Origin of the sequence: Streptomyces sp. NPDC085596 (assembly GCF_044541565.1) — a bacterium.
GTDB lineage: Bacteria > Actinomycetota > Actinomycetes > Streptomycetales > Streptomycetaceae > Streptomyces.
The window spans coordinates 156493-214163 of record NZ_JBITTC010000012.1 but is presented as its reverse complement, the minus strand read 5'-3'; the positions used below and the strand labels follow the sequence as shown (position 1 = coordinate 214163).

Here is a 57671-nt window from a genome sequence, read left to right as displayed (position 1 = left end):
GCCGGCTGTGGGGTCGACTGCGGCGGCGACGAGGAGGTCTTGTGCGTGTTCTTGGAGGTGCCGGGAGCTGGCCCAGTGGGTGGCCACGGCACGCAGGATGGTGAAGCTCCGTTTGGCGAGGGTGTAGCGAGTTGCCCATTGGGTGACGCGTTCGGCTAGCGGGCTGCCGAGGTCGGAGGGCAGTGATGCTGCCTGGTGCGCGGTCCATTGGGTGAAGGCGGCGGCGTGGTGGGGGCGGTCGACCCAGAAGTAGTCGACGACGGCTTCCGCGTACCCCGGTTTCCTGAAGCAGATGCGGTCATCGGGGGTGAGGTCCGCTCCGATGGTGTGGGTGAGTTCGATGATGCCGGGGCCCTGCTGCCCGTCGGTGGGGTGTGGCGTGTCGTTGAGTTTCTGGCCGAGTTCGCCGTGTGCGGTGTAGATGGTCTCGGCTGGCGCCCCGTCGAGGACGGCCGTGGTGAGCAGGTAGTTGCGGTGGCTGCTGTTCGTGTGCGCGGTATGCCACTCGAGCAGATCGCTGCGCCAGCTGCGGGTGGAGCTGATGACGGCTTCGACGAGTTTTGTTACGGGTTCGGGGTCGGTGGCTGCGGCGTTGAGGGCGACGGCGGCCCGGATGATGCGGGCCCATCGTGCGGCCTCGGCAGGCAGGGCTGTGTTGAGATACTCCTTGATCTTGGGGTTCGTGCACCATGTCTCCGGCTGGTCAATGCCGGGTCGAGGCTTTGACAGGTGGGCACGCAGCGCATCGAGGCCGTGGGCTGGTTTGAGCGGGTGGGCCAGTTCGCTGGCTTCGTCGGCTACGCGGGCCCAGGCGTCGGGGTGTGTGACCACGACGAGGTAGGACCGGGTGGTGCGCAGATGGGTCTCTACTTCCCTGAGGTGGTGCCCGGCGCCCGTGTGCAGGGTCTCTTCCTCGTCGCGCAGGTCGAGGATCCAGCCGGTGTCCTCGTCCTTGAGGCCTTCGAGGTCTGTCCTCTCGTCCGGTTCGCGACGCATCTGCCGAATGGTCGCCGTTTTCTGGTCTGCCAGGACGTGGAGAGCGGTGGTGTAGCGGCCTGTTCCGGCAGGAGCGTGAATGACAGCCACGCGGTAGATGCTGAGGAGTTGGGTGATGGCCGCCACCTGTTCGTCATCGGGGACGTAAGCCTCCAGCCGTGCGGCGATCCATTCGGCAGGCAGAGGAGTGCCCCGCAAGCGGCGGATCTCGTTGATGTTCTGTACACCGACGACGGTTCCGTCGTTCTGGTGGATGTTCTGGTGGATGCCGGGGAGGTCGTAGGTGCGGGGCGTCTCGGCCGTGTGGGTGGCGCCTGCGGAGTCGGTGCGGGATGCGGGAGTGGGCTCGTCGCCGTTGTCGGGTGACTGCGCTCTCGTGCTGCTGCCGAGCGGGGCGTCATCCTGGTCCGCGGGTTGATTCTCCTTGGTGTCCTGTGCAGGGCCGTGCCCGTGAGGCCGCAGGGTGTCGTGTTCGGAGGTGTCCTGGGCCGGAACAGGATCTGGCTGCGGCTGACGGGTGTCGGCCCCGGGCAGCGCGGTCGCCTCGTCGTCGTGCGCAGGGGCCGGCGGTTGTGTCGTGTCGTTCAGGGGCACGGCGGAAGCCTTTCGGTCAGGATGTGCTGCGGCATGCTCCACTTGAGGGGAGCAGGCGGTCGCCTTCTACTGCGGGCCGATACGCCGTGCCTTCATACCGGTCAGCGTCGCGCCTGGGCCAACGCTCTGCGCGTCTTGCACGACGCGGGAGTTGCCGGTGATCTCGTCGGCGTCCATGCCGATGGCCTGCCCGGACACCGTGGTGAGGTTCTGGCGTACGTACGGGGCGGAGGCAGGCCGGGCTTCTCCTGCGAAGGTCAGGTACTGGCTGTAGATGTCTTCCAGGGCGGCGCGGAGGCGGGCCAGGTTTCGCAGGAGCGCCTGGTCGGCGGTACTGACGGGGATGTCGCCGCGGGCGTAGGCGGCAAGGCCGTCTCGCAGCAGCTCGAGTTCGGTACGGTGCAGCGCCAGTTGGTGTTCGTCGGGATGCAGGGGAACACCAAGGGTGCCGACCAGGCCGTCAGGGACGGTGACTTCGTCTTCGGGTTCGGCGCCGCGGGGGCCGAGTAGACGTTCCACTCGGCTGAGGAGGAAGGTCGTCACGGCGGGAAGAACCGAGCTGATAACGGCGATCTCAGCGGGATCCGGCATGCTCCACTCCCCCATTTGCCACGACGGTGAATCGCCTGATTATTTCTGACGCCAGGTGGGCGTGGGTGACTTCGAGGAAGATGACAGAATTCCCTCGCCCGACCCGTTGGGCCGGAATTCGACGGGTGCCGATCAGGCTATTTACCCGGTCAGTGAGGGTCTTCCTGCTGGTGCCCGGCATCTGCTGACGACTCGTGACCAGAGCGTCGGAACGCGGCCTCTTCAGGGAACCGTTCCACCCTGACCTGCCGCCACGCTACGTCGAAGGATGTCCTGCCGCAGCTTCTCAGGGACCGTCGAAGCGCCTGCCAGCTGGTGACAGGATCCATGGCCAACCGCAGCAGATGAAGTCGCATGGCCACAGCGTCCTCACGCGCCGAGTCTGCGTCCGCCCCTTCAGCGAATATCCGAAGATCAGGATGTCCGAGCGATTCATTTCCGCCACCATCGGTGGCAACCAAAGTTAATTCAGGGGTCATTGTTTCTCTTGTTTCCCAAGAAATCTCGCAGCTCGATACAGGTGCTTCCTATCCGGCCATGCTGCTGACCGCCGTCTGCCGGCCAGCTGATCCACGAAGACTTCGCTCCGCCGCTGCCGCCGAAGCAGGACACAGAAAGCGCCCGAGGGTTTGACACGGGCACGACGTCCTTGGACGCTACCTGCGCCTCAGCGGCATGGACAGCCGAAGCGAGCCCCCGGCCGGTCCGACATCGCCGATCTGCGGCATGCCATCCCTCAGAGCGCACCCCGGGACAGCTGAGCGCGCCGCCGACAAGGCACCGCTGCAACGATCAGCCGCAAAAGCCGATCCGGGATCCGTCGCGGATCGCGACACGCCTGCAGACGGCAACGACGGACATGCATCCAAACAGCTCAGTGCCGTGACGGCGCAAGTACCGCTACCCGATTCAGCGCTTGGTCTCCCCAACCTGTTCGATGCCGACATGGTGGGCCCAGTTCCCGGTAGTGCACCAAGACCTTCCCTCGGGCCAGACCAGGTCCGCCCCCATGAACTGGGCGAAGGCGCGCAGTTCTCCTCCGGGGTCACAGGGAAGAAGGATGGCTTTGCGCATCACACCGGGTAGGTGGCGGGTGTACTGGCCGAGCTGTCCCGTCGCGTACCGCACATCGTCGGTCAGGTTCTTGCCGGCCTTGGCTTCGATGAGCAGGCGCAGTTGCGCGACCCAGGTGTCGGTGAACAGCGGGGCGCACTCGGGCGAGTGCCGGATCCGGATCCGGTGCACCGCGTAACCCTGAGTGATCAGATAGCGCTCGAACGTTTTGGATAGTCGAGTCTCGGGCCGCTCGCCGTCCAAAGGGTCTTTGAGGGCGTCGCGACGTAGAAGATCGCATCGCTCGACCCTGCGGACGTCGACGGTGCGGGGGTCGCCTGGGGCAGACATCCGGCCGGGGTGGTGGGTGAGGTTGTCGATCATGCGCAACCGGTAGAGCGGGTAGCGTACGGGCGCACCGTGCGGGCTCGTTATGGTGCGCTCCTCGGCGATGCCGTCGAAGACGAACGATCCGGCGTACCGCCACAGGCCGTGTGCCGGGGCACGGGGAGCCAGCAGCAGGTGCAGGCGTCGGCCTGTGGTCCACGCCGTCTCGATCGCTTTGTTGACGTAGTGGTCTTCCCAGGACTTGGAGGCATAGCTGGTGGCGCCTTCGTAGTAGAAGGTTCCGCCCTGACGCCATCCGTCCCCGAACTGGCCGTCCTTGCTGAAGAGGAAGGTGTGAGTGCTCGACTGCAGCGGGGCGATCCCTCCCATGAGCGAGCCGCCGTAGGACTTATGCAGCAGCCGGCGCGTGGTGAAGTCCCCTTGGTCCAGGACCCACCGGCCCGATCGTGTGGCAGCCATTTTTTCCGCCCCCCAACTCCTATCGCGTGCTGTCGCTGTCACGTTAATTGCCATCTGTGACATCTGAGGACTCGGGCAGGTAGCGGCGGCGCCGCGGGGGCAGTCTGGTGTGGGGCGGCGGCACGTCGGACGGTGCTGCGTCGAGGGGCTCGGTCCGTGTGTGGTCCACGGCGCCGTTGTCTGCTGCGGCAGGGCGGCTGTCCGCGGGTGCGGCTGAACTTCGGGGTCCGCCCCGCGTGGGGGCGGGGCGGACCTCGGTGCCGACGGGCCGGGGTTACCAGCCGACGGCGACCAGCAGCCACTGCGGGCTGCCGTGGGAGACGAACGAGGACTGGCCGGCCACGTCGTCGTAGGGGAAGCCGTAGGCGAGGTGGTTGATGGCGTTGTCGTGCCAGAACTTGGCGTAGTAGTTCCCCGGCGCGGCCTTGTAGTACTGGCTCGGGTCGGCCTGCTGGTTCGCGGGCAGGTTCGCCACGTGGCGGTTGAGCCCGGCGCACATGTCGGGGTTGGCGGCGAGGGCGGCGGCGCAGCCGAAGATGTCGGAGGTGGCCGCGTTGACGCCGACCGACTGGGCGTACGAGGTGAAGTAGTTGGCGTTGGCACCACCCGCGCGGAAGCTCGGGTCGCTGCCGGGGGCGATGATGCGGTACGGCGCCTGGGTCTGCGACGGGTGAGGCATACCGTCACGGGGCGGCCGCGCTGCAGAATCTGAGCCACGCCCGGGACGGGGAGCCGGGATGGGTGCTGTGCGTGGCTCCCCCGCGCCCGCCGGTTGTGGTCGCCGTGCCCGTGTGGAAGGCGATCGTCACCGCCGGCCGGAACGATGCCGGCGGGGACCCGCTGGCGGCGGTCGGCTACCCCATACCGGTAGAAACGGCTACCCCATGCCGGTAGAAGCGGGCGAGGACGGACGGGCGTGGGTGGTGGCCGCCGACGCCGTGCGGGTGGACCTGGAGGGCGGCAAGTCGGTGCGTGGTGGTGTGGTGAGGCTGAGCGGGACGTGGTGGAGGAGTTCACCGACGGGGTCGGGGTGCGGGCCGGCGAGAACGAGGGGTTCGTTGGGGAGGCAGGCGCGCCGGCCGAGGTAGGGGCCGAAGGCGGGTTGTTCGAGCCGCTTCAAGAGGTGTTCCAGGAACGGGTCGGGTCCTTGGACGGCGAGGGTGAAGACGGCGTCGGCGAGGTAGACCCGTTCGGTGATGAGGGTGGACTTCTCGCGGGGGCGGTAGGCGCCGCTGCTGGTGCGCAGGCCCTGGCGGTGCGGGCGGCCGCCGCCGACGGTGTGGTAGTCGGTGTGCCGGGTGCCGGGGCGGTCGATGCGGACGGTGAACGTCAGGTCGGTGTAGGGGTTTTGGCCGGTGGCCGAGTCGGGGGCGAGGGCTTCGCTGCGGGGGCGTGCGTCGGCGGCGGCGAACAGGCCGATGAGGGCCGAGCGGGAGGGGAAGGGGAGGGTGTCGCGGTAGTGGAAGGCGGCGTGTTCTCCGAACGACATCAGCGGTGCGGCCAGGCGCAGCAGGATGCCGTTCATACGGCGGTCCCGGCGGGCAGGGCCGCGTTTTTGGTGAGGGCGTCGATGAGGTCGTCGAGGCCGGCGTGCGCGGTGCCGAGGTGGTTGACGGGGCCGGGGTGCAGGGTGGCGTAGCCGCAGCCGACGAGGCGGCGGGTGCCCAGCAGCCGGTTCAGCCCGGCGCCATGCTCGGACAGGGCTGTGATGGCGGGAGCGGTGTACCCGCCGCCGGGCGCGTGCTTGACGGGCTGTTCGAAAGCGCCGGCGTAGGAGACGGGGCGGCGGTCACGGATCGTGTAGTGGACCAGGTGGGGGTAGGTGTGCGGAGCGGTGGAGGTCTTCTTCGCGCCGGGCATGACGTCGATGAAGGCGTCGGCGAACAGACCCAGCAGGCGCAGGGCCTGCTCGTGGTCGCCGTTCAGGTTGCGGGTCAGTTCGGTGAGGTTGACCGTGGCGTAGCGGTAGAGCAGGCCGGTGGTGAAGAACGCGGTCTGCAGGTGGGCGCTGCCGGCCTCGTTCGGGGCTGCCCAGTCCTCGACGGCGGTGAAGTAGTCGGGCTGGGGTGAGCTGGCGTGGACGGTGAAGGCGGGTGCCATCTGCACGGCGCCGTCGACGTGGGCGTCGGGCACCTCGGCGAGCATGCGGCCGAAGAGGTTGATGGTCGCGGTGCGCCGGCGGATCACGGAAGCAACCCTGGGCGTGGGCACTCCGCCTTGAGCTTCTTGCGGGGTCCCTTGGCCGGGGCGGACTGTGAGGCGGTTTCCTTGGCGAGGGCTTCTTCGAGTTGCGGGCGGTGTTCGGTGCATAGGTCGGTGAGGTCGTCGAGGACGTCGCGCGGCAGGTAGAGGGTGGCCGAGGTGATGCCACGCTGGTTTTCCTCGGTCTTGAGGCCTTCCGTGGTGGCCGAGCGCACGATCTGGGTTCCGGCGAAGGCAGCCAGGTCGGTGGGCCAGCCGGCCGCGCGCAGGGCGTCCGCCACCCGCAGGGGCAGCATGCGGGTGCGGGCGGCGTGTTCGTCCAGGACGTCCTCCAGGCGCAGGCGCACGGCCCGCTTCCAGGACTGCGAGGACACCAGGGCGCGGACCACGCCGCCCAGGTTCAAGGTCTTGGGCAGGTCGTCCTCTCCTCGGTTGAGGAGGGAGGCGGGCAGCGGATGCAGGATGTGGAAGTCGGCGTAGCGGGCGGGGGCGTAGGCGGTCATGTCACTGCTCCTTGGACGTCAGGGGTGTGCAGGGTGAGGAAGTAGTTCTCGCGCCAGCGGGCCGCTATCTCGAGCTGGTCGTCATCCCACCAGGCCAGGTCCTCCAGCAGGACGGCGAAGTCGAGGCGGGCGGCGCCGCGGCTGTTGAGGTGGCCGGTCAGCGTCCACAGCGCCGGGTGCAGGAGCGAGGTGTCGAGCCGGGTGAGGGTTTTGACGCGGTTGGTCATGGTGGCTTCTTTGAAGCCGTAGCGGGCCACCGCGATGGCGAGGTGGGTGCCGAGATCGGGACGGCGGCGCCAGGGCCGCTCAGCCGTGCTCGCCGCCGCTGCCGAAACCGACTGGTAGGACGTCGGAGCCGTGTTCGCGGTCGGTATGGTGGCGGCGTCCTGGTCCTTGCCGGTGGCGGGCTGCTCCGGGTGGTAGGGGCCTTCTTCGTGGGGCAGGTCGCGGTGCAGGGCGATGAGTGAGGCCACGGTGTAGTGGGCGCGGCGTGCTCCGAAGCCGGCGATGTGCCGGGTGAGGTGCTCGGGCATCCGGGAGCACTCTGCGACGGGCCGTCCGAAGCCCGAATTGAGGTCGGCGCGGATGCCGTTGACCGCACACAGGGTGATGACCTGGCGGACGAAGTCGTCGTAGTGGGCGCGGCGTTGCGCGGTGGTGACGGGCATAGGGGCGACAGCCTCCGATAAGGCGGCAAGACAGGAGAAGGCAGAGGGATGTGGTGCGGGAGGATCAGCAGCCGCGCATGCGCAGCCGGGCCAGGGCGGTGGCGACGGCTTCGGCGGCGCGGAAGTGCTGGGCGATCGCGGGGCAGGTGGCGGTGCGCAGGGCGTCGATGGCGTCCGCGGCGAACGCCGCGCGGGCGCTGCGGGCGGGTTCCTTCAGCAGGTTCCAGAAGGTGGCCTCGGCGCGGGGCCAGTACAGGGTGCGGGCGCTGCGGGTCCAGGTCGGCAGGTGGCGGGGGCTGCCGGAGTTGGTGGTCTGCTGTCAGGCGTCCCGGGAGAGGCGGTCGAGATGGGCGCCGATCTCTTCGGCGGCCTTGCGGCATGCGGCGACCCGCTCGGCCGCGGCCGGGTCGCATTCCTGCATCCAGGGCCAGATCGGCGGGGTCAGGGCCGTGTACCAGGTGCGGTTGGTGGTCTTGCCGTCCTGGTCGAATCCGTAGACCCTCACCCGCAGGGCGGCGCGCAGGTCGGGGGCAGGTCGTTGAAAGTCGTGAAGGCGTCGGGGCGCTGGACGGTGTAGCGGCCTTTTCCGCTCTTTGCCTGGGTGCCTTTACGGTCGTCCTCGTCACCCGCCAGCAGCAGAGCATCCAGGTCGCGCCACAGGGCCCGGTCGGCGTCCGCGCGGCGTGGTCGGTGGCGTCGGGTGACCGGTTCGTCCGCACGGACGTGATGGATGAGGTACGGGTCGAGGACCGGGAGTTTTTTCTGGGTGGCCCAGGTCAGGTAGGCGTCGGTCACGTGGCGTCCGTCCGGTGCCGGGATGAGAAGGACGGCGTGACGCGAGCGGCCGGTCAGCAGACGGCCCGGTGAGGACACCGGCGGCGGCGCGGCATCGGGGTCCGGGCCCTCGACGGGGTCACCGTCGTCGTCGGGGTCGGGGTGGGGCAGCGGTTCCTCCCACGGGCAGTGGTCCGCTGCGTCCGGCCAGGACGGGTCGGGCTTGGGGATGCCGGCCAGGAGGGGGCCCGGTTGAGGGAGCGGCCGCCTACGGTGCGCACGGACCATTGTCCGGCCGCGCCGTAGTAGTGGTGGATGAGCATGTGCGATAGCGCCTGGGCGCTGGGCACCGGCTGCGGGTCGCTGTCGGAGTGCGGGCTGAGCCAGGAAAGGTTGTTGCCCTCGGGGCGGCCGAAGACCAGCTTGTTGACGCCGGCGCGTTGCGGGCACTGGCCGGCCAGTCTCGGGTCTTGCAGGAACGGCCGTTCCGGGTGGAACAGGTCCCAGATGTAGGTGTCGAAGTAGGCATGAACGGCGTCGGGATCGAACCCGGCGGGATGCGCCAGTAACTCCCTTCGGCGGGCAGTCCACTGACGTGCCGTCATGCGTCGCTGTCCTCGTGCGTCCAGGCCGCTGACCCGTGCGGCCATCACCACGAGCAGGCGCAAGACAGCTGATGCCGCCGGCGGGACGGGAAGTGCCAGGTCCTTGATGAGGTGGGCGCGCAGCAGCACGTCCCGCCACCCCAACTCCTCCTGGCGCCCGTCCGGGAAGAGGACGGGAATACACGGTTCTTTGTCGGTCTCAAAATGCGGGGAAGACACACAGGATCCATTGCCGGGTGCGAACAAGAGAGGGACTTCCGGGAAAACTCGCGCGCCAGAGCGGGAATTCTGCGCACGCCAAGACGCCAGGGGCGCACCAGGGTGGCAGGAAAGAAAAAGGAAGGGGCAGACGGTGCGGGCGCGGGCCGGGTCAGGCCATGCCGACGTGCCGCCCCTGCACCACGGGGGCACCAAGGGTGCGGTGCACACAGCGCAGTAGGCAGGGCGCGCGAGACCGGACTCGAACGTCAGTCCGGCTCCGCGTTTCCATATTAGCCATAGACGAGCAGCTTCCGAACCACATAGTTCAGTCGAAAATTACCGGTCGGTGCCCCTTTTTTTGAACGTAAGTTATTTCCGGACCGCACTCCTCAATCCGTGCCGACGGTGCGACGGCTGTCACTTCTCATTTCGCTGTCACTGCCGGTTCTTGCGCAGATGTCAGGCATTCCTGTCTGGCCCCAGCCGCGGCAGGGTGGCATCGGATGAGAAGCCCTGGCGGCCGGGGATGAGAATTCGCGGCCTTCTGTCTTCTGACATCGCGCAGCTGCGCGCCCTGGGAGGAAGGTACGGCCTTCCTGCAACGGCGATGCCCGTGAGGGGAGTTCGGGCGGGCGGTGTGGGGCGAGAAGCAGCTCAATCTTCGGTGTGGACCAGTCCCAGGGCGCCGTCGAGGTGCAGACGGTGCCGGCCAAAGCGCACCGGCCGGGAGGGGTCGCCGACGTCCTGCGGGAGCAGGACGAGGTCGGCGAGGAGGGCGTGGTTGCGCCAGGAGGCGGGGATGCGGTGGTCTCTTGTGCGGCCGGCGACCCAGGCGGCGGGGACGGGCAGGGTGTGCTGGAGGATCGTGCGGATCTGGGCGGTGGTCGGTTTGCGGTGCTCGGGCAGCGGCCGGGTGCCGGCCGCGTCCAGAGTGAGGCGGCCGCCGGACATGCGGTAGACGGGCAGGAGTCGGCGGGGCGTGGCGCCCAGGCGGGTGGCGGCCTCGCGGGGGTGCAGGTTCTGGCGGTGCAGATCGGACAGCGAGAGGGTGTCGTACCAGGCCGGCACGAGGTGCAGGGCGCTGTGGTGTTCCTCGGTGCGGGTGCGGGCCTGGTGCAGGGTGCGGCTGCGGCTGCGGCGCAGGGTGGCGTCGGTGCGGGCCAGGGCGTCGGCGTCTCCGTGTACGGCTTCCACGAGCTGCTGCACGTCGTCGGGCAGGGTGAGCGGCTGCTCGGGCCGTCGGGCGAGATAGGCGGCGGTGGCGAGCGACAGGAACGGGGAGTCCAGCGGGCGCCAGGCAGGCGGCAGGAGGGTGCGGCCTCGATGGTCGGTGGGCTCCAGGACGATCAGGCGGGGGCGACCGCCGCACAGCCAGGCGGGCCGCTCGATGTGGTCGAAGCGCCACAGGCGCCCCAGGCGTTGCAGGAGGGTGCGCAGGGGCGCCAGGTCGCTGACCATGACGTCGACGTCGATATCGAGGCTCATATCCAGCAGGCTGGTGGTGACGACCACCAGCCGCCCGGGGCGGTCACCGGCTGAGGCCAGGGCGGTGCGGATACGGCGGGTGAGGGCCTCGCGTTGGTGGCCGGGCAGGCGGCCGTGCAGCAGGAACAGCTGGCCGTCAGGGCCGCCGTCCGACCAGTCGAGGGCGGTACGCAGATGCGTGTAGGTGGTCTGGGCGTCGGCCATGGTGGCGCAGTACACCGCCGCGCAGCCGCCCGAGCGGGCGACGGGGGCGATCTCATGAGTGATCCGCTCCAGGCGGCTCTCCCGGGCGGGGGTGTCTTCGGGGTCGGTGCAGGAGGGGTGGCGCACCGGGCGGAGACGGAGGTCGGCGCGGCGGCGGTGGCGGTCGGCGTGGGCGTCGGCCGCGGCCGGGCCGATGCGGGCGAGGGAGGCGTCCGAGGCGGCAGCGTAGAGCCAGCCCGGGCAGGGGGGCCGGCAGTCCAGGTGGGCTGTTGCGGGGTGCGGGTGGCCGGCGCCGTCGAGATAGCTGCGGACGAGCTGGCTACTGATGTGGCCGGGCAGCGTCGCGGACAGCAGCACTACGGGGCAGCCCAGGGCGCCGAGCCAGTGCAGCAGCCGGGACAGTGTCTGCCGCATGAACGGGGGCAGGGCGTGGACTTCGTCGACGATGACGGTCCGCCCGCACAGGGCCAGCATGCGCAGGGCGCTGAAGCGGACCGGCAGGGCGGCCATGAGGGCCTGGTCGTGGGTGGCGACGGTGAACTGGGCCAGCAGGGCCCTGTCCCAGCCGCGCAGCCAGCCGTCGGGCACCGTCACGCGTTCTTCGGGCCGCTCCCCCGCAGCCGGCCTGCCCCCGTCATCGTCGCCGTCGTCCGCGTCGGGCCAGTAGGCGTCGCTGGTGGAGGGTTCGTGGGCGGCCAGGCGGTGGTCAGAGTAGGCGGTGTTGTCGTAGCTGTGGCTGTGGACCAGGGAGACCGGGGCGTGCTCGGGATGGTGGGCCGCGACGTAGGCCTCGAGGAGGTCGTAGGCGGCGTCGGTGGTGGCCATGGTCGGCAGCAGCCACAGGATGCCGGCCGTGTTCCCGCAGGCATTGAAAATCCGTGCTGCTTCCAGCGCGGTGACGCTCTTTCCACCGCCGGTGGCGTCGATGACCACCAGGATGCCGGGCCCCTTCTTCCCCACCGCAGCAGTGAGTTTCCCGATCGCCGAGGCCTGCAGGGCGTTCGGCCGCTCCAGACCGCCGTGGGCCTGGGTGAACGGCACCTGCGGCAGGGTGATGCGGGTCAGCCCGGACTCCTCGACCACGGTGGGGGCGTCCCGGACGGCCTGGGCGTAGTGCTCGCCGGCGCCGAAGGCGGGCGCCTGGGCCTTGGGCAGCCAGTAGTGGCGCTGGCTGGCCAGCCGGTCCGCGATGATGCCGATTCCGGTGATCAGCACGGCCGCTGGCACCGACACGTCCGAGGGCACAGCGGTGGCGCCGGTCAGGTGGCGCAGCAGGGCGAAGTAGCGGCGGCGCAGATCCTGCCAGGCCGGCCCGCCCAGGGCGAGGTTGACCCGGGAGGCTTTGGCCGCACCACCGATGTCGACCTGCAGGAACCGGCCGTGGTGGCCGCCTATAATCTGGGCGACGAGCACTCCGGGGCTGTCGGAGGTGTCCGCCGGGTAGCCGGCCTCGGCCAGCAGGTGCAGCACACTGTGCATGGACGCCCGTTCGTGCGGCATACGCTGCCAGTTACGGATGTCCGCGCGCAGGGTGTCGCTGACCCGGGCCCAGGGATACGCCTCTTGTTCCTGAAACGCTGACAACTTGCCGAGATCGTGCAGGCCGGCGATGAACATCACCAGACAGCGCGCCTCGGCAAGGGTGAGCCCCAGCCCGGCGGCAATCAGCCGACGCTGACCGCAGGTCAGATACCGGTCCCAGACCACACCCGCGAGCGCCGCGACATCCAGCAGATGAAACAGCAGCGGATACACCGCCCACGCGCCACGGTCGAACTTTCCCCACGACGTCAGATCGATTCCGCTGCGCCGGGCATCCTCCCGCACCCCCACCAAACGCTCCCGCCATGCGCCAAGCAGCCCTCAAATACAGCCTGTTGAGTCCACATCCTGCCGCATGCAGGCACCTCCCCCGGCACACCTGCCGGGAAAGGCAGGGTGTAGCCTGCGATCGGATTTCGCCGGTTTCCTCATCCTGCGAGGGTGCGCCTCTGCTGGTCATCACAGGCCGCTCAGAAACCGTTTCCCCACACTCATGGGGGTCTGTCGACCGACACGGTGATCCGCGCATCCTGGTGCTGTCTTCCCCACACGCGTGAGGGTGTTTCTGCCTGCTGCGCCTTGCTCGGGCCCTTCGCCACGTCCTCCCCACATGCGTGGGGGTGTATCCCAGGTCTGGGAGGGCGATCACATTCAGGCCCCACACTCCCCACACGGGCGGGGATCACGAGCACTACACTGCTTTGGTTCTGACGGAGCCAAGACCATCCCCGCGCTCGGGGGCGGCTGGTGAGGGCCCGGGCGGGTCGTCACGCGGGGCCGGACTCGCTCCTGTGTCTCAGGGCGGCGGTCACGGTGCCGGTCGCGGCGAGGCTGCCCAGCAGGACCAGCGTCACGCCGACCCCGAACAGCCCGGTGGAATCGTCCGACCAGTCGTAGAAGGCGGCGACGGTCAGGCCCGCCGAGGTGCCGACCACCACGCTCCGGGCGTCGCACCGCAGCGCGCCCCAGCAGACCGGCACGAGCAGGGTCAGCACCAGCCCGATCACCTGCCACGGCTGGTACGGGCCGGTCGTGGAACCGTCGGGGTGCACGTCGCGGTGCTGGTCCCAGCCGAGCCAGGCGGCCCAGAGCGCGGCGGAGGCGATGGCGGGGAGCAGGAAGGACAGGGGCCGGGCGGCAGACTTCTTCAGGTGAGGGCTCATGGCTCCAGCGTTCCCGGCCGCCCGTCTGCCAGGTAGAGCGCGTGTGCTCACTTCGGCTGAGTACCTGAGTACCGCCGGCATGAGTACGTGATCACCGGTCCACGGGGTCCGGCCGATGCTGCGAGGGAGGAGAACGTCTCGGCGGCGCGCGCCTGCGCACGTACGCCACGGGCCTCCGCGTTCGTGGATCGTTGTCAGTGCCAGGCCGTGCACGCGCGCAGTCGGCCGGCCCTCGCGTCCGCGCAGGCCCGCGCCCGGTAGCCGGGTCCGTCCCAGACCGCGTGGTCCTGGCCTTGGGACACACTCCCTCGCCCGGCGCGGTCTTGCGGCCCAGGGGGCGAGGTGCGGTCGCCGTACTGGCATCCAGCCGCACGTGGCCGCCCGCGCCGACCCAGCCCGCCGCGAACGCCCGGTCGTGGCCACGGTGTTGCTCGGCATGCAGACGGACCGTCACCCGCCAGAAGCGCGCTGCGGACCAGGCGTTCACCGAGGGCATTGTCAATCGCTCCTACCCGCCGGAACACCTCCCTCGCAAACTGGCCGCCCGGCCCGGTCACGGCCCGGCAGACTGCCGTCATGCCTTCCGACAAGACCACCGTGCAGCCTTACGCCCCCGGCACCCAGTGGACGTTCACCACCCGCGGTACCTCCTACACCCAAACCCAGGAACTCGCGCTGCTCGCCCAGCCGTACGGCAGCAACATCACCGCGGAGTACGAACCGGCGGAGGCAACCGCCACCGACGTCTGGCAGCGGTGGGTGACCGAGCATGCGGACCGGGAGCACCAGAGGAGACCCGACCTGTACCGGCCCGGCCAGGTGCCCATCATGTGGAGTGTCACGACGCGCACCGGCAGCATCATCATGGAATTCGCCGTCGGAAGCCAGACCAGAGCACGATCATGCCGTAGCCCCGGCCGAGGCCGGGGCTCACGGATCGACCCAGGCTCAGGTGAGAAGGACGGCCAGAGCGGCGATTGCGGCGGCGAGGGGGAGAACAGCAGCGACCGCGACGGCGGCGCGGAGGAGGGCGGTGGGGTAGGTGGCGGCCGTCGAGGCGGGCCAGTTTGCCCGCGCCGGCGGCGGCCAGCAGTGCCGGGCCGGGCGGACTCTTCGGTGTCGTCGTCACTTGTTCGTCTGCTCGCTGCGGAACGGACACGACCTGCCCCTACGGGGTCACGGCCGATCACGCCCCAGCACGCGATTCCCGGCCCGCGCTGCAACCGGCTTCCTGATAATTTCAACAGCGCGTAATCACCCTGGCGTCAACATCAAGTCGCTGTCAGAATAGTGTCGTTGATGGTCACTCAGGAGGTTGGGCGTGAGCGAAGCCCGTCCCAGCACCAGCACACCGACAGTCCTGCGCGTGATCCTCGGCCGTCGGCTGCAGGACATCCGACTCGACGTCGGCGCCTCGCTGGAGGACGCGGCACAAGCCCTGCGCGTGAAGACCCTGCCGATCCGTCGGCCGGAAAAGGCCGAGGTCGCGCTGAAGCCTCCCTACGCGGACAAGCTCCTGGAGACCTGCGGAGCGGACCGCCAGGTGACCGACGAGTTCCTCGACTTGGCCGAGCAGGCCACCGAGCCCGGCTGGTGGGCCTGCGACCGCGACGCCGTCCCGACGACACCAGTCCCGTTCCTGGCCTGCGGGCCGACAGACACACGCGTAAAGGGGAGAACATGACCACCAGGCAGGTCGGCCGGGATCTCGACACGAGCAAGGCGCACTCGGCCCGGATGTACGACTACTTTCTCGGTGGCAAGGACCACTTCGAGATCGACAAGGAGGCGGCCCTGGTCGCCGCCGACGCCCACCCCGGCATCTATATGACCGCTCGCGAGAACCGGGCGTTCATGCACCGGGCCACGCGGGTCCTGGCGCAGGAGCACGGCATCCGCCAGTGGCTCGACATCGGCACGGGTATCCCGACCGAGCCCAACCTGCACCAGGTCGCTCAGTCCGTCGCCGCCAACGCCCGTGTCGTGTACGCCGACAACGACCCCCTCGTTCTGAAGTACGCCGAACGCCTCATGCGCAGCACGACGCAGGGACGCACGGCCTACGTCGAAGCCGACATCAGGGACCCCGATGCGCTGATAAGCGCCGTGGAGGCCTCGGAGGTCCTGGACTTCGACCAGCCCATCGCCCTCTCCCTCAACGCGCTCATGCACTTCATCACCGACCCGCACGACCCGTACGCCATCGTCCGCCGGCTGCTCGACCCGCTCCCGGCGGGCAGCGCCCTCGCCATGAACCACTGCACCCCCGACTTCGACCCCGTCACCTGGAACAAGGTCGCGGAGGTCTACACCAAGTCCGGTTCTCCGGTGCGGTTCCGTTCGCACAGCGATGTCCGCCGTTTCTTCGACGGACTCGACCTGATCGACCCCGGCATCGTGTGCTGCCACCGCTGGCGGCCCGCCGGACCGGCCGAAGGGCCGGAGCCCACGGACGCCCAGATCAGCCTGTTGGCCGGCGTAGGCATCAAGCGCTGACCGGTGCCCGGCCGATCGTGCGACCGACTGGGCGAGGCATCTTCCAAGGGAGCGGGACCGCGCCGCCCGGCCGGGCTCCCCTCCCCCGCCCGTGTCCGGGCGCTCGCTCTCACCTTCCGTGCAGGCAGGTCAACCCGGTGGCACGCCGGTGCCCTGAAGGAGTCGGATGAGGCCGCCTGGGACGTGTCGGCGGCGCCTGGCGGCACTGCTGGCTCCAACGCTCCCGCCGTGATCTCTACTGAACTCTTCGGCAGCATCCCCCGCACGCCCGAACTGCTCTCCGCGATCTCGGACTTGAAGGCCGGGCGGACCGACGGCGCCACGTTCGCCCGGATCCAGGACCGGGCCGTCCGCGAGACCGGCGAAGCCCTGGAGGTTACCGGCTCGCCGGTGATCACCGACGGCGAGCAGGCCCAGCCCAGCTTCCTCACCTATCCGGTCGAGGGCCTGTCCGACCTGGACGCCGACGGGGCCCTCATCCCGTTGTTCCCCGACGGCCACACCCGCCAGCTGCCCCGCCTCACCTCTGGCCCGTTCCGGTACAAGACGCACGCCAAGCAGTACTTGCGGTCCGCCAAGGCGCACGCGAAGGTCCCGGTGAAGCAGGCCGTCGCCCCCCTCATCCCTGAGCCTGCTCTACCCGTAGGGCGGGATCGACGGCTACCCGCGCGAGCAGTTCCTCAAGGACCTGATCAGCGAAGCGAAGACGGGACATCCGCCGCTGCCTGGACGCGGGCGCGCACGTTATCCCAGCTCGACTTCGAGGAAGGCCGCCTGGCACTCACGGTGAACCCGAGCGGCGGCCCGCTGCGCGAGTTCATCGACCTGAACAACCAGGTCCTGGAGCGCTTCACCGACGCCGAGCGCGCCCGGATCGGCGTGTACAGCGGCCCGGAGCCGACCAGGGCACAGCCTCGGCGTCGACTACGCCGAACTGCTGCCGCACCTGGTCACGCTCACGGTCGGAACCTTCTACCTCCAGCTGGCCGGCGAGCCCGACCCGGACCGCGTCCTGCGCGTCGTGGCCGACAACCTGCCCTCCGAGTCCGGCGCCGCACCAGACGACAGAGTCCTGGCATCGAGGTCAGCCCAGGGCAGTGACGCCGTCCTCGCCTCGGCCCGCTTGGGCTCGCAGGCGTTCGGTAGTGCGACGACGCCGCGCCGGCCCCACGCAACGATCAGCGGCACGGTCACACTCAGACCAGGGTGGATACGCAGAATGGGTGGCCTGCGGGGTCCAGCAGGACCCGCCACCGGTCGGGGTCCGGCTGGAATTCGGGCTTGACGGCACCCAGGGCGATGAGGCGAGCCTGAGCGGCGTCCAAGTCGTCGACGCCGATTTCTATGTGGGCCTGCTTCTGCTGGGATGGGTCCGGCCAGGTGGGGCGGCGGTAGTCGGCGAGCCGGTTGAATCCCAGTCCGGCAGCTCCCTCTTGGCCGAGCAGGATGAAGTCCTCGGTGGAGAAGACCACAGGCAGACCGAGGGCCTTTCCGTAGAAGTGAGCCAGCTCGGCGGGGTCAGGGCAGTCGAAGGTCACAGCCGAGTAGCGGAACGTGGATGCTGACATGTCTTCATGGCTCATGCGTGGGACGGTATTCGGGATCTAGGACAGGACGGGTCCTATTTGCGACGCGGTCGCCACCGGCCTCTGTGTCCGGCGCCGGACCCGCCGACTGGAGTGGGCCGCATCTTGAGCTACTCAGTCACTTCCCACTGGGTCGCCGTCCAGCTGGAACACACCGGCACTCGAAGACATCCACGTGACGGATGTCGGACTGACTTGGCTGGCCTCCCGCTGGGAAGTACTGGACGAGCTCGAAGAGGAGTTGGCCGTACCGCACCCCCTCGACGGCGGCCCCGTCACGGTGTGGCTCAGGCTGGCCGAGTCGTCGGTCGACCAGGTCGACCGTTCCAAGGCCGCCCAACTGGGCCAGGACGTGCAGCGCCTACTGCGCTCACCGCTGCCGGACGAGACCGTAGGAACGGTCTGACTCGCCGCCACCCACGGCATCTTCGACCCACGCGAGCACGGCATGAGCGCCCGCTCCTGGCTGCGGCGGGCGGAAGAGGCATGGCTGGCCCGGGTACACGAGGACGATCCGGCGTTCGTCCCCCCGGCGTCACAGCCCGTGGCGGACGAGAAGCTGCGGCGGGCCGTCCTCCAGGAGATCCATCCGGTCGCGCGGCGTCTGGGCCTCGCAGCCGAGCACCCTCCGTTCGGCACTCCGGTGACCGGCCTCGTCCATGCTCTGGAGCAGGTGGTCACCGAGTCCTGCGCGGACCTCGGCTACCGGCTGTTCCTGCGGGCCATGAAGGCCTACCACGTATCGGCGGACAAACCGAGTCTCGTCGCTCTCGGCGAGCGGTTCGGCTACCCGGACGGGGTGGTGCATGAAGGTCTGAACGACCGGCCCGACTGAATCAGGAAACGGGGGCGCGCGGACACCCACGGTGTCAGCGCTGCGGCCTCGAAAACGCCGGCATGGGGTGGGGTCGAGGACTGCGGCCGCATGATGAGCGGAGGAAGTGGGTACGGTGCGCGCCGCTGACCGAAGAGGGCGCCGTAGTACGCGTCTTCCGGTTCGTGCTGCATCCAGATGTTGCCGGTGGGGGGTCTGCGTTGTTGCGTTGTGGGATCATCCGGTCTGTTTGCGCTGCGCTCTTCGAGATGCGTGACGAATGAAACGCCTCACCTCACCCCCGAAGACGCTATGGGTGGTATCTACCGTAAACCCTCTTTTAGTTACTCCGTGCCACCCAACGCACCGGAATGCAACCGCCATTTGATCCCCCACACCATGACGAGGGACACTGCCCGGCGGGTGCGTGTTCCCCGTCGAGCGGGACTCGCTTCGGCATCCTCCTGTGCAGGTCACCAGGGGTCATTTACCCAACGATTACTGGGCAGTTGACCTCAGGGTTTCGTGATAGCGTCCTTGTTCGCAGGAACAGTGCAACCTGAAAGGGAAATTGTGAACACGGAGAAGATCGCCGCTCGCCGCCTCTCATTGGAAGAGGTGACGAAGCTCGGCATGAAGGACAGGCTCTTCGTTTCCGCCGACACGGCAGAACTCAAGATTCCCGGATGCTATGTCCCTGCCTTTCTGACCAAGTCCGGTGAGGATTTCGAGGGTGGCTCGATCACGGCGAGGACCGTATTCCAGGAAGAGGTCTCCTGCCTTCCCGACGACGAGGATGAAGCCGGGATCTACCTGGCCGACGAGAACGGCTCGGTGACCATCGAGGTCCTCCAGTCCGCCGGTGTCGTGCTGGACCTGGCACTCTTCGTTCCCAATGGGGACAAGGGGGCCCTCTCGGCCCTTTACGCTGCGGCCCGGCAGGCGTTCGGCGCCGACGTCGTGCAGATCTGGCGCCAGGGCCTCAAGGAGGTTCCCGACGTGAAGGTCGACATCTTCGAGGAGCAGGTTCCCCGGGGACGCAAGGGGGGCGACAGCCCCAAGCGTGACCGTCGCGCGATCGACACCTACCCCGCCCGCGCGGACTTCATCGAGTTCACCGCGGGGTGGAAGCCGGTCATCGAGATACACAGGCCGGTCGTCGACGACACCCCGACCATCTGAGGCGGCGCATGTGTTCTCGGTGTTCTCGGCTTGAGAGAACACCGAGAACACATGCGCCACACCCGGTCGCCCCCTGAGCGGCCCAGGGAACCGTCGGAAAACAACTCACGAACGCCGAAGCGCCGTTCTCGATGACCGCGAGAAAGCCAGCCTGACCGACGAGCGTGAGGGCGGGAATCAGGCCCTCGGTCTCGGTGCATCCCCCGCGCCTGCGGGGATGCACCGGATTGTTCGGTCGCCGCGTGGGCCGGTGGGCCTTGCGGCCGCATCAGATCCTCGCCGTCAACGATCACACCCGACGACGGCTGCTGATCCGGTGCCCAACACCTGTTCCGCGTCAGACCTCGCGCAGAGGGCGGCGGCCGGTGCCCGGCGGTCCCGCATAGGTCTGGGCGAGCGGCAGCCAGGCGTGCGCGAGCGGGCCGGTGACTGTCAGGGCCAGGTCCTCGTGGTGGCGCCGCCGGGTGGCGAGCAGGCAGAAGTCCAGGGCGGGCCCAATTACGCGGTCGACGGCGTCCTGCGGCCCCCAGGCCCACGACTCTCCGTCCGGGCCGGTGAGTTCGACCCGTACCGGGTCGGTGGGCGCGGGTCGCCCGTGCGTCAGGAAGGCGAAGTCCCGCATCCGTACGCCCAGGTGCGCGATGTGCCGCAGCCGTGCCGTGGGGACGCGGTCGGCGCCGAGGCAAGCGCGCGAAGCAGTTCCTCCCGGCCGGCACGCCAGACAGCCGGCAGACCCGGCCTGAGACGCCGCGGAAACCCCGTGCGCGCCCGGGAAGCGGTGCACCAGAGGCCCCCGGGAACAACACCCTCGCGGTCCGTGACCCGGCTGACCCCGCCGCGACGGGCAGCCGGCCACTACGGAGACGTCAGCCAGCCGACTTCAACCTGCACGGCACGGACTCGAAAGAGCAGCGAGCCGACAGGAGCCCGTGCCGGCACCGGTCTCGATGAACAGCACACCTCAAGAGCACGGCGACTCCGCCCGCAGAAACCCGACAGCCATGATCCGCCACCCAGCCTCGGGCACCGCCACAGCCGGCAGACGGGCACTCAGGGCCGGCTGATACGCCCACTCCCGCGCCGACTCCCCGTACGGCGTGAGACGGGCCGCTCGGCCCTGGCCGGGGCGGGTACGACGGTCCTCGGTAGGGTGACGGCATGTACACATGGGGGCGTGGACTCAGATTCACAGCGGTGTCGGCGGTGGTCGTACTGGCCCTGACCGGGTTCTCGTCGGGCCGTGGTCACGGGAGCCGCGGCCATAGTGGCGGCGGGGGCGGTTGCAGCAACTCCAGCCAGGACCACGACAGTTCGTCGGTGTCGGGTATCGGCGGCTCGTCCAGCAGCGATCCGTACGACAGCGATCCGTACGGCGATTCGTCCAGCAGTGACGCGTACGACCTCGGGGCGAGCACCGGTGACAGCGACGGCGGTACATACCGTTCGCGGCCCGCCAGGCGTTCCACCCCCACGGCGTCCTCCTCCGGCGGTACCGCCCAGACCTTGAAGGACGGCACCGCCGTACTCATCCGCTGCGCGAGCACGGACGACCCGTACGCGACCGTCGAGGTCAGGAATCCGAACGGACGAGAGGGCCTCTTCACCGTGAGGATCAGCTTCCGGGACGAGCACGGCCTCACCGTGATCGACTCCTCCGATCAGGTGTCGGTGTCCGCGAAGGACGAGGCAACGGTCCGGGTGCCCGTTGCCAGCACGGGGCGCGTGGACGAGATCGATCACTGCGAGGTCGATCCACGGGCCACAGCCGACCAGTAACGGGCCGCGGAGCTCACCGACAGACACCCAAAGCCCCCGGCGCAGAGGCCGGGGGCTTGCGGTGGGGCGTGGCTGGAAGTCAGGCCGTCGTGGCAACGGCTCGGCGCTAGGGGACGGCCATGAGCCCGGAACACGCCACTTCAAGGTGCTCCGCCGAGCCGGCGTCATCAGGCAGTACCACGTGGGCACCTCATGCATGAACGCCCTGCGCACCGCCGGCCTCGAGCGGGCCCTCCCCGGCCTGCTCGACGCAATCGTCAGCGCTTCGACCCCGACTCCGGCCGCTGCGGCCGGGCATCCCCCTACCCACGCGATGCGGGAAGAGGCAGCAACTGCCCTGCTGGCACTGACAGATCAGCCCATCGGCCGTCCGACTGGGGTCGAAACGCAGGCGGCATGGCAGTATGCACTGGCATGTCACTGTCAGCCGCATCGCTGCCCCGCTCCGGCCGTCGTCTGTTCGTCGTGCTGATCGTGCTGCTCGCGGCGGTCGGCACCGGTGAGAGGCGTGCCGGCGCGGCGGCCGGACCAGGGACGTCCAGCGTCGCCGCGACGCCCGATCGCGCTCGCTACGACGTGGGCCTGCGCTCCGACGCCGACGGCAGCCACTGGACCGGACGGCAGCGGGTGTCGTTCCGGAACGCGTCGGGTCAGCTCTTGCGCGAGGTGTACCTGCGCCTGTGGGGCAATGGCGAGGACAAGTGCGGCACGCCCGGTGTGCCCTCCCCCGTCGTCGTGTCGCACATACGCGGTGGCACGTCGGCTCGTCCGACCGTCGACTGCACGGCGCTGCGGATCGCCCTGCCCAAGCCGCTCGGGCGGGGTATGCGGACGTCCGTCTCCTTCGACGTCTCCATCACCGTGCCCGACCGCAATGCCCGCTTCGGCCGCGAGAACGCGTACCGCTTCCTGGGCAACGCGTTGCCGGTGCTGGCCGTGCGCGACACGAAGGGGTGGCACCTCGATCCGTACGTCGCGGTCGGCGAGAGCTTCTACTCACTGGCGAGCGACTTCCGCGTACGTCTCGACCACCCGTCCGCGCTGCGAGTCCCCGCCACAGGTCACACCCGAACTCGCCCCGGCGGCCCCCAGCGTACGGTGACGATCAGCGTTGCGGAGCAAGTGCGTGACTTCGCGTGGGCGGCGGGCCCGTTCCGCACGGCCACGGACACCACACCCGGGGGCGTGCGTGTGAAGTCGTACTGGTCGCCGGACACCCCCGCCGCGGGCGTGCGCCTCAACCGCACGGAGGCCGTCGCCGCGATCGACCGGTTCGGCCGGGAGCTGGGCCGCTACCCGTACGGCGAGATCGACCTCGTGATGACCAGCGGGTTCGGCGGCGGCATGGAGTACCCCGGTCTCGTCCTCCTCGGCACCACCGAGGAAGGCGGCGCCGTCGTCCATGAGGTGGCGCACCAGTGGTGGTACGGCATCGTCGGCAACGACGAGTACGCCTCACCGTGGCTGGACGAGAGCTTCGCCCAGTACGCCAACGCCCGCTTCTACGGCTGGGACACCCGCAACTGCTGGTCCGACGTGTACTGGCCCGACGACAGCGCCGCGCTCACCGACTCGATGGCCTACTGGTCGCAGCACCGCGGTGAGTACCACCTCGTCTACACAGCCGGGCCATGCGCCCTCGCCGACCTGCAACGCACCCTCGGCGCCGACACCATGGCCCGGCTTCTCAAGCGCTACGCCCGCGACCACTGGTACGGCGTCTCCACCACCGACGACTTCAAGAAGCTCGCCCAGTCCATGACGGACGACGACCTCGGCCCCTTCTGGGAAGCCCACCGCATCAACTGACAGCAGCCGCGCATGGGCCAAACTGACCTGATCCCCAACCCCGGCACGCGGCACACCACTTGCCGGCCCCGAGGATGCTCAGTCGACGCAGAACTCGTTGCCCTCTATGTCCAGCATGGGGATGCACGCGTCGTTGCCGTCGTACAGCGTGCGCACGTGTACCGCGCCGAGCGGGACCAGTCGCGCGCACTCGGCCTCGAGTGCGGCAAGGCGCTCCTCTCCCACGAGTCCGGTGCCGACTCGCACATCGAGATGCAGCCGATTCTTGGCAGCCTTTCCTTCGGGAACGCGCTGGAAGAACAGCCGCGGGCCCACACCTGAGGGATCGACGCAGGCAAACCACGCGTCCCGCTGCTCAGATGGCAGCGAGCGCTTGAACTCGTCCCACGTGGCAAACCCCTGCGGTGGCGGCGGTACGACATACCCCAACACCTCGCACCAGAAGCGAGCGAGACGCTCAGGCTCCGCGCAATCGAAGGTGACTTGGAACTGCTTGGCCGTGGACATCGGCGCACCCTACCAAGGGGGCGCAGTTGCTCGTCCTCTTCAATCGGACCATCTGCCCAACGCGATCGGGCCGAGGCCGGACGGCAGGTGGCGCACGGCCAGCGCGACGGCCTCGTGCGCTGTGGCGAACTGGCCGAGGTCTGCGGTGACGATGCCCCTGCCCACTCCGTACGTGCCGTCGCTGTTCGCGGCAAGGCACGGTCCCACCTTGGTCAGGCGAGGACGAGTGGTGGTGGAGAAGCGCAGCGCCCAATGGCTCGTGAACGGATGGAGCGCGCGCAGGACCGGCTCGGCGTACGCCGCCTCGATCAAACCCTGGTACGTCTCCTGCCACCGTCAGGTCGTCCGTCCTGCCGTCGATCAGGGCCAGGCTCTGGAACGGTTCAGTGCCGTAGACCGACCAGCGCCGCTCGTGCTCCCATGCGCTGACCTGCAGCGGCTCACGGCTCGGCAGGGTACTCGCGACGCTCGCGTGGAGCAGCGGAGCGGAGTCGGGAGACGTGACGGGCACGGCGCCGAGGCTGGCTTCCGCCTCGGCCTGGAGCGCTGTGGCGAGGCTGCCGCAGGCCGCGATGTCGGGGTACAGGACGGCGGGATCAGGTGAGGTGGGTACGGTTCCCGATTGTGCCCGAGCCATTGGTTTCCGGGGCGGGCGGCCGAACGCGGACTCCTCCGGGGCGAACCCGTCTCCAACTCCCTCCGGATGTCGCACAGAAGTCATCCGCGGAGGCTGACGCGCAGCCCAGGCTGGGTGAGAGTCGGTCAGCCAGAGCTGTCATGACCGGCGGACGGCAGCCAGATTCTCAGCGTGGTGAGGAGGACATCGAGGTCGACGGGCTTGGTGAGGTAGGCGGAGGCGCCCGCTGCGTGAGCGCGCGCCCGGTCCTGATCCATCGCGCGGGCTGTCAGCATGATGACGGGGACGCCGGCCAGTTCCGGGGAGGCCCGGATCGCCGCGGTGGCCGCGTAGCCGTCCATTTCGGGCATCATGATGTCCATCAGCACCACGGCCACGTCGTCGTCCTGCTCCAGCACTTGAAGGCCCTCGCGGCCGTTCTCGGCGTACAGCACCGACAGGCCGTACTGTTCGAAGATGCTGGTCAGCGCGAAGACGTTGCGGACGTCGTCATCGACGACCAGCACCTTCTCGCCGTCGAATCGGATGTCAGGTCGTGCTGTCGGTTCGTGCGGCTCTTCCGGCGTCCAGACCGCCGGGCTGTCGTCCGTCTCGGACCGGGCCGAGGACGCGGCTGGTACACCGGCCTTCGCGGGCTGCGGGGAGCCGGGCGCCGACAGCCCTCCGAGGTGCAGTGGCAGGTAGAGGGTGAAGGTGGAGCCGTCCCCCGGCTTGCTCCGTGCGTGGATCTCGCCGCCCAGCAGGTGCGCGATCTCCCGCGAGATGGACAGGCCCAGGCCGGTCCCCCCGTACTTGCGGCTGGTCGTGCCGTCGGCCTGCTTGAACGCCTCGAAGATCACCCTCATGTCGCCGGCCGTGATCCCGATACCGGTGTCGGTCACCGAGAAGGCGATCAGGTCGGCATCGCGCAACGAGCCGTTCTCCAAAAGCTGCTCCCTGATCTGCGCCGGCATGTCCGCGGTGGCGGGGTGCATGACCAGTTCGACGGACCCGGCGTCGGTGAACTTCACAGCGTTGGACAGCAGGTTGCGCAGGACTTGGAGAAGTCGCTGCTCGTCGGTGAAGATGATTTCCGGCAATGCGGGTGAGACACGCACCGTCAGCTTCAGGCCCTTCTCATCGGTCAGAGGCCGGAAGGTCGCCTGCACGTAGTCGACGAGTCGCACGAGCTCGATACGGGTCGGTGACACGTCCATCCTGCCCGCCTCGGCCTTCGTCAGGTCGAGGATGTCGTTGATCAGCTGGAGCAGGTCGGAGCCGGCTCCATGGATCGTCTCAGCGAACTCGACCTGCCTGGGCGTCAGGTTCGTGTCCGGGTTGTCGGCGAGCAGCTTGGACAGGATCAGCGAGGCATTGAGCGGTGTCCGCAGCTCGTGCGACACGTTGGCGAGGAACTCGTTCTTGTAGCGCATGGAGACGGCGAGTTGCTCGGCGCGTTCCTCCAGGACCTGCCGGGCGTCCTCGATCTCGATGTTCCTCGCCTCGAGGTCACGACTCTGCTGGGCCAACAGCGTGGCCTGCTCCTCCAGTTCCTCCGTCCGCAGGCGCAACTGCTGCGTCAGCTCCTGCGACTGCGCGAGGAGTCTCTTCGTGTGCTGCTGCTGCTGGAGCAGCACGTCACCGCTGTGTTCGATGAAGGTCGTGACGTCCGGAGGAATGTCGGTCCTCCGTTCGCCCAGCCAGCGCTGTGCTTCCGCCACACGGGTTGCGGAGAGCAGGTCCTCCTCCCGGGCGCGTTCCTCCATGAGACTCAGCCACTGCTGGAAGGCGGCGTCCTCCTGTACCCACCCGGAGAGCCGGTCCCATTCGCGGATCAGGGCCTCGTGAGCGATCTCCGCCGTGTCGGGTCCTGCGGACCCCAGAACCACGATGCGGTGCTCTGGCTCGGCGAGGAGCCGGGCTACCTGCCAGTCGTCCCCCAGATGTGTGCGGTGCGCGGTGACGCGTACGGCGTTGGCGCTTCCGTCACGTGCCCGCACCATGGCCAGCAGGACGCGGCGGATCCGGTGCTCCTCGAGATCCATCTGCTCGCGGAGCCAGTGGTACACGTTCTCCGCGTGCTGGTCGAGCGCTCCTGACACGCCGCCCAGACCGTGGTAGCTGTCGAAGCTGATCTGCCGCTCCTGCTGCAACGGCCACAGTTCCGTGAGCGTGAATTCCAGCAGTGGCAGGCTTCCCGGCGCTTTGCTCGCCTCTGCGGCGATCCGCTCCGGGAGCCCGGGGCTGAAGGTGACTCTGGAGAAGTGGGCGGGCTCGACGATGACCCTCGTCAATGCCGACTCGTTCAGGGGCGAGACGTTCAGTTGCCTGTCCTGGATACGGCCACCGATGTCGGGCAGCTCCAGCAGATCGGGGAGGAAGTCGGCGCGCAGCGTGCACACCAGCCGCACCCGCGCGTCGGGAGCGCTGCCCGCGGAGGGAAGCAGACTGTGCAGGAAGGGAAGAGGATCAGCGCCGGTGCCGCTTCCGAACGTCTCCTCGAACTGGTCTCCCACGAGGGCCAGCCGCTGCCCGGTGAGAACCGCGATCTTCGAAGCCACCGGCCAGAACCCGTTCAGCCGCAGGGCGTCGGCCCGGTGTTCCAGTTCCTCGAGCGAGTGCTGTGCTCCGGGGCGTTCGACGTCGAGCAGGGCCCGGGCAACCGCCTCGAACGGTGAGGTGCCCGGGCGGAAGGTGGCCACCCGCCAGCCCTCGCCCTCGAGCTCGGGCCGCAGTCCGGCAGCGACCAGCGAGGACTTGCCCACCCCCGACGGGCCCGTGACCATGACGAGTGGCTTGGCCTTCACCATGTTCCTCAGCAGCTCCACCTCTGCTTCACGGCCCACGAACACGCCGCTCTTGCCGTCCTGGGCGGTGAACGCCTCGAGACCGCGGTAGGGACAGGGAGGGAGCAGGGAGCGGCCCAGCAGTTCGGGCCAGGCCGCCGCCACCTCTGACAACGGGATGGCGTAGGCGTCCTGGGTGAGACCGTCCCGGCCGGCGATCGCGAGCATCCCGACGACGGAGTCGCCCCAGCGGTCCGTGGCGATGACCGGGGCGCCGCTGTAGCCCGGCTGGGCTCGCAGAGCGGATTCCGAGTGCGCGTCGAGCTGGATGAGCCCTCCGCCGACGGATCCCCTCAAGGCACAGGTACTCCAGGCCCCGTTGGCCCTGCGTGGTGGTGTGCCGGCGAAGCCGAACACGGCCACGGACGAGTCCTTGGCCAGCCCCAGTGACACGTCGACCAGTCGCGCGGCACCCGCGTGCGCGGGCAGGGTGTCACCGGCGATGATCAATCCGGCGACGTCCCGCCCTGAGCCGTGAGGGCCAGGCGGCGGGTCCCAGGCGACGACGCGGCACGCTCGCAGCGGAGCGCCCTCACCGTCGCCGAGCAGCACGAACTCGACCTGGATACGGGCATCGTCCGGTGGACGTTCTTGATGACGCTTGTCCAGGCCGAGGGCCGCGTTGACGACGTGCGCGCAGGTGACGATGTGGCGTCCACCGACCACGAATCCGACACCCACGGGAGTGTCCGAGGAGCCTGATCGGATCTTGACGACGAAGCCTTCCCGCTGCGCCTGCACGACCGTCAGTTCCGCTTCCAGAGCACACGCACGGCGAAGTTCACCTCGGCCGTCCCCTTGGCGATGACGACCCCGCTCTCGCCTCCGATCTTGAGGCCGAACTGGACCTCCGCCTCGTCCGGTTGCATGGCTCTCACGGTTTCCGAAATCTGCACCAGCGCGGGCCGCACCCGCGCCAGGGCGTCGCGCAATGAGGTCTCGGCGCGCCTCACCACACCGTCATCGGCCGCGAGTTCGAGGTCCGGACCGGCCAGGTCCGTCTCGGCCTCGAAGACAGCGCTGCCTTCGCCGTCCGTAACAGTCATCATGACCAGTTCCGCCATGGCAATCCCCCGCGTGTTCAGCCCTGACAAGGCAACCCCCATCCTGAAGCATCGAAGGAGGTACGAGGGACGAGTTGGTTCAGTTCCTGCTCCTGCGGACCCTCTGTCTTCGCGACCCACCCCGCTGTACACCGATCGGGCTTTCTTCGAAGACCGGTGCAACCATCCGGATGCGTCGCTAGTCACACCAGACAGGAGCAACAAGCTTCTACCGCCACAAAGGGGGAAAAATGCGATCCAACCGTACTGCCCTCACCGTCGGTGCTCTGGCCGCGCTCGCGCTCGGGGCCGGCACCGCGATGGCCGCGCCGGCGTCCGCCGCGCCCAACACCACCCCGCAGAAGGTCTGCGGGAGCAGCTACCGCACCGTCAACTCCGCGGCCGTCGGCTCGCTCGGGACCGTCTACCTGACCTACAACGCGTCCAACGGCAAGAACTGTGTGACCACGATCCGCAACAGCCCCGGCACCGCGGTCGACATGTCGGCGTGGCTCTACGTCGCGGACACCGACCAGGGCGACGACGACTACGGCCGGTTCACCTCGTACGCCGGACCGACCTACGTCTACGGCAAGGGGCACTGCGTGGACTGGGGCGGGCAGATCAAGAACGTGTACGTGCAGATCTCCGGCTCCAACTGCGCTTCCCTGAAGGAGAAGCGGGTCACCTACACCCGCTGAGCCGCGTACGCGCACGGTGAAGACTCGCTCTGGCGGAACTGTCCGTTCCGCCAGAGCGAGTCTTCTTCATGTGCCAGCAGTCCCGGTCAGCACTTCTCGCGCAGCGAGTGCAGGTACGCGCTGGAGCGGCGGGCGAAGCTGAGGGAGTCCGTCGGGTTGTCGTGTTCGGTCTGCCAGTGGTGGGACAGGCGTTGGCCGCGCAGGTGGGTCACGGTGGAGATGAAGCGCTGGTAGTCGATGTCGCCGTCGCCGACGTCCGTCATGCGGTAGCCGAACTCGTTCGTGGGGTCGCTCACCCCGTCCTTGACGTGGAAGAGGGGGTAGCGGTGGGAGTGGGCGAGGACGTAGTCGAGGGGGTCGAAGGGGGCCGGGGTGCCGTCGGGGCGCTTGGAGAAGCGGAACTGGCCGGCGTAGGCCCAGTAGATGTCCATCTCCAGGTGGACGAGGTCGGGGTCGGTTTCCGCCAGCAGGACGTCGTAGAGACGGACCTTGGGGTCGTCCGCGGCGAAGGCGAACTCGTCGGAGTGGTTGTGCTGGTAGAACTTCATGCCGCGCGCCCTGGCCGCCGCGCCGTACGTGTTGAACTCCTCCGCGGCGCGCTTGAAGGCGTCGACGGTCGAGCCGTAGCGGAACGGGCCGGAGGCGGTGCCGATGTGCTTGAGGCCGAGGGCCTGGGCGTCGTCGAGGACCCGGTCGAGGTTCTGGGCGAAGGTGTAGGCGTTCGGGTCGTCCGAGTAATAGCCGACGTGGCTGCCGATCGGGGTCAGGCCGTGGTCCCTGGCGAGGTGCCGGAGGCGGGCCAGGGTTATGGGGCCGGCGGAGCCCTGGGTGTAGCCGGCGAACTCGATCTCGTCGTAGCCGTACTTCTCCAACTCGGCGAAGACGGGGGCGAAGCCGAGGGTGCTGACCTTGTCGCGCAGGCTGTAGAGCTGGATGCCCAGGCGGCCGGGGGGCAGGACGGGGCGGCCCCGGCCGATGGCGGAGGCCGCCGGTGCGGTGGTGGCGGCGGAGGCGGGGGCGGGGGCGGCGGCGCCGAGCAGCGCGGCGGCCGTGGCGCCCGCCGCGACGCCCAGCATGCCCCTTCTGGTCAGGCGGTGGGATAGTTCGGGGTCATTGTGTGAAATGCGGCTCATGCGGGAACTCCGGGGTGTGGGAGGGCGTTGTCAGTGGTGAGTGCTTCACTGGGGACCAGGCACACACAGGACGGATGTGGTGATGGTTCCGTCAGGTGAGGCCGGCCAGTCGGAGCAGGAGTGATTTCACATCGGTGGCCGCGACACGGTCGCCGACGGCACGGGGGGTGGAGCAGATGAGGAGCGGACCGTCGTCGTCGCTCGCGGGAAGGCGGCCGTGGCTGCCCCGAATAGGTGACGGGTCCAGGGGCACGACCGCCATGCGGTAGCGAAGGCCGAGCTTCTTGCGGGCCAGCGCGGCCGCCGCCTTGACCTTGACGTAGGGGTCGAGGGGGTCCATGAAGAGTTCGACCGGGTCGTAGCCGGGTTTGCGGTGGATCTCCACGAGCCGTGCGAAGTCGGGCGCGCGGGCGTCGTCGAGCCAGTAGTAGTACGTGAACCAGGCGTCCGGCTCGGCCACGGCGACCAGTTCGCCCGAGCGCGGGTGGTCGAGGTGGTGGGCCTTCTTGCCCTCGTCGTCCAGGAGTTGGGCGATGCCGGGCAGGCCGCTGAGGGCGGCCCTTGTGGCGTCGAGGTCTTCGGGGCGGCGGACGTAGACGTGGGCGATCTGGTGGTCGGCGACCGCGAAGGCACGTGATGCCATCGGGTCGAGGTACTCCATGCCGTCCTGCTCGTGCACCTCCAGCAGCCCGGCGCGGCGCAGGGCGCGGTTGATGTCGACGGGACGGTCGGCGCGGGTGATGCCGTACTCGGACAGGGCGACGACGGTGCGGCCTTCGGCGTGGGCGTCGTCCAGGAGCGGTGCGACCGCGGCGTCCAGGTCGGCGGCCGCGGTGAGGGAGCGCGGGTCGTCGGGGCCGTAGCGCTGGAGGTCGTAGTCGAGGTGCGGGAGGTAGCAGAGGGTCAGGTCGGGACGGCGGGTGCGCTGGATGTGGCGGGTCGCGTCGATGATCCAGCGGCTGGAGGCGAGACCGGCGCCTGGTCCCCAGAACTGGAAGAGGGGGAACGTGCCGAATTTCGCGGTGAGTTCGTCGTGCAGGTCGGGAGGGCGGGTGTAGCAGTCGGGTTCCTTGCGGCCGTCGGCGTAGTAGACGGGACGGGGGGTGACGGTGATGTCGGTGTCGGCGCCCATGGCGTACCACCAGCAGATGTTGGCCACGGTGTAGCCGGGGTGGGCGCGGCGGGCGGCGTCCCAGAGTTTGTCTCCGGCGACGAGGCCGTTGTGCTGGCGCCACAGCAGGACGTCGCCCAGCTCGCGGAAGTACCAGCCGTTGCCGACGATGCCGTGCTCGGCGGGCGTGGTGCCGGTCAGGAAGGTGGACTGGGCGGCGCAGGTGACGGCGGGCAGGACGGTGCCGAGCGGGGCGCGGGAGCCCTGGTCCGCGAGTGCGCGCAGGCGGGGCATGTGCTGAAGGAGACGGGGGGTGAGGCCGACGACGTCCAGGACGAGCAGCGGGGTGGGGTGGCCGGGCGCGGGCTGGGGCGGGGCCGCCGGTCGGCCGGTCACGGCAGCTCCTTCAGGCCGAGGTCGGTGAGGAGGTCGCGGGCGAGGGCGAGTTCGGCCGCGATGCCGTCGGTGAGCTGGGCGCGGGTGCGGGGCCTCAGCTCGGCGGGGAGGGCGTGCCAGGTGTAGGTCTCGACCTCCAGGTGCCGGGTGAGGGGGCGCGGTCCGCCGACGAGGCGGGTCAGGGCGGTGGCGAGGACGGGGAGGGTGGAGGTGAGGGGCGCGGCGGGGGCCGCGTGGAGCGGGACGTGGACGTGGGTGCGCCACGGCGCGCTGTCGGGCAGAGCGCCGTCCTGGAGGGCGTCGCCGAGGTCGTCGGTGCCGTGTCGTCCGGTGGCGGTGAGGGTGCGGGTCTGGTGCAGGAACCGGGGCTCGGCGAACGCGCCGAGGGCCTGGCGGACGTCGGGGCGGTGGGGGTGTTCGGCGTGCAGGGCCGCGGAGAGCTGGGACTTGACGACGGGGACGCCGGCCTGGACGAGGGCGTCCAGGGCGGTGTGCGGGTCTTCGAAGGAGGTGGCGAGGTGGCAGGTGTCGACGCAGATGCCGATGCGGGGGTGGGCGATGTCGGTGAGGGGGGTGAGGGCGTCGGCGGTGGTCTCGATGACGCAGCCGGGTTCGGGTTCGAGGCCGACGCGCAGGGAGCGGCCGGTGAGTTCCGCGAGGGCGTCGAGGCGTTCGCCGAGGGTGCGCAGGGCGGTGTGGGCCGTCTCCATGCGGTCGGGCGTGGCGGCGGTGCGCCAGGCGAGCGGCAGGGTGGAGATGCTGCCTTCGAGGATGTCGTCGGGGAGGAGGCCGGCGAGGATGCGGGCGAGGGCGGTGGTGTGGCGCAGTCGTTCGGGATCGGCCCAGTCCGGCTTGTAGACGCGGTACTTGACCTGCTGGGAGCCGAAGCCCTCGTAGGGGAAGCCGTTGAGGGTGACGACCTCCAGGCCGCGCCGGTCGAGTTCGGCCCGGAGGGCGGCGAGGGCGCCGGGGTCGTTCTCCAGGGCGAGGGCGGCGTCCTTGGCGAGCCAGAGTCCAATGCCGAGGCGGTCTCGGCCCAGGCTGCGCCGGACGGGTTCGCAGTGGTCGCGCAGCTGGGCGACGACGGCGTCGAGGGTTTCGGCGGGGTGGACGTTGGTGCAGTAGGCGAGGTGGACGAGGGAGCCGTCGGGGTGGCGGAAGCGCACAGGTCACTCCTGTCCGGCGGGCACGGCGGCGGGGGTGTCGGCGGGGGTGTCGTCGGGCGCCGTGTCCTTGGGGGCGCCGCGGAGGATGGTGTTGCCCTCGTGGGTGGCGTCGGTCGCGGCGACGTCCAGGTCGAGCCGTCCGCTGAGGCCGTAGAAGGCGACGGGGTTGCGCCACAGGACGCGGTCGATGTCGTCCTCGGTGAAGCCTTCCGCCAGCATCAGGTCGGCCACCCTGCGGGTCTTGAGCGGGTCGCTTCTGCCCCAGTCGGCGGCGGAGTTGACCAGGACCTGTTCGGGGCCGTAGGCGCGCAGGACGGCGACCATGCGTTCTTCGTCCATCTTGGTGTCGGGGTAGACGGAGAAGCCGAGCCAGCAGCCGCTGCCCTTGGCCTCCTTGACGGTGGTCTCGTTGAGGTGGTCGAGCAGGACGCGTTCCGGGGCGAGCGCGGATTCCCGGACGGCGTCCAGGGTGCGGCGCAGACCGGCGGCCTTGTCCCGGTGGGGGGTGTGGACGAGGGCGGGCAGGCCGTGGTCGGCGGCGAGCTGGAGCTGGGCGGCGAGCGCGGCGTCCTCGGCCGGAGTCATCGAGTCGTAGCCGATCTCGCCGACGGCGACGACCCGGTCCTTGACGAGATAGCGGGGCAGTTCGGCCAGGACGGGGGTGCAGCGGGGGTCGTTGGCCTCCTTGGGGTTGAGGGCGATCGTGCAGTGGTGGGCGATGCCGTACTGGGCGGCGCGGAAGGGCTCCCAGCCCAGGAGGGAGTCGAAGTAGTCGAGGAAGGAGGCGGTCGAGGTGCGGGGCTGGCCGAGCCAGAAGGCGGGTTCGACCACGGCGCGGACACCTGCTGCGCGCATGGCCTCGTAGTCGTCGGTGGTGCGCGAGGTCATGTGGATGTGGGGGTCGAAGAGGCGCATCAGGACTCCTTGCCGTGGGGGGTGCCACCGTGGGTGGCGTGCGGCGGGGCGGCCGGGTCGGTCAGGGCCAGGACGTGGTGCAGGTCCTCGGGGACGGGGCGGCCCGCGGCGGTGCGTTCGGCGGCGAAGTCGGCCAGCATGCGGGCGAGTTCGGTGTCGCCGTGGGCGCGGGCGGCGAGCTGGGCGACTCGGGCGACGGGCACGCCGGTGAACAGGCACTTCAGGATCGCGTGGCGCCACAGGTGCGGCGTCAGATGGCGGGCGGCGTAGGGGCCGACGGCGGCCTCGAGGAGCCGGGTGTCGTTGGTGCGCAGGGCGTCCTCGACGAGAGGGAGGGATTCGGGGCCCGGTACGAGGTGGGGCAGGGCGTGCAGCACGGCGCGGCGTTCGTCGGCGGTGCCCCGGTGGTAGACGCGGGCGAGGTCGGCCGGGGCTGGGCCGGCGGCGCGCAGGATGAGGATGCGGGCGGCGTCGGCGTGCACGGGGCCGCAGCGGCGGCGGGCCTCGGCCAGACGAAGCTCCCAGACAGGGTCCGGGTGGGCTGCGGCTTCAGTGAGGGCGAGGTCCAGCCAGTCTCGGGCGGGGGGTGTGAGGTGGGTGCGGAGGTCATCTGGGAGAGGTGGGGGGCTTGCTGCGGAGGGGGTACGGCTGGGGGCTGGGGTGTCGGGGATGGAGTGGGGGTGCGTCATGCGGTGGTCCCTTCCGTGGGGGCGGAGGGCTCGGTGGGGAGGGTGCCGGCCGGGGCGCTCGCGGGGGCTGCCGCCAGCAGGTGCGGGGATGAGGTGGCCTGGCTGGTCACGGGGTCGGCGGGCTCGGTGCGCGGGAGGGCGCACGGGCCATCGGTCCGGGAAGGCGGGGTCGGGGCGGCGTCGCTGGTGACCGGGGCGGAGGTCCCGGTGCGGGGCACGGGGCGTAGGGCGGTCACGGGGGTGACCGCCGGGCTGCTCGGGGGTGGGGCAGCCTGGCTCGTGACGGGCGAGGAGTCGGTGCGGGGCACAGGGTGGGGAGCGTCGGCCGACGGGCTGACGGGGCCGGCCGCCGGGGTGAGCAGGGGTCGGGCGGCGTGGATGGTGGCGGATGCGGCCGCCTTGAGGAAGGGCAGGGAGGTTTCGGCGAAGTGGGGGCCGGCGTGGGAATGGCGGGGCAGTTCGACCACGGTGAGGCCCTGGTAGCCCGTGGCGGCCAGGGCCGTGAGGACGGCGGGGAAGTCGATCTCGCCGTCTCCGAGCGGCAGGTGTTCGTGCCGGCCGCGGCGCATGTCCTCGATCTGGACGTGACGCAGCCAGGGTGCGGCGGCACGGACGCAGTCGGCGGGCGTGAGCGGTTCGAGGCACTGGCAGTGGCCGATGTCGAGGGTGAGGCCGAGGTGGGCGGGGTCGCCGAGGGCGTGGCGGAGGCGGTGGAAGTCCGCGAGGGTGGCGAGGAGGTGGCCGGGCTCGGGTTCGACGGCGAGGGGGATGCCGGCTGCGCCGGCGGATTCCAGGACCGGGGTGAGTGTCTCGGCCAGCCGGTCCCAGGCCGTCTCCTCGTCAGTGCCGGGAGGGAGGATGCCGCTGAAGCAGTGCACGGCGTGCGCGCCGAGTTCGGCGGCGATCCGCACGGCCCGGATCAGCAGATCGGCACGGCGGGCCCGGTCGGCGGGGTCGGGGTCGAGGAGGGAGGGGCCGTGTTTGCGGCGCGGGTCGAGGACGTAGCGGGCGCCGGTCTCCACCGTGACCTCCAGGCCGAGCGCGGCCAGACGGCGGGCCACCTGGCGGGTGCGGGCGGCGAGGTCGGGGGCCAGGGGGTCGAAGTGCATGTGGTCGAGGGTGAGGCCCACGCCGTCGTAGCCGAGGTCGGCGAGCAGGGCGAGGGCGTCGTCGAGGCGGAGGTCGGCCAGGCCGTTGGTGCCGTAGCCGAAGCGGAAGGCGGTCGGGCCGGCAGGCGCCTTGGTGGTGAGGGGCTCGGGCGCGGGCGTCATGTCACGCTCACCTTCCTGGCGAACCGTGCGGCCAACGGGGCCAGAGCCGCGGTGATCAGCGCGCTGACCGGCGCTGCGGAGCGGGCCGAGAGCGCGGCCTGGAGCGGGATGGTGGCGCGGATGCCGCCGCCGACGGCTTTCTGGGTGAGCGGGGGCGACGGGTTGAGGGCTGCGTGGAAGTAGGGGCGGGCGGCAGTGGCGGCGTAGGCGAGGGCGCACGCCACACGCAGGGCGTGGCCGCCGAGAGCAGCTGTAGGGGGGCCCGATCCGGCGGGGCTCATCTGGTCTGTCTTCACCGGGGTTCGGCTCACGGTGGGCGTCGGCCGTCGGGTCAGGAGGTGCGTCAGGGCGCCGGTGGTGGCGAGTGCGGTCAGGGGGGTGAGGGGGGAGCCGCCCTGGGTCTCGTTACGGGAGACCGTGGTGAGGGCGAGGGTGTGGGTGCCGAGCAGGGCGGCGGAGGCGAGCGCGGGCCGGACGTGTCCCGAGGTGGCGGCGGCGCCGAGCAGGAGGTCCAGTGCGCGGGCGGCCGCCATCGCGGCGGGGCCCACGGGGGTCCGTTTGAGGCCCAGGTCGTACGCCCACACGGTCGCGGCCAGGGGCGCGGCGACGGCGAGCGCGGGCCGGCCGGCGCGTGCGGCGAGCGCCAGGCCGGTGGCGGTCAGGGCGCAGGCCGCGGTGAGCGCGGCGGCGGGGCGGACGCGGCCCGAGGGCAGGGGGCGGTGGGGGCGTTCGGTGGCGTCCTCGACCCGGTCGGCCCAGTCGTTGAGCGCCATGCCCGCCTCGTACAGGCAGAGCGAGGAGCCGATGGCCCAGGCGGTACGAGGGCCTGGGCGGCCGGGGACCGTGGCGGCGCCGGCCAGGACGTCACCGGGGACGGTGAACAGGGCGGGCAGTCGCAGGAGTTCGACCCAGGCGGCAGGTCGTCGGCTGCCCCTGACCTGGTGAGGAAGCGGGCCATGGTGCGGGGGCTTGGAGACCCCAGGACGCCCCTCCCCCGTCACCGTGTCTCCTCCGCGTGCCCGTCGGCGGTGCGGAGCCGGGCTGCGAGGCGGGTCAGGGCCGTGTACTGGTCGCTCAGGGCCGACGGGCCGTCGCCCACCGGGTCCTTGAAGTAGAAGCCCAGGTCGGTCAGCGGCCCGGACATGCCCGCCGCACGGGCGCGGAGGGTGAGGCGGGCCAGGTCGAGGATCAGTGGGGCGGCCAGGGACGAGTCGCAGCCCTGCCAGATGGTCTGCAGGATCATGCGGGTGCCGAGGAAGCCGTCGAAGGCGATGTGGTCCCAGGCGGTCTTCCAGTCGCCAAGGGCGGGCACGTCGTCGATGTGCACCTCGCCCTGTACCGGGGTGCCGAGGGTGTCGGTCAGGACCCGTTCCTTGCCCGCGTTCTTCGCGGCGGCCGCGGCCGGGTCGGCCAGGGCGGCGCCGTCGCCGCCGCCGAGGAGGTTGGTGCCGGACCAGGCCCGTACCGCGAGGGCGCGCTGGGCGAACATGGGGCCCAGCACCGAGCGCAGGAGGGTCTGGCCGGTCTTGCCGTCCCGGCCGGCGTACGGCAGCCCGCTTCGGCCCGAGGCGGCGGCCAGGGCCGGGTGATGGAGGCCGGTGGACGGGGTGAAGTTGACGTAGGGGCAGCCGGCGCGCAGGGCCGCCGCCGCGTACAGCGAGCTGGGCGGGAGAGCGTCGCCGTCGGGGGCGGGCTCGGTGGAGGCCACGTTGACGACCACCGTCCCGGCCGGGGCGCGGCGGGCGGTGAAGTCACGGATGTCGGCCGCGAACGCCTCGATCAGCGCCTGCTCGTCACGGTCGTCGTCCGGGATCGGGCCACCGGAGGCGATCTCCTCGTCGGCGGCGCGGAGTTCGGCCGCGACGGCCGCGGGCAGACCGGGTGGGAGGACGCCGGCGGCCGCGAGTTCCTCGGCGCGCTTCGGCAGCGGGCAGTCCAGCGTGTCGTGGCCGCCGAAGACCAGGGAGGACAGGCCGGGCAGGCCGCACTCGGCGAACAGGGCGGTCTCCGTGAGCATGCCGGTGGGCGGGTGCAGACCGGCGGACATCGCGGCGCAGCCCGCGACCACGGTGGTCGCCACCGAGCCTCGGGCGCCGATGAGCCACACGCCGGCGGGACGGGACGTAGACATGATCGGCCTCCTTGTGTACGTGCTCATCACGGACCGGAGACGGCGGGCGGGAGTACGGCGTCTCCCGCCCGCCGCCGCTTCAGCGCCCCTCTGCGGGCAGTTCCTTGATCCGGACGTCACGGAAGGACACCTGGTCGTCGGCCCCGTGGTTCTGGATGCCGATGTGGCCGTCGCGCAGGCTCCGGGCCGGGTCGGTGTTCGTGAAGTCGTTGACCTGGGTGCCGTTGAGCCAGATGCGGAGGCGTTCGCCCTCCACCCGGATCTCGTAGGTGTTCCACTCCCCCGGCGGGTTCAGCGCGCGGTCCCGCGCGGCCAGGTCGGCGGACTGGAAGCCGTATACGGAGCCGGTGGTCTTCTCCGGTACGTCGGTGGCGTCGATCTGGACCTCGTAGCCGTTGTCCACGGCGGACCAGGGGTCGTCCGAGGGCGGGAAGCCCACGAAAACGCCCGAGTTGCCGTCCCCGGTGATCTTCCAGTCGAGCTTGAGGGAGTACGAGGAGAAGCCGGCGTCGGCGTACCAGAGCAGGCCCATGCCGCCGGACGAGGTCAGCGTGCCGTCGTCGGCCAGGGTGAAGGAGCCCGGCCCCGCCTGCCGCCAGCCGAGGAGCGACCCCTCGGTGCCGTCGAACAGGCGACGGTAGCCGTTCTCCGGGCGGCAGTCGGCCTGGGTGGCGCCGGTCGCCCAGCGGAGGCCGCCCTGCAGGTGGGCGCGGAAGGCGGGGTCGGCGTAGGACTCCCTGGTGTGGCCGCCGCCGGTGTAGAAGGCGCGGCCGCCCTGGTAGGTCTGGCACCAGGCGATCGGGTGGTCGCCGTTCATGGTGCCGCCGCTGTACGAGGACTCGTCCAGCGAAGCCAGGATGTGGGCCCGTTCGCGTGGGCTGGAGCGGTAGTTGTACCACTCGTCGGTGCGTTCCCACCGGCCGGGCAGCTGGGCGGTGGCGGGGTGGGCGTGGTCCTCGACCACGACGGTGGCGGGCTGGATCGCCGGGTGCGACGCGAACCAGGCCCCGGCGAGGCCGCCGTAGAACGGCCAGTCGTACTCGGTGTCGGCGGCCGCGTGGACGCCGACGTAGCCGCCGCCCTGACGGATGTAGCCCTCGAAGGCCCGCTGCTGGGCGGGGTTCAGGACGTCGCCGGTGGTGGAGAGGAAGACGACGGCGTCGTAGCGGCGCAGGTTGCGGGCGGTGAAGGTCCCCGCGTCCTCGGTGGCGTCGACCGTGAGGCCGTCCGTCGCGCCGAGCTGCTGTACGGCCGCGATGCCGTCCGGGATGGAGTCGTGGCGGAAGCCGGCGGTCTTGGAGAAGACCAGGACCCGTCCGGTCTCCGTGGGCTTCGCGGCGGCCGGGCCGGTGACGCAGCCGAGCAGCAGTGCGGCTCCCAGGGCCGTGGTGGTGAGCAGGCGTGTGGTGCGCATGGGGGTGACCTCCGCTCAGCCGGTGGTGAAGGTGAAGTCGTCCACGTCGAAGAGGGCGCCGGTGCCGCCCTTGAAGACCAGGAAGAGCGTGGTCGTGCCCTTCGGCGCGCGGGACAGGTCGGCGCTCACGTCCTGGAAGGTCTCCCAGCCGCCGGTCACCGGCACGGTGGCCTTGCCGAGCAGGGTGCCCTTGGCCGATCCGGCGCGGATCTCCAGGGTTCCGCCGGCGCCGCCGGAGGAGACGCGTGCGGTGATCTTCTTGGCGTTGCCCAGCGCGTAGGGGGTGAAGGAGATCCAGTCGCCGTTGTGGATGTCGCCGACCGTCTTGCCGCCGTGGGCGGTGTCCTTCGACTGGAGGGTGACGCCGGAGGAGCCTGTGTAGTGCTCAGCCTGGCGGTGGCGGGGCTGGGTGACGTTCTGGTCGTGGGAGGTGAGCGGGGCCTGGCCGCCGCCTCCGGTGTCGGTGTACTCGGCGTCGAACACGCCGAAGATGTCCTCGTTCTCGTCGTGGCCGCCGTCCGCGCTGGTCTGGATGGTGCCGGAGCAGCCCTTGGCGGAGGTCAGCGGGTGGCCGTGGGTGTCGTGGCCGAGGATGAAGTGGACGGTGACCTTGGAGCAGTCGATGTTCTGGCCGTCCTCGGGGTCGGTGACCTTCACCGTGAACGGGACCGCGTCACCGAAGCTGAACAGCTGTCCGTCCTGCGGGAGTTGAAGGGTCACAGTGGGAGCGGTGTTGCCCACGACGATGCGTACGGCGGCGCTGCCCGTGCGGCCGGAGGGGTCCTTGGCGGTCAGGGTGGCGGTGTAGGTGCCGTTCTGCCGGTAGGTGTGGGTGGGGTTGGCGGCGGTGGAACTGGTGCCGTCACCGAAGTCCCAGTGGTGGGTGAGGGTGTCGCCGTCCTGGTCGGTGGTGCCGGCGGAGGAGAAGCGGACCTTCAGCGCGGCCTGCCCGGACGTCTTGTCGGCGGCGGCCACTGCGACCGGCGAGTGGCCGTCGGTGGCGTTCTCGATCCGGTACAGGGCGGAGTTCTCGTCGCCGCCGAACCAGGCGGTGCCGTAGTCCAGGACGTACAGCGCGCCGTCGGGGCCGAAGGCCATGTCCATCACCTGGGTGCCGGTCCAGGGGAAGGCGTTGATCGACCGCACCGCGCCGTCGGAACCGGTGTCGATGCGCTTGATCCAGCGTCGGCCGAACTCACCGGCGAAGAAGTCGCCGTCGTACGCCTCGGGGAACTTCACCGGGGAGTCCAGGGCGGGGTCGTAGTGGTAGACGGGGCCGCCCATCGGGGACTCGGAGCCGTCGCCGAACTCCGGTACGGACGCGCCGTCGTAGGGCAGCCAGGCCGTCTGGGCCGGGGGCAGGTCGGTGAGGCCGGTGTTGTGCGGGGAGTTGTTCTTGGGGGCGGCGCAGTCGAAGGCCGCGCCGGAGGTCCTGGTGGCGAAGTCGTAGTCCACGTAGGCGTCGTTCTTGCCGGTGCAGTAGGGCCAGCCGAAGTTGCCGGGGCCGGTCACGCGGGCGAACTCGACCTGGCCGCCGGGGCCTCGGGCCGGGTCGGCGGCACCGGCGTCGGGGCCGTAGTCGCCGACGTAGAGGACGCCGGTCTCCTTGTCGACACTGAAGCGGAACGGGTTGCGGAAGCCCATGGCGTAGATCTCGGGGCGGGTCTTCGCGGTGCCGGGGGCGAAGAGGTTGCCGTCGGGGACGGCGTAGGTGCCGTCGGCGTTGACCTTGATCCGCAGGATCTTGCCGCGCAGGTCGTTGGTGTTGCCGGAGGTGCGCTGGGCGTCGAAGGCCGGGTTGCGGTCGGCGCGTTCGTCGATGGGGGTGAAGCCGTCGGACTGGAAGGGGTTGGAGTCGTCGCCGGTCGACAGGTAGAGGTTGCCGTCCTGGTCGAAGTCGATGTCCCCGCCGACGTGGCAGCAGATGCCGCGCGAGGTCGGCACCTCCAGGATCTTCTTCTCGCTGGCGGTGTCCAGGGTGCCGTCGGTCTTCAACACGAAGCGGGAGAGCCGGTTCACGCCGTCGAAGGGGGCGAAGTCGGCGGCGGTGCCGGTCTCGGGGGCGTCTCCGGGCGGGGTGTCCATCGGGGGCGCGTAGTAGAGGTAGACGAACCGGTTGTCGGTGAAGCGCGGGTCGACGCCGACGCCTTGGAGGCCCTCCTCGTCGTGGGAGTACACGGCGAGTCGGCCCGCGGTCCGGGTGGTGCCGGTGGCGTCGGTGAGGCGGAGTTCACCGTCGCGGGAGGTGTGCAGGACCGAGCGGTCGGGCAGGACGGCGAGGCTCATGGGCTCGCCGACCTCCGCCTCGCCTCGGGCGAGGGTGACCTGCTGGAAGTCCTCGGCGGCCGCGCTGCCCCGGCCGGCGGGGCTCGCGGCGGCGGCGCCGGGTGCGGTGAGGGCGAAAGTGGCGCCGATGAGGAGCGCACCGCAGGTGAGGGCGAGGGCGGTGCGCCAACGTGGCCGGCGGGTGGGGGTACCGGTGGGGCGGTCGTTCCCGTGCACGAATGCCTCCAGAAGAAGCCGGTTGTACGGGCGGGTGGGGGTGCGCCGGGATGCGCCGTCATCCCGGTGGGAAAAGTCAGTGGCCGAACGCCGCGTCGAACGAGGCCGACGGCGGATCGAAGTCGTACGCCTTCAGGCGGGCCAGGGCCTCGGGGGCGCCCTGGAGACGGTCCATGCCGGCGTCCTCCCACTCGACGGAGACGGGGCCCTGGTAGCCGATGGAGGCCAGCATCCGGAACACGTCCTCCCAGGGGACGTCACCGTGCCCGGCCGAGACGAAGTCCCAGCCGCGGCGCGGGTCGCCCCAGGGCAGGTGGGAGCCGAGCCGGCCGTTGCGGCCGTCCAGGCGCTTGCGGGCCTCCTTGCAGTCCACGTGGTAGATCCGGTCCCGGAAGTCCCACAGGAAGCCCACCGGGTCCAGGTCCTGCCACACGAAGTGGGAGGGGTCGAAGTTCAGGCCGAAGGCGGGCCGGTGCCCGACCGCCTCCAGGGCGCGCCGCGTCGTCCAGTAGTCGTAGGCGATCTCGCTCGGGTGGACCTCGTGCGCGAACCGCACGCCCTCGGCGTCGAAGACGTCCAGGATCGGGTTCCAGCGCTCGGCGAAGTCCTCGTAACCTCGCTCGATCATCGCTTCGGGGGCGGGCGGGAACATGGCGACGAGGTGCCAGATCGCGGAGCCGGTGAAGCCGACGACCGTGTCCACGCCGAAGGCGGCGGCGGCCCGCGCGGTGTCCGCGATCTCGGCCGCCGCCCGACGGCGCACGCCCTCCCCGTCGCCGTCGCCCCAGATCCGGGCGGGCAGGATCGCCTGATGGCGTTCGTCGATGATGGCGTCGCAGACGGCCTGTCCGACCAGGTGGTTGGAGATGGCCCAGCACTTCAGGCCGTACTTGTCGAGGAGGGCGTGCCGGGAAGCGAGGTAGCCTGGGTCGGCCAGGGCCTTGTCCACCTCGAAGTGGTCTCCCCAGCAGGCGAGTTCGAGTCCGTCGTAGCCGAAGTCACGGGCCAGGCGGCAGACTTCTTCCAGCGGGAGGTCCGCCCACTGGCCGGTGAACAGGGTGAAAGTACGCGGCATGGCCGGCCCTCCTCAGAACACGATCGGGGTGTAGACGGAGTTCTTCGCCGCGCTCTCCTCCACCGCGGCCAGCACCCGCTGGACTTCGAGCCCGTCGGCGAACGACGGGACGGGCTTGCGGCCCTCCGCGATGGCGTGCACGAGGTCACGGGCCTGGTGGACGAAGGTGTGCTCGTAGCCGAGACCGTGTCCCGGCGGCCACCAGGCGTCCAGGTAGGGGTGATCGGGTTCGGTCACCAGGATGCGGCGGAACCCCGCGTGTGCGCCCGGCTCGGTGCCGTCATGGAAGGACAGCTCGTTGAGCCGCTCCAAGTCGAAGGCGAGGGAGCCCCGTTCTCCGTTCAGCTCGATCCGCAGCGCGTTCTTGCGTCCGGTGGCGTACCGCGTCGCCTCGAAGGAGGCCAGGGCTCCGAAGGCGAACCGGCCGGTGAACACGGCGGCGTCATCCACCGTGACCGGCCCCAGACCACCTGTCGGCAGGGGCCGCCTGCGTACGAAGGTCTCGGTGAGCGCGGACACCCCGGCTAGCCTCTCCCCCGCCAGGTACTGGGCGACGTCGATGACATGCGCGCCCAGGTCCCCGAGCGCGCCCGAGCCGGCCGCCTCCTTGCGGAGCCGCCAGGTCAGCGGGAACTCCGGGTCCACCAGCCAGTCCTGGAGATAACTCACCCGGACGTGCCGGAGGGCCCCGAGCCGCCCCTCGGTGATCATCCGCCGGGCGAGGGCGACAGCGGGCACCCGGCGGTAGTTGAAGCCGACCATCGCCAACTGTCCGTTCGCGTACGCCTCTTCCGCCGCAGCCGCCATCGCCTCCGCTTCCTCGACGGTGTTGGCGAGCGGCTTCTCGCACAGCACATGCTTTCCGGCCGCGAGGGCGGCGAGCGCGATCTCGGCGTGGCTGTCGCCGGGGGTGCAGATGTCGACCAGATCGACGTCGTCGCGGGCGATCAGCGCACGCCAGTCCGTCTCGGTGTCGGCCCAGCCGTGGCGCTCGGCGGCGGACCGCACGGCGTCGGGGTCCCGGCCGCACAGCACGGACAGGACCGGTTCGCGGGGCAGGTCGAAGACGCGGCCCGCCGTGCGCCAGCCCTGGGAGTGGGCGGCGCCCATGAAGGCGTACCCGACCATCCCGACGCGCAACGGCGGCTTGCCCTTGGGGCCGGGACGGTTACCGTCCGCGCCGGTCCCCTCCCCTGCTGAACTCTGCGGCTGTGCCATGCGGTGGGTCCTCTCCTCGTCCTCGTACGGGGTGGCGCCGCGCGGGTGGGGCGGAGGTCCTGTCACCGGAAGCCGGTGGGCATGTACCGGCCGACGTTGTCCTTGTCGACGACGGCGGAGTAGAGCGTGACGGACGCCGGGATCTCGTACTCGGCCATGCCGCCCACGCCCTTGCCCTGGCCGAGCGCGCGGGCGAGGTCGATGGCGGAGGCGGACATGGTCGGCGGATAGAGGACGGTCGCCTTCAGCACGCCGTCGTCCCGCTTGATGGCCTGGAACGCGGAGAGCGCGCCGGCGCCGCCGACCATGAGGAAGCCGTCCCGGCCCGCCTGCTCCACGGCGCGCAGCGCGCCCACGCCCTGGTCGTCGTCGTGGTTCCACAGGGCGTCGAACTTGCGCTGCGCCTGGAGGAGTTGGGCCATCTTTGCCTGGCCTGACTCCACGGTGAAGTCGGCAGCCTGGCGGGCCACCTTGCGGATGTTGGGGTAGTTCTTCAGGGCGTCGTCGAAGCCCTTGGTGCGCTGCTTGGTCAGCTCCAGGTTGTCCAGGCCGGCCAGTTCCACGACGCGGGCGTCCGGGGTGTCCTTGAGCTTCTCGCCGATGTAGTGGCCGGCGTTGAGGCCCATGCCGTAGTTGTCGCCGCCGATCCAGCAGCGGTACGCCTGGGGGGTGTTGAAGACGCGGTCGAGGTTGACGACCGGGATGCCGGCGCGCATCGCCTTCAGGCCGACCTGGGTGAGCGCCTTGCCGTCGGCGGGCAGGACCACCAGGACGTCGACCTTCTTGTTGATGAGGGTCTCGATCTGGCCGATCTGGGCGGCGGTGTCGTTGGAGCCCTCGGTGATCTCCAGGGTGACGTCGGAGTAGGTGCGGGCGCGGCGTTTGGCGTTGTCGTTGATGGCGTTGAGCCAGCCGTGGTCGGCCTGGGGGCCGGCGAAGCCGATGGTGACGTGCTTGCCGGGCTTGTCGTCGGCGGGCTTGTCCTCGGCGGCGGTCTTCTCGTCCTTCGGCTCGTTGCTCGTGCATCCGGCGAGGAAGGCCCCGGCGCCGACGGCGGCGGTCCCGAAGAGCAGTCCTCTGCGGCTGGTGAGGGGTGTCGGTGCGGTCGGTCGCATGGCGGTGAACCCTTTCCTCAGGTGGTGCTCGCGGTACGGCGCTGGACCAGCACGGCGGCGACGATGATCGCGCCCTTGGCGATCTGCTGGACGTCGCTCTGCAGGTTGTTCAGGGCGAAGATGTCGGTGATCGTGGTGAAGATCAGTACGCCCAGCACCGAGCCGGTGATCGTGCCCCGGCCTCCGCTGAGCAGGGTGCCGCCGATGATCGCGGCGGCGATGGCGTCGAGTTCGTAGAGGTTGCCGTTGGTGTTCTGGCCCGATCCGGCCAGGATGATCAGCAGGAATGCCGCGATGCCGCAGCACAGTCCGGACAGCAGGTAGAGGTAGAGGCGCTGGCGGCGTACGTCGATGCCGGCGAGGCGGGCCGCCTCCGCGTTGCCGCCGACCGCGACCGTGCGGCGGCCGAAGGTGGTGCGGTTCAGTGCGAGCCAGCCGATGACGGTGACGACGGCGAAGACCAGGACCAGCGGCGGGATGCCCAGGACGTAGGCGTCACGTTCGCCGAGTCCGAGCACCGAGTCGATGGTGACGATCTGCGTGCGCCCGTCGGTGAGCTGGAGGGCGAGCCCGCGCGCGGAGGCGAGCATGGCCAGCGTGGCGATGAACGGGACCATGCCCCCGTAGGCGACGAGCAGGCCGTTGACGAGGCCGCAGCCCACGCCGACGGCGACCGCCGCGAAGAGGATGCCGGCGAACCCGTACTCCTGGGTCGCCACCGTGGTCGCCCACACCGAGGCGAGGGCGACGATCGCGCCGACGGACAGGTCGATGCCGCCGGAGGTGATGACGAAGGTCATGCCGACGGTGACGACGCCGATCACGGATGCCTGGGTGAGGACGAGTTGGAGGTTGCGCGTGTCGAGGAACTCGTCCGGTTTGGTGATCCCGCCGATCAGGATGAGGACGGCGAGGACCCCGAGCAGGGAGAGGGTGCGGACGTCGGCGCGGCCCGCGAGCGTGCGCCAGGTGCGGGGCGGAGCGGCTGCGGGCGCCTTGCCGCTGTCGTACCGGGGTGGGGAGACGGGCTGCGTCATGACGCCGGGCTTCCTTCCATGACGAGATCGAGTACGCGGTGCTCGTCGAGTTCGCGGGCGGGTGCCTCGTGCACGACGTGGCCCTCCCGCAGCACCAGGACACGGTCGGCTAGGCCGAGGACCTCGGGCACCTCGCTGGAGACCAGCAGTACGGCGAGGCCCTCGTCGGCGAGGCGGCGGACCACGGCGTACAGCTCGGCGCGGGCCCCGACGTCGACGCCTCGGGTGGGTTCGTCGAGCAGCAGCACCCGGCAGCCGCGCAGCAGCCAGCGGGCCAGGACGGCCTTCTGCTGGTTGCCGCCGGAGAGGGTGCGGACGGGGACGGCGGGGTTGTCGGGGCGCAGGGACAGCTCTCGGGTCGCGGTACGGGCGGCGCCCAGCTCGGCGGCCCGGTCGATCCAGCCGGCGCGGGCGAAGCGGGACAGGGAGGACACCGAGACGTTGCGGGTGACGGACTCCAGCATGAGCAGGGCCTGCGCCTTGCGCTCCTCGGGGGCCAGCCCGATTCCGGCGCGCACGGCAGCCCGTACACTGCCGGGGCGTACCGGGCGGCCGCCTGCCAGGACGTGACCGGCGTCGGGCTTGCGGGCGCCGTAGACCGTCTCCAGGATCTCGGAGCGGCCCGAACCCACGAGCCCGGCGATCCCGACGATCTCGCCCGGCCGCACCACGAGGTCGAACGGGTCGAACTCACCGCTGCGGGCGAGTCCCCTGATCTCCAGCACCGGTTCCCCGTCCGGGGGCCCGGTGGGGCGCTCGGGAAAGACGTACTCGACGTCGCGGCCCGTCATCAGGGTGACGACCTCGCGGGTCGGGGTCGTCTTCGCGGGCAGGCCGCGTGCCACCGCCCGGCCGTCCTTCAGTACGGTCACGCGGTCGCCGATGCGGCGGATCTCGTCCAGCCGGTGCGAGATGTAGACGACGGCGACGCCCTCGGCGGTGAGTCCGGCGACCACGCGGAAGAGGTTGTCGACCTCGTCGGGGTCGAGCGCGGCGGACGGCTCGTCCATCACGATGAGCCGTACGTCGTGGGACAACGCCCGTGCCATGGAGACGATCTGCTGCTGCGCGGCGGACAACTCCCCCACCAGTCGGGCCGGTTCGATCTCGGGGTGGCCAAGTCGGCGCAGCAGCGCGGCCGCCGACCTACGTGCCGTCCGGCCCCGGACCACGAACCCCGCCATGGTGGGCTCATGGCCCAGGTGGATGTTCTCGGCGACCGACAGGTGTTCCACCAGGTCGAGTTCCTGGTAGATGGTGGCGATGCCGAGGCGCATCGCGGCCATGGGCGAGCGGAGGGTGACGGGTTCGCCGCGCCAGTGGAGGGACCCGGTGTCGGGCTGGTGGGCACCGGCCAGGACCTTGATGAGGGTGGATTTGCCCGCGCCGTTCTGGCCGAGCAGGCAGTGGACCTCGCCCTCCTGTACGTCGAGGTCGACGCCGTCGAGGGCCCGGACGCCGGGGAACGCCTTGGTGATGCCGGTCATGCTGAGCAGTGGTGGTTCTAATGCCATGTGTTCCCCCTCGGCGGGCGTGCGGGCCTGTTTCAGGGCGGTACGCCGACGGGTCGGGCGGACCGGGGCAGAGCAGAGCGGTGCGGGCGGTGCTGTTCCGTTGCGCTGTTCCTATGGGCCGTCCGGCGGGATGGTGCCGGACGGCACGGTCACGCCGGGGAGAACAGGTGGTCGCTGATGAGGCGGGCCCCGCCGATGACTCCGGCGTTCTGGCCCAGCTCGCCGAGCACGATGGGCAGGTTGCCGGTCGCGAGCGGCAGCGACTGGCGGTAGACCTGGGTGCGGATCGCGGCGAGCAGGGTGTGGCCGAGGCCGGTCACCCCGCCGCCGATCACCACGAGTCCGGGGTTGAAGAAGCTGACCAGGCCCGCGATGACCTGGCCGGTGCGGGTGCCGCCCTCCCGGATGAGGTCGAGCGAGACGGTGTCGCCGGCGGCGGCCGCGGCGGCGATGTCGACGGCGCTCAGGGTGCCGTGCGTCTCCAGGCGGGAGGCGAGTTCGGCCGACAGTCCCTGGGTGGCCGCCTCCAGGGCGTCGCGGGCGAGTGCCGCGCCGCTGAAGTGGGCCTCCAGGCAGCCGCGGTTGCCGCAGGCGCAGGCACGGCCGTCGGGTACGGCCTGGATGTGCCCGATGTCGCCCGCACTGCCCGTGGCCCCCCGGTACACCTCGCCGCCGACGACGATGCCGCAGCCGATGCCGGTGCCGATCTTGACGCAGAGGAAGTCGCCGACCGAGCGGGCGACGCCCGCGTGCTGCTCCCCCATGGCCATCAGGTTCACGTCGTTGTCGGCCATGACGGGGCAGCCGAGTTCCTGGCTGAGCGCCTCCCGTACGGGGAAGCCGTCCCAGCCCGGCATGATCGGCGGGGCGACCGGCACCCCCTCCGGGAAGCGGACGGGGCCCGGAACGCCGATGCCGGCGCCGTCGAACCCCTCCGCGAGCCCGGAGGACCGGAGCTTGGCCGCCATGGCAAGGACGTGCTCGAAGACCGCGACCGGGCCCTCGCGTACGTCCAGGGGCTGGTTGAGATGACCCAGCACTTCGAGTTCGGCGTTGGTGACGGCGACGTCGACCGAGGTCGCGCCGATGTCGATGCCGAGGAAGCGCAGGTTCGGGGCGAGCCGGAGGTTGTGGGAGCGGCGCCCGCCGCGCGAGGCGGCGAGCCCGTCGGCCACGATCAGCCCCGTCTGAAGGAGACGGTCCACCTCCACGGCCAGCTTGGACCGGGACAGTTCGACCTGATCGCCCAGCTGTGCGCGGGAGTTGGGTCCCTCGTCGCGCAACAGGCGGAGCAGCCGGGCCTGGTGGGCGTTGGCGGGTCGTGCCGTCATGCGTCTCACGAATCCCTCCCCGCCTCGGTACCGGACGTCCATCGCGTTCTTTCGGGGGGAACGTAGCAGCGGCTGCCGGGACTGGGAAGAAGTAGCGCGGGAATTCGTACCCACTTTCTCCACTCACAGGACAAAGGTCGGCGCGGGGACGGACATCAGTGGGCGTGGCGCGCGGCGGTGTGGTGTCCCGTGTGGCCCGGGACGGTGCCGTCGGGCTTGGCCACCAGGAACAGGCCGGCCATTCCCATGTCGGAGTGGCTCTGGACATGGCAGTGGTACATCCAGGCGCCCGCGCCGACGTGTTCGCCCGCGATGACCTGGAAGCCGAAGGAGTCGGCCGGGCCGGTGATCTTGTTGTCGACGACGCGGCTGGGGTCGTCGGGGCCGGTCAGCAGGCCCGTCCGGTTGTCGGCCCAGCGGTGACCGTGCATGTGGAAGGTGTGGTAGTACTCGCCGTGCGTGATCATGATGATCTCCACGCGATCGCCCACCGTCGCCTCGAAGTTCGGGGTCTCGCCGCCCGCCTTGTTGTTGATCGTCATGTCGTTGAAGACGATCGTGAACTGCTTGTCCGGCAGGATGTCGCCCTTCCGGCGCACGACGACCGGGCCGTACAGGCCCTTGCGGATGCCGCCCGTTCCGTGGTCGGTGCCCACGACGTGGTCGTGGTAGTGCCAGTAACCGGCGCTGCCCGCCTGCCAGGTGCCGTCCTTGCGGCGGCCCGGTGCGTGGGTGCGCCAGGTGTAGGTGCGGGTGCCGCCCGGCTCCACGTGGCTGCCGGTCATCCGGGTGCCGTCGTTGGCGATGTCGTAGTCGACGCCGTGGACGTGGAGGCTGGCGTCGGCGTCGGTGGTGTTCTCGAACTCGATGTGCAGGGTGTCGCCCTCGACCAGCTCGATGAGCGGTCCCGGCACGGTCGCCTTGCCCTTCTCCAGGCCGTATCCGAGCTGTCCGCCCGGCAGTTTCTCGGCGTAGAGCTTGAGGTGGCGCACCTGGCCGCCGGCCGGAGCCGTGGGCGGGGAGGGTTCCGCGGCGGAGGGCGCGGAGGCCACCGACAACGTTGCCGTACCGGTGGCGGCGACCACACCGCCGGCCAGCAGACGTCGCCCGAAAGTCCTTCTGTCCAGAGCCATACCGGTCTCTCCAGTGCTGTGAGGAGACGGGGGGACGGCCACGGTAGAGCCGCGATCCCCGTTTATCCACACCCAGGACAAAGTTGGTGAGATTCCGTCCGTTGCTATTGGCGGGTCGTTGAAAGGCGTCTAGCTTCTGGCGCTGTTGCTGAGACCACGGAGGGTGGGTGACCCATGCAGAGCGCACCACATCACCGGTCGAGATCCCGGCGGGCAGCGGCGGCGGCCCTGGCGGCCGGAGCCCTGGCGGCATCCCTGCTGAGCGGCGGCACCGCCGCCACGGCCAGTCCGTACCCGGAACCGAAGGTGTCGGCGCTGCCGTCGCCGCCGGGCGGCAAGAACGTCAAAGTGCTCGTCTTCCACGCCTCGGCCACCGAGGAGTCACCGACCGTCGACGCGGGCATCGAGGCCGTCGAGTCCATCGGTCTGACCGGTCCCGCCGACCAGCGCTTCAAGACCGTGGCGACGGACGACGCCTCGGTCTTCACCGATGACAAGCGGCTGGGCACCTTCAACGCCGTGGTCTTCCTGACCGGCGGCGGCGATGTCCTCGATCCCGAGCAGGAGGCGGGTCTCGAGGCTTATCTGAAAGCCGGCGGCGGCTTCCTCGGCATCCATGACGCGGCCCGGACGGAGCCGTACTCCGACTGGTTCACCGGCCTGATCGGCGCCCGCCCGGCGAGTTCCAGCCCGGCCACCGTACAGCGGGCCACCGTGGAGATCCCCGACCGGAGCCATCCGGCCACGAAGGACCTGCCGCTGGAGTGGAAGCGGCCCGACAAGTGGTTCAACTGGACGAGCAACCCGACCGGCAAGGTGCACACCGTCGCCAAGGTCAGGGAGAGCAGCTACCGGCCGGGCACCGGTGCCAACGGCGTGGACCACCCGGTCTCCTGGTGCCGGGACTACGACGGCGGCCGGTCCTTCTACACCGGGATGGGCGGCACGGTCGAGTCGTTCGCCGAGACCGACTTCCGCGACCATCTTCGGGGCGCACTGCTGTGGACCACCCGGCTGTCGCGCGCCGACTGCAAGGCGACCATCGACGCCAACTACTCGGCGGCGCGCGTCACTCAGCCGAACCAGCCCGGTCAGCAGGACCAGATCGGCGAGCCGCACGGCATGGTCGTGGCGCCCGACGGACGGGTGCTGTACATCGGCCGGGGCGGCGGAGTGAACGGCGCTCCGGTCGTCACCGACTGGAACAACCCCGACATCGGCAAGGGCGTCGGCCAGATCCACATCTACGACCCCGCGACGAAGAAGGTGACGCTCGCGGGCGCCCTCACCGTCTTCGGCAACAAGGGCGGCGGCGACGAACTCATCAAGGTCGAGGAGGGGTTGCTCGGCATCGAGCTGGACCCCGGCTTCGAGTCCAACGGCTGGGTGTATCTGCACTACACCCCGCACTCCGGCCTCGACCGGGACAAGCAGGTCGCCGAACGCCGCGTCTCCCGCTTCACCTTGGACCGCGCCACGAACAAGCTCGACCTGGCGTCGGAGAAGGTCCTGCTTAAGTGGCCCGTACAGGTGCACAGTTGCTGCCACGCGGGCGGCGGGATGGCCTGGGACTCCAAGGGCAACCTGTACATCGCCACCGGTGACAACAACTCGTCCGGATTCAGTGACGGTTACTCGGGCAACAACCCGCAGCCCAACTTCAAGGGCCTGTCCTTCGCGGACGCCCGCCGCACCGCGGGCAACACCCACAACCTCAACGGCAAGATCCTGCGCATCCATCCGGAGCCGGACGGCACGTACACGCTGCCCGAGGGCAACCTCTTCACCGGCAAGGAGCAGGACGAGGGCGGCGGCAAGACCCGCGGCGAGATCTACGTGATGGGTGTACGGAACCCGGCTCGGATCTCCGTCGACAAGAAGACCGACATCCTCTACGCGGGCTGGGTCGGCCCCGACGCGGGCGCGCCGAGCACCACTTGGGGGCCGGCGAAGTACGACACGTTCGCCGCGATCACCAAGGCGGGCAATCACGGCTGGCCGTTCTGCATGGGCAACAAGCAGCCCTACCGCGACCGCAGTCTGCCGGACCCGACGAAGCCGCTGGGCTGGTACGACTGCGACGCGCCGAAGAACGAGTCCCCGAACAACGACGGCCTGGTGAACCTGCCGCCCGTCACCGGCAACACCATCTGGTACTCCCCTCAAGGAGGCGCCCCCGACTTCCCGCGCAACGCCGCCGGGGTGCCCAGCTACAAGAACGAGGAGGCCACCTACCTGCTGCCGTGGCTCAAGGGCGGCGGGCAGGCCACCATGGACGGCCCGGTCTACCGCTACGACGCGGCGACGGCCGGCGCGCAGGCGTGGCCTCAGTACTGGGACGGCAAGTGGTTCGTCGGTGACTTCTACGACGCGGACAACCCGCGCCACGCGGTGCTCACCGACCCGAAGACGGTCGGCAAGGGCGGCCTGCCCGTCACGGCGGAGTCGCTGAAGAAGATCATCCCGGTCGGGCAGGGCGGCATCCGCAACCTCATGGACTGGAAGTTCGCGCCGGACGGTTCGCTCTACGTCCTCGACTACGGCCGCGGCTTCTTCACCTCCGACTCCCAGTCCGCGCTGTGGCGCGTGACGTACACCGGCGGCGAGGCGACCCCCGCCGCGAAGGATCTGGCCAGGAAGGCGGCACAGTGAGACATCGACCTCTCCGCCTGTACACCGCGCTGCTGGGCGCGCTGCTGCTGATGCTGGGGCTCACCTCGACGACCGCGTACGGACGTGACGGCGACCGCGCGGCGGCGGCCCAGGTGCTGACGTGGACGGCGAGTTCACGCACCGACCAGTACGCGAGTTTCCCGACGACGGCGGTGGCCGGTGCGGCGACCCTCGTCTTCGAGAACAGCACGGCGACCGGCAATGACATCGGCATGCCGCACACGCTGACCTTCGACGTGTCGGACCCCGAGTACAACCACGACGTACCGGTGAACATCCTGGCCAACCCCGGCGACGACAGCGGCGGCAAGCACACGGTCGACGTGACGCTGACGCCCGGCCGTTACCGCTACTTCTGCAGCATTCCCGGTCACGGCCAGATGCAGGGCATCCTGACGGTGACCGAGCCCGGCGGCGAGGACACCACGGCGCCGACGGCCTCGGCGAAGGTCGAGGGGCAGCAGAACGCCGATGGCGCCTATGTCGGCTCGGCCAAGGTCACGGTGTCCGCGTCGGACGACGCGTCCGGCGTGAAGTCGATCGAGTACGCGGTCGGTGCGGACGGCCCGTGGCAGGCGTACACCGCGCCGGTGGTCGTCGACCAGGTCGGCTCGCACACCCTGCGCTATCGCGCCACCGACCAGGCGGGCAACGTGGCGGCCGAGAAGTCCGTGGCCTTCAGCGTGGCCGCCCCGCCGACGGACGACACCACCGCCCCGGAGACCTCCGCGACGGTGAGCGGCGAGAAGGACGCCGACGGCAACTATCTGACGATGGCCACGGTGACCGTGACCGCCTCGGACACCGGGTCGGGCGTCAACACCATCGAGTACGCGCTCGGCGCGGACGGCGCCTGGCAGCCGTACACCGCGCCGGTGATGGTGCATCAGGTGGGTCAGCACACCGTGCGCTACCGGGCGACCGACAAGGCGGGGAACGCGGCGGCCGCCAAGTCCGTGGCCTTCACCGTCGTGGCGCCGCCGGCACAGGACACGACCGCGCCGGAGACCTCGGCGACCATCGACGGCACCAGGAACTCCAACGGCGCGTACGTCACGAGCGCCAAGGTCACCGTCAACGCCTCGGACTCCGCCTCCGGGGTGGCCCGTGTCGAGTACTCCCTCGACGGGGGCCCGTACCTGGAGTACTCGGCCGCCGTGATCGTGGACCGGCTCGGCTTCCACACGGTGGCGTACCGGGCGACGGACAAGGCGGGCAACACCTCCGCCGCCAAGAACGTCACCTTCACCGTCGCGCAGGGCGGGGGCGTACCGGCGCCGGCCTGTCCCGAGTACGACGAGCGGCTGACGGTCATCGTGGGCACCGTCGACACGGGTGTGCCGAACCGGCTGACCCGTAGCCGGTGCACGATCAACGAGCTGATCGAGGACGAGAAGGACTGGTCGTCGCAGGCGCTGTTCCTCAAGCACGTCGACGGCGTGCTCGACCGGCTCCTGGCGGACGCGGTCATCGACCAGCGCGAGTTCAACAAGATCACCAAGGCCGCCAAGCAGTCGAAGATCGGCAAGCCCGGCCAGACGGAGGGCTACCGCGACCTGTTCGACGGCACCCAGGCGTCCCTGGCGAAGTGGGAGCAGGTCGGCGGCGGCCGGTTCGCCCTGTCCGGCGACGGCACCATCACCAGCAGTACGACCGTGCCGGGCATGGGCATGCTGTGGTTCCCGGAGCGCAAGTACGGCGACTTCTCACTGAAGCTCCGGTTCCGCGACGACGCGCCGGGCACGGGCAACGCCAACGGCGGTGTCTTCATCCGGTTCCCCAACGTCCACAACCATCCCGAGGAGTCCCGCCCCGAGTGGGTCGCCATCAACTACGGGCACGAGATCCAGATCCTCGACAGCCCGACTGGGGACATGTACAAGACGGGCTCGGTCTACGGCTTCGACCGGGTGGGCCTGGGCGGTGCGGGGGTCACCCCGAAGGGCACCTGGAACGACTACGAGATCCGCGCGGAGGGCCAGCACTTCACGGTCCTGCGCAACGGTGTCGTCATCAACGAGTTCGACAACGTCGGCGGCCAGGTCTTCACCCCGCCCCGCGCGGGTGACCCCGGCACCGACGGCCGGCGCTACGCGACGGGCTACATCGGGCTCCAGGTGCACAGCACGACGGACGTGATCTCGTACCGCGACATCCGGATCAAGGAGTTGTAGGCGACCAGATCATGGGCCCTCACCGCTTCGGCGGTGGGGGCCCTTCTCGTCTCGCGGCCCTGTTCTTTGAAACGCGTTCTTTGAACGCGCGGCAACTCCCCTGCAACGTACAGGCATTGACGGTGATGACCTGGTCAAGCCGTTCCCGCGCGTTGGCCACATGTTCACCGCCTTCCCCTGACGCGTCCCACCGGCAGGGGCGGAGAGTGATCGGCGGCCCGGCTTCTCCGCCGGGTGGAACCGACACTCCACCGGAGCGCGTTCCTCGCGCTCAAGAAGGGACAACCATGGCCGAGTTGACCCGTCGTAGAGTCCTGGGATCGGCTGCGGGTGCGCTGGGTGGCTCCGCGGCCTTGTCCCTGCTTCCGCCGAGCGTCCAGAAGGCCGTCGCCGCCGGGCCGCCCGCGAAGGGCTCGCTGCGCGACATCGAGCATGTCGTCCTGCTGATGCAGGAGAACCGGTCGTTCGACCACTACTTCGGCACGCTCTCCGGGGTACGCGGCTTCGCCGACCCGGGCGCCCTCAAGCTGGACACCGGGCGCAGCGTCTTCTACCAGCCCGACGCGCAGAACCCCAAGGGCTATCTGCTGCCCTTCCACCTCGACACCCACTCCTCCAGCGCCCAGGCCATCCCGTCCACCAGCCATGCCTGGTCCGTGCAGCACCAGGCGTGGAACGGCGGCAGGATGGACCAGTGGCTGCCCGCGCACCGCGCGGCCGACGGCGTCAACGGCCCCTATGTGATGGGCTATTACACGCGCGAGGACATCCCGTTCCAGTTCGCGCTGGCCGAGACCTTCACCGTCTGCGACAACTACTTCTGCTCGGTGTTCGGGCCGACCTGGCCCAACCGGCTGATGTGGATGACCGGTTCGATCGACCCCGGCGGCACGCTGGGCGGTCCGGTCATCAAGAACTCGGCGCCCAAGCCGTACCGCTGGACCACCTACGCCGAACGGCTCCAGGCGGCCGGGGTCAGCTGGAAGGTGTACCAGCAGGACGACGACTACGGCTGCAACATGCTGGAGCAGTTCGCCGCCTTCAAGAACGCCGCCCCCGGCTCCGAGCTGTACGAGCGCGGGGTGCGTCCGCAGCCCGAGGGCACCTTCGAGGACGACGCCCGCAACGACCGGCTTCCGGCCGTGTCCTGGATCATGCCGACCAGTTTCCAGTCGGAGCATCCGGACTATCTCCCGGCGGCGGGCGCGGACTTCGTCGCGTCGAAGATCGAGGCGATCGCGTCCAACCCGAAGGTATGGCGCAAGACCGCGTTCATCCTCAACTACGACGAGAACGACGGCCTGTTCGACCATGTGCCGCCGCCGGTGCCGCCCGCGGGGACGCCGGACGAGTTTGTGCAGGGGTTGCCCATCGGGGGTGGCTTCCGGGTTCCGGCGATCGTCATCTCGCCCTGGACGGTGGGTGGTTGGGTCGCTTCGGAAGCCTTCGACCACACCTCGGCGCTGCAGTTCCTGGAGCGCTTCACCGGTGTGGAGGAGCCCAACATCAGCGACTGGCGCCGTAGCACCTTCGGTGACCTCACCAGCGCCTTCCGCTTCCGCTCCGGCCGCCCGCGCCCGCCGCGCCTGCCCGACGACACGGCGGAGCAGCTGGAGAAGGCGAAGGAGGAGGTGGCCACGCTGCCGAAGCCGACGCTGCCCGGAGCGGACCAGACGTTCCCGCGCCAGGAGCACGGGCGCCGGCCGCACGTGTGAGAAACGGGGCCGGTGTCGCTCATGGCACCGGCCCCATCAGTACACCGGGTCGCCGGGCTCCACTCGCTGCGTCTCCAGTTCCTCGGCGGCGAGCAGCTCCTCGATGAGCGCCGGGGTTCCGCCCACATAGGTGCTGACCAGGTCCACGTCGCCGCCCAGGCACCAGGCGCGGTCCTCGGGCCACCACAGGTCGGGCAGCTCGGCGAACTCGTCCAGGGTCACCGGGGACACCGCGTCAAAGAGGGGCCCGGCGAGGAGCACCTCGTCCCGGTACGGGGTCTCGAAGGTGGGGAAGCGGGAGAAGTCCCACCGCCCGTACCCGTCCCACAGGCCGAACCAGCACTGGCCGGCGGTACGGGTGTGCCGGGCCAGCACGGGGATCAGCGCCTCGGCGACGCCGGGCGGGGTCGGCCCTTCCGCCGGATGCTCGTCCCAGACACCGGGCAGACCGTATTCCGAGGCGTTCTGGTACTCCCGGTCCATCCCGATCAGCTCATGCCAGCCGGCTCCCGGTGCCATCGTCCGCCCATGAGCAGCGGCCACCTCCCGCCACGGCACCGGCCGCTCCTCCAGCCACGCCGGATGCAGAACCCTGACGTAGGCACCGAACCCCGGCACCACGACACCGGCCACCGTGCAGGAGTGATCACGGCCCCGGAAACGGTCGGTGAGCCAGCGGGCGGGGGCCAGGTCGGTGGTCTGGATGCGTAGTCGGCCGTAGGGTTCGGGTGCGGGGGCCCGGCCCATGGAGAGAATGTCGTCCACCTCGGCAGTCTCTCAGGGAGTTGACCGCTTCCGCTGATCCGGCGGCTCCCGCGGTGTGATGATCGAAGCCGTGATCAGCAAGGGGACTGGACCGGCCGGCCGCGGTACGTGGATCGGGATAGCGACGGCAGCGCTCCCGCTGTACCTGACGATGATCGCCGCCTCGGCCGGCGCGCTGGTCGACATCGCACTGCTCGGCAGCCATTCCACCGCCACGCTGGCCGCTTTCGCCGTCTCCATGGCCGTGTTCAGCCCCGCCACCGCCACCGTGGCGGGCGCGCTGCGCGGCGTGATGCCGTTCGTCACGCCGCGCAAGGACGACCCTGACGGTCTCCTGTCCGTGGTGCACTGCGGGATGTGGCTGGCGCTCACTGTCGGCGCCATCGCCGCTGCGGCGGTCGCCTCGGTTCCGCTGATCGGCCGGGCGAC

General features: G+C 70.2%; 45 protein-coding genes and 6 pseudogenes (2 of these 51 only partly in view). 14 read left to right on the top strand and 37 right to left on the bottom strand.

The features are described 5' to 3' along the window. The 12 genes and pseudogenes from ACIGA3_RS29285 to ACIGA3_RS29230 form a co-directional block, all read right to left on the bottom strand. Window positions 1-1590: the 5' portion of a hypothetical protein gene (locus tag ACIGA3_RS29285; RefSeq protein WP_399721340.1), read on the bottom strand. Its footprint begins 720 nt before the window's first position; only the first 1590 of its 2310 coding nucleotides appear in the window; its start codon is at window positions 1588-1590; its stop codon lies off the left edge, out of view. 66 nt (window positions 1591-1656) lie between these two features. After that, on the bottom strand, window positions 1657-2181 hold the full coding sequence (locus ACIGA3_RS29280) for a hypothetical protein (RefSeq protein ID WP_399721338.1): 525 nt from the start codon (window positions 2179-2181) through the stop codon (window positions 1657-1659). 909 nt (window positions 2182-3090) lie between these two features. Then, window positions 3091-4041, bottom strand: a complete 951-nt coding sequence (locus ACIGA3_RS29275) for a hypothetical protein (protein WP_399721337.1) — start codon at window positions 4039-4041, stop codon at window positions 3091-3093. A gap of 274 nt (window positions 4042-4315) precedes the next feature. Next, window positions 4316-4708, bottom strand: a pseudogene (locus ACIGA3_RS29270) (beta-1,3-glucanase family protein); the annotation flags it as partial. Between the two features lie 210 nt (window positions 4709-4918). Further along, window positions 4919-5566, bottom strand: coding sequence for a type I-E CRISPR-associated protein Cas5/CasD (gene cas5e / locus ACIGA3_RS29265; RefSeq protein ID WP_399721336.1), 648 nt, complete (start codon window positions 5564-5566; stop codon window positions 4919-4921). Further along, window positions 5563-6228, bottom strand: coding sequence for a type I-E CRISPR-associated protein Cas7/Cse4/CasC (locus ACIGA3_RS29260; protein ID WP_399721335.1), 666 nt, complete (start codon window positions 6226-6228; stop codon window positions 5563-5565). The genes cas5e and ACIGA3_RS29260 overlap by 4 nt, the downstream gene beginning before the upstream one ends. Next, complete coding sequence (locus ACIGA3_RS29255) at window positions 6225-6746, bottom strand: type I-E CRISPR-associated protein Cas7/Cse4/CasC (RefSeq protein WP_399721333.1); 522 nt, start codon at window positions 6744-6746, stop codon at window positions 6225-6227. Before ACIGA3_RS29255 ends, ACIGA3_RS29260 begins: the two co-directional genes overlap by 4 nt. Next, window positions 6743-7414, bottom strand: a complete 672-nt coding sequence (locus ACIGA3_RS29250) for a type I-E CRISPR-associated protein Cse2/CasB (protein WP_399721331.1) — start codon at window positions 7412-7414, stop codon at window positions 6743-6745. Before ACIGA3_RS29250 ends, ACIGA3_RS29255 begins: the two co-directional genes overlap by 4 nt. A gap of 319 nt (window positions 7415-7733) precedes the next feature. Beyond that, entirely contained in the window at window positions 7734-7919 is a 186-nt protein-coding gene (locus ACIGA3_RS29245; RefSeq protein ID WP_399721330.1) for a hypothetical protein, read from the bottom strand. Beyond that, a pseudogene (gene casA / locus ACIGA3_RS29240) lies at window positions 7916-9012 on the bottom strand (type I-E CRISPR-associated protein Cse1/CasA). Before casA ends, ACIGA3_RS29245 begins: the two are co-directional and overlap by 4 nt. Before the next feature lie 636 nt (window positions 9013-9648). Further along, complete coding sequence (locus ACIGA3_RS29235) at window positions 9649-12516, bottom strand: CRISPR-associated endonuclease Cas3'' (RefSeq protein ID WP_399721329.1); 2868 nt, start codon at window positions 12514-12516, stop codon at window positions 9649-9651. A gap of 476 nt (window positions 12517-12992) precedes the next feature. Continuing rightward, complete coding sequence (locus ACIGA3_RS29230) at window positions 12993-13388, bottom strand: hypothetical protein (RefSeq protein WP_399721328.1); 396 nt, start codon at window positions 13386-13388, stop codon at window positions 12993-12995. 576 nt (window positions 13389-13964) lie between these two features. Here ACIGA3_RS29230 and ACIGA3_RS29225 point away from each other — a divergent pair. The 4 genes and pseudogenes from ACIGA3_RS29225 (at window position 13965) to ACIGA3_RS29210 (ending at window position 16985) form a co-directional block, all read left to right on the top strand. Next, window positions 13965-14642, top strand: coding sequence for a hypothetical protein (locus tag ACIGA3_RS29225; RefSeq protein WP_399721327.1), 678 nt, complete (start codon window positions 13965-13967; stop codon window positions 14640-14642). Window positions 14643-14709: 67 nt separating this feature from the next. Beyond that, window positions 14710-15009 (top strand): annotated as a pseudogene (locus ACIGA3_RS29220) (helix-turn-helix domain-containing protein); the annotation flags it as partial. A 59-nt stretch (window positions 15010-15068) separates the two neighbouring features. Then, window positions 15069-15884: an SAM-dependent methyltransferase gene (locus ACIGA3_RS29215; protein ID WP_399721326.1), complete on the top strand. Its 816-nt coding sequence runs from the start codon at window positions 15069-15071 to the stop codon at window positions 15882-15884. 228 nt (window positions 15885-16112) lie between these two features. After that, the gene (locus tag ACIGA3_RS29210; protein ID WP_399721325.1) at window positions 16113-16985 is read left to right on the top strand and encodes a hypothetical protein; all 873 of its coding nucleotides are present in this window, start codon (window positions 16113-16115) and stop codon (window positions 16983-16985) included. 95 nt (window positions 16986-17080) lie between these two features. Here the strand turns inward: ACIGA3_RS29210 and ACIGA3_RS29205 are convergent, their stop codons facing one another. After that, a complete protein-coding gene (locus tag ACIGA3_RS29205) occupies window positions 17081-17467 on the bottom strand; it encodes a VOC family protein (protein WP_399721324.1) in 387 nt (128 codons plus the stop codon). Window positions 17468-17645: 178 nt separating this feature from the next. Here ACIGA3_RS29205 and ACIGA3_RS29200 point away from each other — a divergent pair, with 178 nt between their 5' ends. The 3 genes from ACIGA3_RS29200 to ACIGA3_RS29190 all read left to right on the top strand — a co-directional run bounded on the left by ACIGA3_RS29200 (window position 17646) and on the right by ACIGA3_RS29190 (window position 19466). Then, entirely contained in the window at window positions 17646-17876 is a 231-nt protein-coding gene (locus tag ACIGA3_RS29200; protein WP_399721323.1) for a hypothetical protein, read from the top strand. Between the two features lie 42 nt (window positions 17877-17918). Continuing rightward, window positions 17919-18305, top strand: a complete 387-nt coding sequence (locus ACIGA3_RS29195) for a hypothetical protein (protein WP_399721321.1) — start codon at window positions 17919-17921, stop codon at window positions 18303-18305. A gap of 552 nt (window positions 18306-18857) precedes the next feature. After that, window positions 18858-19466 (top strand): hypothetical protein, encoded by a 609-nt coding sequence (locus ACIGA3_RS29190; RefSeq protein WP_399721319.1) that lies wholly within the window; start codon window positions 18858-18860, stop codon window positions 19464-19466. A 337-nt stretch (window positions 19467-19803) separates the two neighbouring features. On the opposite strand, the gene ACIGA3_RS29185 is transcribed toward ACIGA3_RS29190, so the two are convergent. Further along, window positions 19804-20088, bottom strand: coding sequence for a hypothetical protein (locus ACIGA3_RS29185; protein WP_399721317.1), 285 nt, complete (start codon window positions 20086-20088; stop codon window positions 19804-19806). Between the two features lie 695 nt (window positions 20089-20783). Between ACIGA3_RS29185 and ACIGA3_RS29180 the strand changes: the two genes are divergently transcribed. Both ACIGA3_RS29180 and ACIGA3_RS29175 read left to right on the top strand, forming a co-directional pair. After that, window positions 20784-21242, top strand: a complete 459-nt coding sequence (locus ACIGA3_RS29180) for a hypothetical protein (RefSeq protein WP_399721315.1) — start codon at window positions 20784-20786, stop codon at window positions 21240-21242. A 414-nt stretch (window positions 21243-21656) separates the two neighbouring features. After that, window positions 21657-23051 (top strand): M1 family metallopeptidase, encoded by a 1395-nt coding sequence (locus tag ACIGA3_RS29175; protein ID WP_399721314.1) that lies wholly within the window; start codon window positions 21657-21659, stop codon window positions 23049-23051. Between the two features lie 78 nt (window positions 23052-23129). On the opposite strand, the gene ACIGA3_RS29170 is transcribed toward ACIGA3_RS29175, so the two are convergent. The 5 genes and pseudogenes from ACIGA3_RS29170 to ACIGA3_RS29150 all read right to left on the bottom strand — a co-directional run bounded on the left by ACIGA3_RS29170 (window position 23130) and on the right by ACIGA3_RS29150 (window position 28084). After that, window positions 23130-23558 (bottom strand): VOC family protein, encoded by a 429-nt coding sequence (locus ACIGA3_RS29170; protein WP_399721312.1) that lies wholly within the window; start codon window positions 23556-23558, stop codon window positions 23130-23132. Between the two features lie 39 nt (window positions 23559-23597). After that, window positions 23598-23870 carry a DUF6193 family natural product biosynthesis protein gene (locus ACIGA3_RS29165; RefSeq protein WP_399721311.1) on the bottom strand — a complete coding sequence of 91 codons (273 nt, stop codon included), beginning with the start codon at window positions 23868-23870 and terminating at the stop codon, window positions 23598-23600. 450 nt (window positions 23871-24320) lie between these two features. Next, window positions 24321-25787 (bottom strand): annotated as a pseudogene (locus ACIGA3_RS29160) (hybrid sensor histidine kinase/response regulator); the annotation flags it as partial. 192 nt (window positions 25788-25979) lie between these two features. Beyond that, window positions 25980-27686, bottom strand: a pseudogene (locus ACIGA3_RS29155) (AAA family ATPase); the annotation flags it as partial. Window positions 27687-27766: 80 nt separating this feature from the next. Further along, window positions 27767-28084 (bottom strand): CU044_2847 family protein, encoded by a 318-nt coding sequence (locus ACIGA3_RS29150; RefSeq protein ID WP_399721309.1) that lies wholly within the window; start codon window positions 28082-28084, stop codon window positions 27767-27769. Between the two features lie 230 nt (window positions 28085-28314). Between ACIGA3_RS29150 and ACIGA3_RS29145 the strand changes: the two genes are divergently transcribed. After that, window positions 28315-28764 (top strand): spore-associated protein, encoded by a 450-nt coding sequence (locus ACIGA3_RS29145; RefSeq protein WP_399721308.1) that lies wholly within the window; start codon window positions 28315-28317, stop codon window positions 28762-28764. An 86-nt stretch (window positions 28765-28850) separates the two neighbouring features. On the opposite strand, the gene ACIGA3_RS29140 is transcribed toward ACIGA3_RS29145, so the two are convergent. From ACIGA3_RS29140 to ACIGA3_RS29060, 17 genes and pseudogenes are all read right to left on the bottom strand, one after another. Next, window positions 28851-29897: a sugar phosphate isomerase/epimerase family protein gene (locus ACIGA3_RS29140; RefSeq protein ID WP_399721307.1), complete on the bottom strand. Its 1047-nt coding sequence runs from the start codon at window positions 29895-29897 to the stop codon at window positions 28851-28853. A 91-nt stretch (window positions 29898-29988) separates the two neighbouring features. Beyond that, window positions 29989-31404 (bottom strand): nucleotide pyrophosphatase/phosphodiesterase family protein, encoded by a 1416-nt coding sequence (locus ACIGA3_RS29135; RefSeq protein WP_399721305.1) that lies wholly within the window; start codon window positions 31402-31404, stop codon window positions 29989-29991. Beyond that, window positions 31401-32570: a metabolite traffic protein EboE gene (gene eboE, locus ACIGA3_RS29130; RefSeq protein WP_399721303.1), complete on the bottom strand. Its 1170-nt coding sequence runs from the start codon at window positions 32568-32570 to the stop codon at window positions 31401-31403. Before eboE ends, ACIGA3_RS29135 begins: the two co-directional genes overlap by 4 nt. A gap of 3 nt (window positions 32571-32573) precedes the next feature. Continuing rightward, complete coding sequence (locus ACIGA3_RS29125; RefSeq protein ID WP_399721301.1) at window positions 32574-33485, bottom strand: TatD family hydrolase; 912 nt, start codon at window positions 33483-33485, stop codon at window positions 32574-32576. After that, entirely contained in the window at window positions 33485-34174 is a 690-nt protein-coding gene (locus ACIGA3_RS29120) for an EboA domain-containing protein (protein ID WP_399721300.1), read from the bottom strand. Before ACIGA3_RS29120 ends, ACIGA3_RS29125 begins: the two co-directional genes overlap by 1 nt. A 383-nt stretch (window positions 34175-34557) precedes the next feature. Next, window positions 34558-35445, bottom strand: a pseudogene (locus tag ACIGA3_RS29115) (sugar phosphate isomerase/epimerase family protein); the annotation flags it as partial. Then, window positions 35442-36446 carry an SCO3242 family prenyltransferase gene (locus ACIGA3_RS29110; RefSeq protein WP_399721299.1) on the bottom strand — a complete coding sequence of 335 codons (1005 nt, stop codon included), beginning with the start codon at window positions 36444-36446 and terminating at the stop codon, window positions 35442-35444. The pseudogene ACIGA3_RS29115 and the gene ACIGA3_RS29110, both read right to left, overlap by 4 nt. Next, window positions 36443-37576, bottom strand: coding sequence for an inositol-3-phosphate synthase (locus tag ACIGA3_RS29105; RefSeq protein WP_399721298.1), 1134 nt, complete (start codon window positions 37574-37576; stop codon window positions 36443-36445). Before ACIGA3_RS29105 ends, ACIGA3_RS29110 begins: the two co-directional genes overlap by 4 nt. Before the next feature lie 79 nt (window positions 37577-37655). Then, window positions 37656-38990: a ThuA domain-containing protein gene (locus ACIGA3_RS29100; RefSeq protein ID WP_399721296.1), complete on the bottom strand. Its 1335-nt coding sequence runs from the start codon at window positions 38988-38990 to the stop codon at window positions 37656-37658. Between the two features lie 15 nt (window positions 38991-39005). Next, window positions 39006-41492, bottom strand: a complete 2487-nt coding sequence (locus ACIGA3_RS29095) for a PQQ-dependent sugar dehydrogenase (protein ID WP_399721295.1) — start codon at window positions 41490-41492, stop codon at window positions 39006-39008. 76 nt (window positions 41493-41568) lie between these two features. Beyond that, window positions 41569-42567: a sugar phosphate isomerase/epimerase family protein gene (locus ACIGA3_RS29090; RefSeq protein ID WP_399721293.1), complete on the bottom strand. Its 999-nt coding sequence runs from the start codon at window positions 42565-42567 to the stop codon at window positions 41569-41571. Between the two features lie 12 nt (window positions 42568-42579). Next, entirely contained in the window at window positions 42580-43785 is a 1206-nt protein-coding gene (locus ACIGA3_RS29085) for a Gfo/Idh/MocA family protein (RefSeq protein WP_399721291.1), read from the bottom strand. Between the two features lie 62 nt (window positions 43786-43847). Further along, entirely contained in the window at window positions 43848-44900 is a 1053-nt protein-coding gene (locus ACIGA3_RS29080; protein WP_399721289.1) for a substrate-binding domain-containing protein, read from the bottom strand. A gap of 17 nt (window positions 44901-44917) precedes the next feature. Further along, window positions 44918-45937, bottom strand: a complete 1020-nt coding sequence (locus tag ACIGA3_RS29075; protein WP_399721287.1) for an ABC transporter permease — start codon at window positions 45935-45937, stop codon at window positions 44918-44920. Continuing rightward, window positions 45934-47451, bottom strand: a complete 1518-nt coding sequence (locus ACIGA3_RS29070) for a sugar ABC transporter ATP-binding protein (protein WP_399721285.1) — start codon at window positions 47449-47451, stop codon at window positions 45934-45936. The genes ACIGA3_RS29075 and ACIGA3_RS29070 overlap by 4 nt, the downstream gene beginning before the upstream one ends. A gap of 149 nt (window positions 47452-47600) precedes the next feature. Further along, window positions 47601-48782 (bottom strand): ROK family protein, encoded by a 1182-nt coding sequence (locus ACIGA3_RS29065; RefSeq protein WP_399721284.1) that lies wholly within the window; start codon window positions 48780-48782, stop codon window positions 47601-47603. 155 nt (window positions 48783-48937) lie between these two features. After that, complete coding sequence (locus ACIGA3_RS29060) at window positions 48938-49909, bottom strand: multicopper oxidase domain-containing protein (protein ID WP_399721373.1); 972 nt, start codon at window positions 49907-49909, stop codon at window positions 48938-48940. 180 nt (window positions 49910-50089) lie between these two features. On the opposite strand from ACIGA3_RS29060, the gene ACIGA3_RS29055 reads away from it, so the two are divergent. The 3 genes from ACIGA3_RS29055 (at window position 50090) to ACIGA3_RS29045 (ending at window position 56477) form a co-directional block, all read left to right on the top strand. Further along, window positions 50090-52567: a ThuA domain-containing protein gene (locus tag ACIGA3_RS29055; protein WP_399721282.1), complete on the top strand. Its 2478-nt coding sequence runs from the start codon at window positions 50090-50092 to the stop codon at window positions 52565-52567. A gap of 50 nt (window positions 52568-52617) precedes the next feature. After that, window positions 52618-54762, top strand: a complete 2145-nt coding sequence (locus ACIGA3_RS29050) for an OmpL47-type beta-barrel domain-containing protein (RefSeq protein ID WP_399721372.1) — start codon at window positions 52618-52620, stop codon at window positions 54760-54762. A gap of 287 nt (window positions 54763-55049) precedes the next feature. Continuing rightward, window positions 55050-56477 (top strand): alkaline phosphatase family protein, encoded by a 1428-nt coding sequence (locus ACIGA3_RS29045; protein ID WP_399721280.1) that lies wholly within the window; start codon window positions 55050-55052, stop codon window positions 56475-56477. Between the two features lie 36 nt (window positions 56478-56513). Here the strand turns inward: ACIGA3_RS29045 and ACIGA3_RS29040 are convergent, their stop codons facing one another. Continuing rightward, complete coding sequence (locus tag ACIGA3_RS29040; RefSeq protein WP_399721278.1) at window positions 56514-57242, bottom strand: hypothetical protein; 729 nt, start codon at window positions 57240-57242, stop codon at window positions 56514-56516. Window positions 57243-57312: 70 nt separating this feature from the next. On the opposite strand from ACIGA3_RS29040, the gene ACIGA3_RS29035 reads away from it, so the two are divergent. Further along, on the top strand, window positions 57313-57671 hold the start of the coding sequence (locus ACIGA3_RS29035; protein ID WP_399721277.1) for an MATE family efflux transporter. 1006 nt of this gene lie beyond the right edge of the window; 359 of the gene's 1365 nt are visible here — the first part of the coding sequence; the start codon lies at window positions 57313-57315; the stop codon falls past the right edge of the window.

Bases quoted from the DNA above. Each gene is read 5' to 3' on its own strand.
- ACIGA3_RS29280 (WP_399721338.1), bottom strand. From the start codon at position 2,181: ATGCCGGATCCCGCTGAGATCGCCGTTATCAGCTCGGTTCTTCCCGCC.
- ACIGA3_RS29275 (WP_399721337.1), bottom strand. From the start codon at position 4,041: ATGGCTGCCACACGATCGGGCCGGTGGGTCCTGGACCAAGGGGACTTC.
- cas5e (WP_399721336.1), bottom strand. From the start codon at position 5,566: ATGAACGGCATCCTGCTGCGCCTGGCCGCACCGCTGATGTCGTTCGGA.
- ACIGA3_RS29255 (WP_399721333.1), bottom strand. From the start codon at position 6,746: ATGACCGCCTACGCCCCCGCCCGCTACGCCGACTTCCACATCCTGCAT.
- ACIGA3_RS29250 (WP_399721331.1), bottom strand. From the start codon at position 7,414: ATGCCCGTCACCACCGCGCAACGCCGCGCCCACTACGACGACTTCGTC.
- ACIGA3_RS29230 (WP_399721328.1), bottom strand. From the start codon at position 13,388: ATGAGCCCTCACCTGAAGAAGTCTGCCGCCCGGCCCCTGTCCTTCCTG.
- ACIGA3_RS29225 (WP_399721327.1), top strand. From the start codon at position 13,965: ATGCCTTCCGACAAGACCACCGTGCAGCCTTACGCCCCCGGCACCCAG.
- ACIGA3_RS29215 (WP_399721326.1), top strand. From the start codon at position 15,069: ATGACCACCAGGCAGGTCGGCCGGGATCTCGACACGAGCAAGGCGCAC.
- ACIGA3_RS29205 (WP_399721324.1), bottom strand. From the start codon at position 17,467: ATGAGCCATGAAGACATGTCAGCATCCACGTTCCGCTACTCGGCTGTG.
- ACIGA3_RS29195 (WP_399721321.1), top strand. From the start codon at position 17,919: ATGAGCGCCCGCTCCTGGCTGCGGCGGGCGGAAGAGGCATGGCTGGCC.
- ACIGA3_RS29185 (WP_399721317.1), bottom strand. From the start codon at position 20,088: ATGCGGGACTTCGCCTTCCTGACGCACGGGCGACCCGCGCCCACCGAC.
- ACIGA3_RS29175 (WP_399721314.1), top strand. From the start codon at position 21,657: ATGTCACTGTCAGCCGCATCGCTGCCCCGCTCCGGCCGTCGTCTGTTC.
- ACIGA3_RS29170 (WP_399721312.1), bottom strand. From the start codon at position 23,558: ATGTCCACGGCCAAGCAGTTCCAAGTCACCTTCGATTGCGCGGAGCCT.
- ACIGA3_RS29150 (WP_399721309.1), bottom strand. From the start codon at position 28,084: ATGGCGGAACTGGTCATGATGACTGTTACGGACGGCGAAGGCAGCGCT.
- ACIGA3_RS29145 (WP_399721308.1), top strand. From the start codon at position 28,315: ATGCGATCCAACCGTACTGCCCTCACCGTCGGTGCTCTGGCCGCGCTC.
- ACIGA3_RS29140 (WP_399721307.1), bottom strand. From the start codon at position 29,897: ATGAGCCGCATTTCACACAATGACCCCGAACTATCCCACCGCCTGACC.
- ACIGA3_RS29125 (WP_399721301.1), bottom strand. From the start codon at position 33,485: ATGCGCCTCTTCGACCCCCACATCCACATGACCTCGCGCACCACCGAC.
- ACIGA3_RS29120 (WP_399721300.1), bottom strand. From the start codon at position 34,174: ATGACGCACCCCCACTCCATCCCCGACACCCCAGCCCCCAGCCGTACC.
- ACIGA3_RS29105 (WP_399721298.1), bottom strand. From the start codon at position 37,576: ATGTCTACGTCCCGTCCCGCCGGCGTGTGGCTCATCGGCGCCCGAGGC.
- ACIGA3_RS29100 (WP_399721296.1), bottom strand. From the start codon at position 38,990: ATGCGCACCACACGCCTGCTCACCACCACGGCCCTGGGAGCCGCACTG.
- ACIGA3_RS29090 (WP_399721293.1), bottom strand. From the start codon at position 42,567: ATGCCGCGTACTTTCACCCTGTTCACCGGCCAGTGGGCGGACCTCCCG.
- ACIGA3_RS29085 (WP_399721291.1), bottom strand. From the start codon at position 43,785: ATGGCACAGCCGCAGAGTTCAGCAGGGGAGGGGACCGGCGCGGACGGT.
- ACIGA3_RS29080 (WP_399721289.1), bottom strand. From the start codon at position 44,900: ATGCGACCGACCGCACCGACACCCCTCACCAGCCGCAGAGGACTGCTC.
- ACIGA3_RS29075 (WP_399721287.1), bottom strand. From the start codon at position 45,937: ATGACGCAGCCCGTCTCCCCACCCCGGTACGACAGCGGCAAGGCGCCC.
- ACIGA3_RS29070 (WP_399721285.1), bottom strand. From the start codon at position 47,451: ATGGCATTAGAACCACCACTGCTCAGCATGACCGGCATCACCAAGGCG.
- ACIGA3_RS29065 (WP_399721284.1), bottom strand. From the start codon at position 48,782: ATGACGGCACGACCCGCCAACGCCCACCAGGCCCGGCTGCTCCGCCTG.
- ACIGA3_RS29055 (WP_399721282.1), top strand. From the start codon at position 50,090: ATGCAGAGCGCACCACATCACCGGTCGAGATCCCGGCGGGCAGCGGCG.
- ACIGA3_RS29050 (WP_399721372.1), top strand. From the start codon at position 52,618: ATGCTGGGGCTCACCTCGACGACCGCGTACGGACGTGACGGCGACCGC.
- ACIGA3_RS29045 (WP_399721280.1), top strand. From the start codon at position 55,050: ATGGCCGAGTTGACCCGTCGTAGAGTCCTGGGATCGGCTGCGGGTGCG.